Source organism: Azospirillum oleiclasticum (genome assembly GCF_013423485.1).
GTDB lineage: Bacteria > Pseudomonadota > Alphaproteobacteria > Azospirillales > Azospirillaceae > Azospirillum > Azospirillum oleiclasticum.
In genome coordinates this window covers 57,295-112,269 of sequence record NZ_JABFFR010000001.1, presented here as the reverse complement: position 1 = coordinate 112,269, position 54,975 = coordinate 57,295, and the positions used below count along the sequence as shown (strand labels likewise).

Sequence of the window (54,975 nt, the reverse complement as noted above, 5' to 3'; positions counted from 1 at the left end):
GCGCCGGAGTCGCGCCCGCGGATGTCGGCCAGATAGCGCTGGGCGCGCGACGGCACCGATGGGTCGAACTCCTTGGCGAGGTTCATCTCCGTGCTGGTGCGCCAGATCTTCTGCGCGCAGACCGCGACACCGGCCAGGAAAACCACGAAGATCAGCAGGCAGAGGTGCGTGGAGTCGGATTGGATGATGGGGTCGATCAGCCCTTCGACCCAGGCGGCGGACAGCAGGGCGAAGCCGACGCTGTTGACAACCGCGAAGCGAAAGGTCAGTAGGTAGCGCTGCGAGACGAGGGAGAGACCACCGGCGGCTCCACGGGACCGGCTTCGCAGCACGGTCGGGATGGTGCCCCGCGCGTGGGGGAGGGCTTCAGCTGCGGCATCCGACATGAGCGACACTCCAGAAAACGGGCGGCTTCGGGTGCACCGTCGCAAGACGTGTGCCAAGGTTTCGTCGTCGCTCTCGCCCATTCCCTGTCCGTAGCCCCGCCGACCGTCTATGCGCTTGGTCGGTTTGGGCGTTTCGGTGCGTGACAACCCGTACGTGAACAGACTGTGCCAGCTGTCGGTGTTCTGGAAATTGCGGTGGATCAAGCCCGGGCGGAGATCTGGAAAATTTTCTGCCCGCAAATTAGGCAAACCTGCAAACCGACCTGTGCTGAGGCTGATTTTTGAGCAGAATAGGCGCGCTCACGCCCGTTTGCGCGCCATCTTCGTACTTGGCGTTGTACAATACAGCGCATCGCGTGAGCGATCGGAGTTGGCCGCCGACAGCGGGTACAACCGCCACGGGCCAGGATGGAACCGGTTGGCGGACTTTCGGAATCGGGTGCCGGGGAGTGTCGGACAGCGGACTGTCACGCGGCTGGCGAGCGAGGGCGGCGGCTGGCAAATTTCATCGATTCGACCGTCAGGCCAATCGATGCTGCAGTGCACAAGGAATGTGCCGGCCGGCCCCAAGAGACCGCAAGATGGACGGGACGCCTTTCCGCCTCAGGAACGAATGTCACAGGCCGACAAAGGAAAGCCCCTTCCCTGAGCACGCGGGAAGGGGCATCGTAGGCGCACTCCGGGTCACCGGAAGCGGCGCGTCAGACGTCGCGGTAATGTTCCAATTCGCGGCGGAGGCTGACCGCTTCCTGGCGGAGCGTGGCCAAGCGCCCGGTGTCCGGGGCGACCTTGTGCTCCTCCGCCTGAAGCTTGTCCTCGATATCGCGCTGCTCCTGCCGGATGATGTTGAACAAAGCCTTTCTCAACATCGCATCCTCCCGACCAGATGTAAGAACCCTAGACCATTTCCCAGCCATCATCAAGGAAAGTGTTGGACTGTGTCGTGCGCGCATCGGTTGGAATGCGGTCCCTCTGGCAAGGTGCGTCACCGTCCGAAGGTCTTAGCCCCGGTGCGCTTGACAGGGCTTCCTTGCACACCCATTGGTTAACAATCCGGCGCGGGCGTCGCCGTCCTGCGAACCGTCCACCACGCACAGAACCAGCCTCCGAAAGGGGAGACCGGCCAGTCATGGGCTCAGGAATGGACCGCAGGCTCTTCATACGGATCGCATGCTCGGCCTCGGCGCTGCTGGTCGCGGCCGACGCGGCTGCGGCCGATGCGCCGCGGCCGGGCAAGTCGCCACGGCGCCGTGTGGTCATGATCGACCCTGGTCATGGTGGCCGTGACCCGGGGGCCATCGGCGTTCGCGGAACCCTGGAAAAGGATGTGACCCTGGCCATCGCACGCGAGACGGCGCGCCGTCTCGATCAGCAGTTCGGCGTGCTGGCCGGCCTGACCCGGCGCGACGACCGCTTCCTGGGGCTGTCCGAGCGGGTCGCCCTGGGGCGTCGGGCCGGTGCGGACCTGTTCGTGTCGATCCACGCCGACAGCGCGCCGGCGAAGGAGGCGCGGGGCCTGTCCGCCTACACCCTGTCCGAGGAGGCGTCGGACAGCTTCGCCAGCGCGCTCGCCAAGCAGGAGAACCGGGCGGACGCCATCGGCGGGGTGGATCTCGGCGACACCAAGAAGGTGGTGCGCGACATCCTGTTCGATCTGGCCGCCCGCCACACGAAGCACGCCTCGCTGGTGGCGAAGCGGGGGCTGGTGGCCGGCGCCGGCCGCGACCTTCCCCTGCTCGAAAACCCCATGCGATCGGCCAACTTCGCTGTGCTCAAGGCGCCCGATGTCCCGTCGGTGCTGATCGAGACCGGGTTCCTCTCCAACGAGGATGACGAGGCGATCCTGCGCGATCCGAAGGCCCGTCTGCGCATCGCCGCGGTGCTGGCGCGCGAGTTGGCCGGCGTCGTTTCGCGCGATCCGTTCGCCTGAGCCCGGTGGCTCCGGATCTCGCGAGTGCAGCATAGTTGCATCACCCACAGGCAAAAGAATGAAACCCACAGAATCCCGTTGCAAAGGACCGTCCGGCACGATTTCGTCCCGCCGCTCGCCATGGTGGCGAATGGCGGAATGGAGGCTGGCGGTGTCGATGGCGGGGCGTTGTTGGGCGGCGGCAGGGCTTGCCGTTTTGGCCCTCGGAACGGCCGGCTGTGCCCCGCTGGTGATCGGCGGGGCGGCGGCGGGTGGTGCCGCGGTCGCCTACACGGAAGAGCGCGGGATCAGCGGCTTCGCCTCCGACGCCGAGATTCAGGCGAAGATCAACAATCTCTGGTTTCAGCACTCGATGGATATGCACAGCCGTCTCGACATGACCGTCGACCAGGGGCGGGTGCTGCTGACCGGCAAGGCCAAGGACGCGCAGATGCGCCTCGACGCCGTGCGGCTCGCCTGGCAGGCCGATGGCGTGAAGGAAGTGATCAACGAGATCCAGATCGACAATGAATCGGGAATTCTGGATTCGGCACGCGACACCTGGATCAGCACGCAGCTGCGTGGCCGTCTCACCTTCGACAAATCCATCCACTCGCAGAACTTCAGCATCGATACGGTCAACGGCGTTGTCTATCTGATGGGCGTGGCGAAGAGCCAAGAGGAGCTCGACCGCGCGATCAACCACGCGCGCTCCGTCGCCAACGTCCAGCGGGTGGTCAACTACGTGCGCGTGATCGGCTAGAGGTCATCCGGAACCGCCATGGCACCGACCGTCGCCCTCGCCCGCCGCTTCGCGGCCGCCCTGCTCGCGGCGGTGCTGCTGGCGTGCGCGCCGCCGGTCCTGGCGCAGGATACCGGACCCGCGAACCGGCTGTTCGTTCAGGCGATGCAGCTTCTCCGGCAGGCCGACCAGACCTACGACATCGCCGAGGAGAGCCGGCTGCTGAAGGACGCGGACAAGCTGCTGACCGAGGTCATCACCAAATACCCGGACAGCGCGCTCGCCGTGCAGCTCGTCACCAACCAGTTCGTCGGTGATTTCGACTTCTTCGAGTTCCGCAGCCGCATCCGGGCGCTGGTCTGCAACGAGCCGCAGACGTCGCTGTGCTTCCTGCACCGCATCGGCGAGCTGCTGCCACCGGTCGAGACACCGATCACCACGGCCCGTTGGGATTGGCTGTCGCTGGCGGTGGGTTACCAGCAGCTTGGTGACACCGGGCGCGCCAAGGAGATTATCGCCCCCTTCGTCAGTGCGGTGCGGCGCGGCGCCGTGGCCGATTCCTCCGGACAGGACCTGTTCGTCGCGCGCGCCCTGTCGCTGATGGGGCAGATCCCGCTGGCGCTCGAGATCACCCGGCAGATCGCCGATTGCTCGACGCGCGTCTACAACCTGTCCGACATCGGCAAGGCCGCCCTGTGGAAGGGCGACGCCGCCGCCGCCGCCAGCCTGGCGGAGGAGGCGAACAAATACGCCTCGGCCAACCGCTGCACCTGGGAACTGGGCCTCGTGGCGCAGGCTCTGCTGCGCGCCGGCCGCGAGCCGGAGGCGCGGACCCTGTTCCTGAACACGGTGGAGACGCAGTTCTCCAAGTTCCGCGAGACCAAGGCCGACTGCTGCCCGCCCGAGCTGGCCGTCGCCGCCGCCGAGATGGGCGAGCCCAATCTGGCGCTGGGTCTGTTGCGCACCGTGCAGGACGAGAATCCCTGGACCATTCCGGCGGTGCTCGGCCGTCTCGCCCGCCGCGGCGAGACGGCGCTGACGCTGGCCTACGCGGAGGAGGTGCCCGACGTCGATGTGCGCGGCGAAGCGTTCGCCGAGCTGATCGAGGCCGCGCTGAAACGCAACGAGCGCGCGGTGGCGGAGGATCTCTACCGCCGGCTCGGCCGGCTGGTAGAGGAGGCGCAGGGCCGCCGGCCGGGCCTGCTGGCGCAGCGTGCCAAGACCCAGCGCCTGATGTACGCCGACGACCGCTGGCGCCAGACCTTCATGGCGGCCATCGGTGCGGCGGAGCGGGCCAGCAATTTCGTGCGCCGCGACATCGGGGCGCCGCTGCTGGCGGCACTGGTGAAGATCGAGACCGGCCTGCCGATGCTGGACTGAGCTCGGACCGGATCGAACCCGCGCGCTGCAACAAAAGCTTGGTTTGCGCCGCCGGCGACCGCCGCGGCATGGTGCTCCGCCTGCAATCCCAAGGGATCGAGACGATGAGCACCGACGCGTTCCGGGAATACAACGTGCTGTTCCTCTGCGCCCACAATTCGGCCCGCAGCATCATGGCCGAATGCGCGCTGCGGCGCTGGGGCAACGGGCGCTTCCATGCCTATTCCGCGGGCAGCCACCCGGCGGAAGCGCCGAACCCGCTGGCGCTCGCCATCCTCAAATCCTACAACTTCAAGACCGACCACCTGCGCAGCAAGAGCCTGGAGGAGTTCCTCGCCGACGATGCGCCGCGGATGGATTTCGTCTTCACCGTCTGCGAGACGCTGGCGGGCGAGAACTGCCCCACCCTTCCCGGCCATCCGCTGACCGCCCACTGGCCGATCGAGGACCCGACCCGCACCGAAGGAACGGAGGAGAAGCGCCTGCGCGCCTTCCGCCGCGCCTATGTGGAGATCGAGACCCGCTGCAAGATCTTCGCGAGCCTGCGGGTCGAGAGCCTGGACAATTTGACGCTCCAGTCCAGCCTGAACCTGATCGGCCGGCACCAAGCCGCCCCAGGTGAGGTGGACGCCACGGCCTGACGGCGAAGGTTGCGTTCGCCGTTGCGGCAGCGACCGATCCTTGCGATCCGCGGTTTTCGGCGTTGACGTAGATCAATGCCGCCGCGGACCCGGGTCGGCGAAATAACCCCACGCGCAGTGCGATCAAATACCCACAAATTTTTAATGGGTATGTTCCCCGCCCACCGGGCCAGCCGGCGGTGCGGAACGGTCGCCGCGATCGTCGTGTCCGGCAGCGGGTGCCGGTCGCGGGGAACGCCTGGGATTGGGGGGAAAAATGCCCGACGGATACGTGGATGCGAACGCCGAACCGTTCACCGGTCTCGACGACTATGAAGGCGCGCTCGGCGGTCTGACGCGGCGCGATTTCCTGCGTTACTGCACCGGCATCGCGGCGACGCTCGGCCTGTCGCCGGCGCTTGGCGTGGACATCGCCAACGCGGCCGTGGCGCAGGCGGCGCGCCCCACGGTGATCTGGCTGTCGGGCTCGGCCTGCACCGGCTGCACCGAGACGCTGCTCCGCACCAACCACCCCACCCTGGAAACCCTGATCCTCGACACGATCTCGCTGGATTACAACGAGACGCTGTCGGCCGGCGCCGGGCACCAGGCGGAGAACTGGAAGCTCCAGGCCATGAAGGCCAACTGGGGCAAATACATCATGGTGACCGACGGCGCCGTGCCGATGGGCAACGGCGGCGTCTACTGCAAGGTCGCCGGCAAGACCTACCTGGAAGCGGTGAAGGAGTGCGCGGCGGGGGCGGCCGCGGTGATCTCCATCGGCTCCTGCTCCTCCTGGGGCGGCTGGCCCTCCACCGGCCCCAACCCGTCGGGTGCGGTCGGTCTGAAGGACGTGATCAAGGACAAGCCGGTCGTCTCCATCCCCGGCTGTCCGCCCAACCCCTACAACTTCCTGTCGCTGGTTCTGCATTTCGTCACCTTCGGCAAGCTGCCGGAGCTGGACGAGAAGAACCGGCCCAAATTCGCCTATGGCCGCCTGATCCACGAGAACTGCGAGCGCCGCCCGCATTTCGACGCCGGCCGCTTCGCCATCGAATTCGGCGACTTCGGCCACCGCCAGGGCTGGTGCCTGTACAAGCTCGGCTGCAAGGGGCCGGAGACCTACGCGAACTGTCCCTCCATCGGCTTCAACGACGTGGGCCAGGGCACATGGCCGGTGGGCACCGGACACCCCTGCTTCGGCTGCACCGAGCAGGGCGTGGGCTTCACCAAGAGCATCCATGAGCTTGCGACACTGAAGTCGGTCAGCCCGCCCAACAGCTACCCGGCCGTGGCGGTGGACAAGGGCGAGGGGCTGTCGGCCGGTGCCGCCGCCGTGATCGCCGGCATCACCGGGGCGGCCGTCGGTGCCGGTGCGGTGATCGCCGGCCGGCTTGGCAAGCAGGACAAGGCGGACGCCGCCTCCGATAAGGAGTGAGGTCCATGGCCCTGTCCCGCCGCAACTTCCTGCGCAAGGCCGCGACGGGTGGCGCCGCGGCCGCCGCCGCGGCCTGCACCGCCGTCACCGCGGCACCGGAGGCGAACGCCCTTCAGCGCCCACCCAAGCCGATGCCGCCCGACGCCGTCGGCCTGCTCTACGACAGCACGCTGTGCATCGGCTGCAAGGCCTGCATGACCGCGTGCAAGGAGTCGAACGGCCTGCCGAAGGAGATCAACGCCGACGCCCAGCCCTGGAACGAGGGCACCTGGGACAGCCCGGTCGAGCTGTCGGCCAAGACCTTCAACATCATCAAGTGCTTCACCGATGGTGCCGCGTCGGAGAAGGACCGCGAGAAGGACGGCTTCGCCTTCATCAAGCGCCAGTGCATGCATTGCGCCGATCCGTCCTGCGTGTCGGTGTGCCCGGTGTCGGCGATGACCAAGAACGCGACCACGGGCATCGTCAACTACAACCCCGACGCCTGCATTGGCTGCCGCTACTGCGTGCTGTCCTGCCCCTTCGGTGTGCCGAAGTACGATTACGACGATCCCTTCGGCAAGATCGGCAAATGCGAGCTGTGCAGCCACCGGCTCGCGGAATCCAAGCTGCCGGCCTGCGCCGACGTCTGCCCCACCGGCGCCACCCTGTTCGGCCGCAGCGAGGATCTCCGCAAGGAGGCGCACCGTCGCGTCGCGCTGAAGGCCGGCGAGCGGACCGAACACCCGCGCGGCGACATCGGCGGCACGGTCGGCGGCCAGCGGCCGGGGCACGAGGCCACCGTCCACGCCGTCTACCAGCCGCACATCTATGGCGAGACGGAGCTGGGCGGGACCCAGTGCCTGGCGGTGTCGGCCGTGCCCTTCGACAAGCTGAACCTGCCCACCAACGTGCCGGAGTACGGCTACCCGACCCTGTCAGAGGGCATCCAGCACACGCTCTACGCCGGCATGGTGGGACCCGCGGCGGTCTTCGCCGGGCTGGCCTGGCTCGCCCACCGCAACGCCAAGGACCATCCGGAGGAGTGACGTCATGTCCGCTCACGCTCACACGCCGCTGGGTGGCCGGCTGTTCACCCTGCCCTTCCTGATCTGCCTCGCCCTGGTCGCGGTGGCCGCTTCCGTCCTGGTGGAACGCTACCAGTATGGGCTGGGTGCCGTGACCAACCTGTCCGACGGATATCCGTGGGGCATCTGGGTCGCCGTCGACATCGTGATCGGCACCGCCTTCGGCTGCGCCGGCTACGTGATGGCGCTGCTCGTCTACATCCTCAACCGCGGCCAGTACCACCCGATGGTGCGCCCGGCTGTCCTGGCCAGCCTGTTCGGCTACGGCCTCGCCGGCATCGCGGTGCTGGTGGATCTGGGCCGCTACTGGAACTTCTGGCACCTGCTGGCGCCCTGGTACGCGCAGCCCAACTCGGTGATGTTCGAGGTCGGCCTGTGCGTTGCCGCCTACTCCACCGTGCTGGTGATCGAATTCGCCCCCGCCTTCCTGGAACGCTTCGGCATGGCGAAGGCGAAGGCCGCGCTCAACAAGGTGCTGTGGGTGTTCATCGCGCTGGGCGTGCTGCTGCCGACCATGCACCAGTCCTCGCTCGGCACCATGATGGTGATCGTCGGGCACAAGCTGTCGCCGCTGTGGCAGACGCAGCTGCTGCCGGTGTTCTTCCTGGCGACCGCGGTGCTGATGGGTTTCGCCATCGTGGTGTGGGAGGCGGTGCTGTCCAGCCTGAGCTTCCGTCGTCCGCAGGAGACGCCGATGCTGCGCAAGCTGGCCGGCATCATGGCGGTGCTGGGGCTGGGCTTCCTGACCCTGCGGCTGGTCGATCTGCTCGTGCGCGGCCAGCTCGGCACCGCCTTCGGCGGCCCGCTGTCCGGCATGTTCTGGAGCGAGACGCTGTTGCTCGCGGCCGGCTCGCTGATCCTGCTGCCCAAGGCCAACCGGGGGCGGACGCGGGCGCTGTTCGTCGCCTCCTCGCTGCTGCTGGCGGGCGGCATCCTCTACCGGCTGAACGTCTACCTCGTCGGCTTCACGCCGGCGGTCGGGCCCTGGCACTACTTCCCGTCGGTCAAGGAAATCATGGTCACCGTGGGCATCTTCGCGTTGGAGGTCGCTCTGTACCTCGTCTTCGTGAAGACGCTGCCGGTCATGCACGCCACCAACGCCGTCCAACCCAAGCACGGCTGAGTTTAGGAGGAAACCAACATGGCTCAGCGAGTCGTCGTCGATCCGGTCACCCGCATCGAGGGCCATCTGCGGGTGGACTGCGAGGTGGACGGTGGCAAGGTCACCAAGGCCTGGGCGTCGGGACAGATGTGGCGCGGGATCGAGCTGATCCTGCAGGGCAAGGACCCGCGCGACGCCTGGGTGTTCGCCCAGCGCATCTGCGGCGTCTGCACCACCGTGCACGCCATCACCTCGGTGCGCGCGGTGGAGAACGCGCTGAAGCTGGAAATCCCGCTGAACGCGCAGTACATCCGCAACCTGATCCAGGGCGCGCACGGCGTGCACGACCACATCGTGCATTTCTATCACCTGTCGGCGCTGGACTTCGTGGACATCACCTCGGCCCTGAAGGCCGATCCGGCAGCCACGGCGAAGCTGGCGAACAGCCTGGCCGACTGGACCAACAATTCGGTGCAGGACTTCGCGCAGGCTCAGAAGCGGCTGGCGGCATTCGTCTCCACCGGCCAGCTCGGCATCTTCGGGTCGGGCTACTGGGGCCACCCGGCGATGATCCTGCCGCCGGAGGCCAACCTGATGGCCGCCACCCACTATCTCCAGGCGCTCGACTACCAGCGGCGCATGAACAAGGTGGTGGCGATCCTCGGTTCCAAGACACCGCACATCCAGAACATGGCGGTCGGCGGCGTCTCCAACCCGATCAACATGGACAGCCAGTCCACGCTGACGCTGGAGAAGCTGATGTATGTGAAGCAGCTCATCGACGAGGTGGGCAGCTTCATCCACAACGTCTATCTGCCGGACGTGGCCGCCATCGGCGCGCTCTACGCGGACTGGACCGCCTATGGCCGCGGTGTGGTCAACTACTTGTCGATCCCCGACATGCCCATCGACACCAAGGGCACCCAGTTCGCCCTGCCGTCGGGCTATGTGGACAACGGCGACCTGACCAACGGCTTCACCGCGGTGAAGGACTTCCACGACCCCTACTTCGAGAAGGGCGTGAAGGAGAGCGTCAAGCACTCCTGGTACCAGGGCGGCAAGGGCCCGCTGCACCCCTACGACGGCGAGACGATCCCCAACTACACCGACTGGCAGGACGAGGGGAAATACTCCTGGATCAAGTCGCCGACCTTCTACGGCAAGCGCGCGCAGGTCGGCCCGCTGGCGAATGTGCTCGGTCTCTACGCAGCCGGCCATGAACGCACCCGCTTCTGGGTTCACGCGGTGCTCGACAAGGTGTCGGCCATCGCCGGGACCAAGGTGGGGGTGGACGCGCTGCACTCCACCATCGGCCGCCACGCCGCCCGCGCGGTCCGCTGCGTGGTGCTGTGGGAGGAGATCGGCAACCAGTGGACCCGGCTGATGGAGAACATCGCCAAGGGTGACACCACGACCTGGAACAAGCCGGTGTTCCCGAAGGGCGAGATCCGCGGCTTCGGCTTCCACGAGGCGCCGCGCGGCATGCTGTCCCACTGGGCGGTGATCGAGAACGGCAAGATCAAGAACTACCAGGCCGTCGTGCCCACCACCTGGAACGCCGGCCCGCGCGACGAGGACGACCAGATTTCCGCCTACGAGGCGGCGCTGCTGGACAACCCCGTGGCCGTGGCCGACCAGCCGCTGGAGATCATCCGCACCCTGCACTCCTTCGATCCGTGCCTCGCCTGCGCGGTGCACCTGACCGACACGGAGAGCCGGAACACCTATCAGGTCAAGGTGAGCTGACGATCCCGTACGTGGGTGGCGCCGGAGCCTGCGCAGCACAGCCCCGGTGCCCCCACCCTCTCCTCCCGACACAGGTATTCCCCATGTCCATTCTTGTCCTCGGTCTCGGCAACATCCTGCTTCAGGACGAGGGCATCGGCGTCCGCGTCGTGGAGGCGTTGGAGGCTGCGTGGGAGATGCCGGACGGCGTGACCGTGGTGGACGGCGGCACCGCCGGCATGGACATGCTGGACACCATCGCCGGCTACACGCACATGGTGGTCGCCGACGCGGTGAAGACCGGCGCGCCGGCCGGAACCATCGTCCTGCTCCGCGGGGAGGAGGTGCCGGCCTTCTTCCGCGGCAAGCTGTCGCCGCATCAGGTCGGCCTGTCCGACCTGCTCGCCACCCTCGCCCTCCAGGACGAGGCGCCGGAGACGGTCACCCTCGTCGGCTGCGTGCCTTATGGCATGCGGACCAGCCTGGACATGACGCCCGAGATGGCCGCGAAGGTGCCGGAGATGGTGGATCTCGTGGTGGGCGAGTTGCGTCACCTGGGCGCGGACCCGAAACCGCGGGAGTGATCGACGGGCGGCGTCGGGTCAGTCCGAACCAGCCGGGGCCATCAGGTCGCCGAGCTTGGCGAACAGGTAATCCAGGTCCTCCGTCGCCAGATCCTCGTACTGCGTCAGGATGCGCTCGATCACGCGGCGGCGATGCCGCTCCAGGTCGCGCTCCTCCCCGTCGTACGGGGTCTCCTTGAGCACGTCGATGGCGATGCGGCAGGCCGGCAGCAGCTCCTTCGGCAGTTTGGCGCGGTCGTAGATGCTTTTCAGCCCCAGCCGCCCGGCATCGTGGATCAGCAGCCGCGCGTTGGTCAGCGGCACATTCCCCAGATGGGCCATCGCCGCCTCGAAGAAGGCGACGTCGCCAGTGCAAAGCGCGCGCACCAGAAGCGACGCGTTGAGCCGCCCGTTGCGCGCAAGCTGCGCCACCAGACGCTCCAGCGCCACCTCGTCGTTCTGCCCGGTCAGCAGCGTGACGGTCGCCCGCTCGCGGCTCTGCAGGATGACGTCGGCCGCGACCTGGGCCGGCAGCTCGTGATGGCTGACCAGATAGGTCTGGAGCTTCTCCGACACCACGGCGACCAGCCGTTCCGCCACCGTGATCGGCAGCTTGGAGCGGTGCACCAGCGGCTCCTGCACCGCCGGGCTGTGGCCGAAGCGGTCGATGACGCGCCCAAGTGTTCCCTCACCCAGCTCCGCCCCCTCGTTGGCGACGAGGGCCGCCACGGCGCCTTCCGACCCGGTTTCGATCAGCGCGTCGGCAACGCCGGACGACACCTCCGGCCGCTGGGCGATGGCGGTGTGCTTGGCGTCCGTGCCGGAGCGGATGATCTCCACGAGGTCGGCGTCGGTCAGCACGCGCGATACGCTGAGGATGGGGATCGCCACCGCCTCCACGTCGCGCGCCATGGTCAACGCCACATCGCGCGGCAGGGCCGGATTGGCTTTCAGGTTCTCCGCCAGCGATTGTCGGACACGCAGGACGGCGTCGCGCGCCATCATGCGGATGATTTCCTCGGCGAGCTTCCGTTCAGACTCCGTCAGCGCGCTGCCATCGAACTGACGCGCCACCTTGGCGGCGAGTTCCGCGCGCGTCGCCGGAGACGGATCCGTCAACAGACGCGTGACGTCATCCTTGGACAGTTGCTCCGACATGGACGCGTACCCTTCCCCCCCAACGTCCCGAGCTGGCCGCCGGGGAACGAACTCTTCAGCCAAGCATCATCCACAAGGGTTGCGCCTTAGTTAACGCCCACCCGACTGCGGCTATTCGCCGGCGAACCGGGCCTGCCCGGTCGCGAAAAACGGGCGCCGGCGCGAGCCGCGAAGCGCCATCGTCACCTGCTCGATCTGGTCGTCCACGTTGATCGACCGCTGCGACGTCACCTCCAGATCGCGATCTTCGTAGACATTGCCGTCCGGGCGTTCAGCTGCCCGGCGCGCGATCACGCGGTCGCGCTCCTCAAGGAGTTCGATGATCTGGGGACGGAACAGGCGGACCAGCGCGGTGATCCAGCGGTTGGTCGCCCAGGATGGCCGGGCGTGATCGATGACGAAACCGTCCAGCATGCGCACCACATCGGCCGCAACGTACCAGGTCTCGCCGGTCACCCAACGGTTGGTGGTGAACAGGCGCACCGGCGCGCCGGCCGTGTCCATGGCGACGCCGATCAGGTGCGACAGCGCGTCGTTATCGCCGGGCGGCGGCTGATAGTCGGTCAGCGGCGCCGGGGCGATCCCGGAGGGCATGCCCAACGGGCGGAGGAAGGTGTGGAAATGGCCGTGGTCACCCGCGGGCCGCTCGTCCTCCGGGTGGCAGTGGTAGTAGTACTGCGCGTGGTACTCGGCGTCGTAGACGTCGCCCGGGGGGTAATGGCGCCATTCATAGAGCGTGCCGTTGCCACGCAGGAGCTCACCCACCACCGTGTCGCCGGTCTTGGCGAGCACCCGCCGGCAGGTGCGCACCTCGCTCCCGGCCTCAGCCAGCGCCTGGAGTTCCTCTCGGGGCAGCGCGCTCAGATCGCCCATCGGTCATCCCAACCCATGCGACAAGATGCCCTAAACGTTATGAGGATTTGCGGATGCCGACAAGCCCTCCGGCGCCTCATCGAAGGGCGAACACCCCCGTCACGACGAGGCGCGCTTGACGGCATTGCCGGTGCGCAGCGTCCATTCCACGACGCGCTTCATCACCTTGCCCAGCGCCTCGTCGAAGGCGGCGACCACGGCCGGGAAACCGGGGCCGGCGATGGGCTCCACCGCGTCGAAGGTCTCCCCCGCCTCGATGGTGCGGCGTGGCATGGCCACCAGCTTCGTCACGATGCGCACATGCACCCGGTCCGGATACCGATCGTTGCTCGCGGAATACTCGGCCTGGAAGTCGCGCAGGTCGGTCTTCAGCACGAAATCCGACCGCAGCCCGACATTCTCCCGCCCCACCGACACGATGCGCCGGCTGTCCTCGAAGGATTGGATCAGCAGGCTCTGCACCATCGCCGGGGAACGGTCGGTCCACGACACTTCGGCGAAGTAATCGAGCGCGGTCTGGTTGCGGATCACCGCCACCCGCGGCGTGTCGAGGCCTGCCGTCGCGACGGGAAGCTCGACCAGGAGCTGCCAGTTCGCCTTGGGCAGCCCCGGCTCGAAGGTCGTTTTGGGGGTCAGGGTGAAGAGGGCCGGCGGGGTGGGCGTCAGCGCCGTGCAGCCGCCGGCCGCGCTCGCAGCGCCGAGCGCCAGGAAACCGCCGAGCGCCGTGCGGCGCGCCAGCCGCCGCCGCGGGTCAGTCGTCAGAACCGTCATCGTCCACGCACCTGCACACCTTGGTTCGTACCGCCGAACAGGAAGCTCGACGGATCATTCTCGATCCGTGTGATCACCCGCGAGAGCTGTCCGGACAGATCGCGAAGCTGGGTGATCAGCAAGGTCAGTTCATACAGCCCGGTGGCGGTGAAGTCGCGCACGGGTTCCCGGTTCTCGGTCACGAAGCCGGTGAGCTGGGCGGTCGCCTGGCGCAGGCTGTCGCTCAGTGTCTTCACGCTGCCGTCCAGCGTCCCCAGGGTCTGGCGCGCCTGCGCCATGGTGGGGCCGAGGTCGGCGGTGGCGCCGTCCAACGAGGTCGCCAGCCCCGCGACCGCCGCCATGGTGGCGCGCGCCTGCTGCAAGGTGCCGTCGAGACCGACCGAGGCGCGGGCCAGCTCGTCGGACACGGTCTTCACGTTGGCCAGCGTGCCGGTGATCGCCGCTTGGTTCTCGGGCCCAAGCAGACCGGCCACCTTCTCCGTCACCTCCACCACACGGGCCAGAAGCTGCGGGGCCGCGTCCACCACCTCCGCCAGGGTGGACGGGCGCGACGGGATCACCGGAATGCCGGAGGTGGATCCCTTCAGCCGTTCGCTCATCGCGGTGCCGCCGGAAATCTGAACGTAGGCGCCGCCGGTAAGTCCCTGCACCTCCAGCGAGGCGATGCTGTCCGTCTTGATCGGCGTGCCCTCCTGCACCTGGATCGTGGTGCGGACGCGCGTGACGTTGTCGGGGTCGAGCCGCACGTCGGTCACGGTGCCCACGGGAAGGCCGCGGTAGCGCACCGGGCTGCCCTGCTGCAGCCCGGTCACCGAGCCGGAGAACTGCACGTAATAGACGTCGCGCTTCTCCTCCAGCTGGATTTTGGCGATCCATATGGTGAAGACGAAGAGGCTGGCGAGCAACGCGAGCACGAAACTGCCGACGAGGATGTAGCTGGCGCGGGTTTCCATGGTGGCCTCAGCTTTCGGCCCGGCGTGCGGCGCGGCCGCGCGGCCCGTGGAAATACTCGTGGATCCAGGGGTGTGGGTCGTCCAGCAGCTCCGCCAGCGTGCCGACGCGGATCTTCTTGTCGATCAGCACGGCGATGCGGTCGCAGATCGACGTCAGGCTGTCGAGGTCGTGGGTCACCATGCACACGGTCAAACCGAGGCTCCGTTGCAGATTCCGGATGAGCTGGTCGAAGGCCGCGGCACCGATGGGGTCCAGCCCCGCCGTCGGCTCGTCCAGGAACAGGATGTCGGGGTCGAGCGCCAGCGCGCGGGCAAGGCCGGCCCGCTTGCGCATGCCGCCCGACAATTCCGACGGGTATTTGCGGCCGGCGTTGGGCGGCAGGCCGGCCATGCCGATCTTCACCCGCGCGATCTCCGACGTCAGCTGCGGCGGCAGGTCGGTGTGCTCCTTCAGCGGGACCATGACGTTCTCCGCCACGGTCATGGAACTGAACAGCGCGCCGTCCTGGAACAGCACGCCGGTGCGCGCCTGGACGGAAATGCGCTCGGAGTCGGAAAGACGTTCCATGTCGTGGCCCAGCATCTCCACCCGCCCGGCGGCGGGGTGGATCAGCCCCAGGATCTCCTTCAGCAACACGGACTTCCCGGTGCCGGACCCGCCGACGATGCCGAGAACCTCGCCACGGCGCACGTCGAGGTCGAGCCCGTCGTGCAGCACCTGCGGTCCGAAGCGGGTGACGAGGCCACGGACCCGGATGACGAAGTCCCCCTCCGACGATGAAGGGGCATCGGGTGCCGGATGCCGGGCGGTCTGGTCGTCGGGTGCCATGGCCGATCCCGTCACAAGCCGAAGAAGGAGAAGGCGACCGAGAAGAGCGCGTCCATCACGATCACCAGGAAGATGGACTCCACGACCGCCTTGGTGGTCAGCCGGCCGACGCTTTCAGCACTTCCCGACACCTTCAGCCCCTCGTAGCAGCCGACCATGGCGATGACGAGCGCGAATACCGGCGCCTTCACCATGCCCACCACGAAATGGTTGATGGTGACGGCACCGTGAAGCTGCCGGATGAACTGCCCGAAGGAGATGTCGAGCACGGCCCAGCTCATCACCGCCCCGCCGAACAACCCCATGATGTTGGAATAGAAGGCCAGCAGCGGCATGCTGATGATGAGCGCCAGGGCGCGTGGCAGGACCAGCAGTTCCACCGGATCCAGGCCCAGGGTGCGGATCGCGTCCACCTCCTGGTTCACCTTCATGGTGCCGATCTGGGCGGTGAAGGCGGAGCCGGAGCGCCCGGCGACGATGATGGCGGCGATCAGGATGCCGATCTCGCGCAGGATCGAGACGCCCAGCAGGTTGACGACGAACAGCTCGGCCCCGAAACGGCGAAGCTGGTCGGCCCCCTGGAAAGCCAGCACCACGCCGATCAGGAAGGACAGCAACCCGAGGATGGGCAGAGCGTTCAGGCCGGTCTGCTCGATGTGGAACATGACCGACTTGGCCCGCAACCGGCCGGGATGGAGCACCAGCCTCGCCACCGCCACCGTCATCAGGCCGAGGAAGTTGACCAGCTCCAGCGCCCCATGTCCCATGGCGACGGTGGCGCGCCCCGTGCGCTCGACCATGGCGGTGATGAGGTGCTGGCGCTCCGGTTCCACCGGCACCGCGCAACCGGTGCCACGCACCGCGTCGAACAGGGCGGCATGGGCGGGGCGGACGCCCGTGACGTCCACGGCGTGTCCTTCGGCCTTCAGCCGGTCGGCCAGCCGGGCAAGCAGATAGGCGCCGACGGTGTCGAGCGCGTCGACCTTCGACAGGTCGATGCGGATCGCCGCCGCCGCACCATCCGGCCGCAGCGCTTCCAGCCGGTCGCACAGGCGGGGGGCGCCGCGCAGGTCCCACCGCCCGCCGGCAACGACGGCCAGCGCTCCCGCCCCGTCGGAATCGGTTTCGACCCACGCCTCCTGGGGCTCCATCCGCCCTGCCTCTCCCAGCACCACGCGTCCCATCCGAGCAAACCTCGTTCAACCCTGCCGCAGGGTCAACGCATCGCATCCACATTAGGCCCGATTTGCGGTAAACGGATGACGATCTACGGGGAATCGATCCCGTATCCTGCGACCGTTCCCATAGGACCAGCACGCCATGAACCTGAAGGACCATATCCGGGGCATTCCGGATTTTCCGAAACCGGGCATTCTCTTCTACGACATTTCGCCGCTGCTGGCCCATGCGGAGGCGTGGCAGGTGGCCATCGAGCGGCTCGCCGACGCCATCCGGCCCCACAAGCCCGACCTGCTGGTCGGCATCGAGTCGCGGGGTTTCCTGGTCGCGGCACCGCTGGCGCTGACCTTGGGAACGGGCTTCGTCATGGTGCGCAAGCACGGCAAGCTGCCGGGCGACAAGGTCGCGCACAGCTATGATCTGGAATACGGTACCGACACCATCGAGATCCAGTCCGACGCCGTGAAGCCGGGCCAGCGGGTGGTGGTGCTGGACGACCTGCTCGCCACCGGCGGCACCATGGCGGCGGCGATCCGCCTGTTGCAGCAGGTGGGAGCCGACGTGCGCGCCGCCGCCTTCCTGATCGAACTGAACTTCCTGCAGGGACGCGACCGGATCGGCGTGCCGGCCACGTCGCTGATGGCCTATGACGAGTAACGGTCGGCTTCTGACCGCGAGAGTATGATGGCGCGGACGCCCGCCGCCCACGCCGCAGGCGTCCGCCTAATATTTGTGCACCGAAGACACCGCGGAGCCGGCTTTCCGGCATGTTCGCCTCTGGCATGAGCCTTGCCAGATCGTCGGGCATGCCCGTTGCTCCGAACATGCGATGATCGATCTCCTGGATTCGGCGTCCCCCCTGCCGACACCGCTGCCAGTCCGCCCGCCGGAGACGGTGTCCATGCGCACCCGCGACGGCTTGCGGCTGGACGCCGACATGCATCGGCCGGACGGGCCCGGAAGCTGGCCGGTGCTGCTGATGCGGGTGCCGCACGGGCGGCGGGCCGCCCTGTCCACCCATTACGCGCACCCCCGCTGGTACGCCGCCCACGGATTCGTGGTCGTGGTGCAGGACGTGCGCGGTACCGGCACATCCGAAGGCCGCTTCCGCCCCTTCGAGTCGGAAAGGGATGACGGGGCCGACGCCGTGGCCTGGGCCGCGTCCCTTCCCGGCTCGTCCGGCGCGGTGGGCATGATGGGCTGTGGCTACGCCGGCATGGCGCAGCTCCTGGCGCTCGCCGCGGCGCCGCCGGCGCTGAAGGCGGTGGCTCCGGCGCTGGCGGGGTGGGACGTCTATGAGGATTGGGCGTATGAAGGCGGCGCCTTCCGCGTCGCGGCTGTCATGCGCATGGCCCTGCGCCACGCCGCCGAGTCGGCACGGCGCGTGGACGATGGAACCGCCTACCGCGCGCTGGCGGAAGCGGCGGCACGGCTGCCGACCGACGACGAGATCCCGTCACGCCCGAAGATCCTGCGCGACTATGGCCGCTACACCCATTACGACGACTGGCTGACCACGCCGGTCCCCGGCGGATACTGGGACGGGCTGTCGCCTCGTGCCGCACTGGCCGACTCGCCGCCGGACGTGGCGATCCTCCAGATCGGCGGGTGGTTCGACCACCGGCTGGCCGGCACATTGGACGCCCACGCCGCATGGTCGCCGCGCATCCCCTGCGGGCTGCTGGTCGGTCCCTGGGGAGAGGACGGATGGGCCGGCGGTGGCGCGGCGGTCGATGTGGACCGGCTGCACGCCGCGTGGTTCGGCCGCGTGTTGCGCGCCCTGCCCTTGCCCGACCACAGGCCGGTGCAGCTCTACGATCTGCTGGCCCGCCGCTGGTCCAGCGCGGATCCCTGGTCCGCGGGCCGGCCTGTTGTGCTGCATCTGGGAACGGGCGGGCTGGCCGATCGCTGGCCGGGCAGCGGGCGGCTCGGGAACGCACCGGACGCGCCGGGCCTGGATGTGGTGGTTCATGATCCCTGGTCACCGGTACCGGCCCTGGGCGGCCATGGCAGCCCCGCGGACGGGCTGGCGGATCGTGCCGCACTGGACCGCCGGCCGGACGTCGCCTGCTACACCATGGATGCAGTAGTCCACCCCGTGACGTTGTGCGGCGGGGTTGCGCTGGAGCTGTGGGTCGAGGCCGACGCGCCGTCATTCGACGTCAGCGCCGTGCTTTCCGCGGTGATGCCGGACGGTCGCTCCCTGCACCTGACCCGTGGCCACGCGCGGGTGGAGCCGGGCACATCGACCCGGCCGCTGACGATCCCCATGCGCGCCACCTGCGCCACCCTGCCGGCCGGCAGCGCGCTGCGGCTGAGCCTGGCCGGGGCCTGCTATCCCGCCTGCCCGGTCAACCCCGGAACCGGTGCGGAGCCGGGCGAGACCCGTCAGGTCGATGCGCAGCCCATCACCATGCTGATCCACAGCGGCCGGGACCGCCCGTCGCGGGTGACGGTCACCGTCACGGACGGCTGACCGGCTCCGGCTCCTCCTCCCGTCCGGCCAGGGAGCCCGCGGCCCCGACGAGGCAGACATCCAGGCTCTGGTTCAGCAGCCCCATCATCACGTCGCGGAAGGGCGTCTTGTCGCCGACCGACCAGGCCCGTTGCATGGTGTCGAAATAGGCGTCCCGGTCGGTCTCCCGCACCACCACCGGCGGATAGCCCGCGCGGTTGAGGATGAGATTGCCGAGAAGCAGTGCGACCGTGGCGTTGCCGTCATCGAAGGGGCGCACGGCCATCATCCGATGGTGCGCCTCGAACGCGGTATCAGGGCTGGGCTCCGCCCGCCGGAGCCAGCCGCTGAGCGCCGACATGGAGACGCGCACCTTGGCCGGATCCGGAGAGGCGCCGGCGCTGACGTCCTTCAGTGGGCCATCGCGATAGCGGCCGGCCATGCGGCCGATGCCGGTGAACAGCAGGCTGTGGAAGGCCTGGATCGTGCGCTCCGTGACCGCGCCGCCGGGCTGGAACGACAGGCGCGCCATCAGTTCCAGCGCCCGGCGGTGGTTGAGGATCATCCGCTGGTCGTCGATCGGCCGGTTGCGCAGCACCGGTTCGCCCTTGGCGAACAGGAGCATCACCTCCCGGCGGGACAGACGGTCCCCTTCCACCACCGCGCAGGCGACCGTCGTCTCCAGCTCGAACCAGTCGGCAAGCCGGCCGACAATGTTGAGCGGCAACGGACGCGCCGCGTCGAGCGCGCGCTTCTTCTCGGCGATGTCGTCGGCCAGTGCCATGCACCCCCCATCCCCATCAGAGCCGCCCAAACCGCAGCCGCGCCATCTTATCCGGCCGCCCGGCACCCCGAAAGAGCGGTGTGTCCGATGACCGCACCCCCTGCGGGCTTTTGCCGCTTGAAGGCCGGCAACGGTCGTATTTCAATGGATGCGAAGAAAACCCGACCGTTGGATTCCACCGGCGCGATGCGCGGGAAAGGACGGATCGCCATGAATTATGTCGCCTGGGATTCCTCCATGAGCGTCGGCATGGACGTCCTCGACAGCGATCACAAGCAGCTGATCGGCATGTTCAACGGCCTGTTGCAGAAGGGGATTGCGGACCGCGACCGCGACGACCTCCGCGCGCTGCTTGACGAGCTGACCGACTACACCGCCGGTCACTTCGCCCGCGAGGAGGAGGCGATGGAGCGTGGCGGCTTCCCCGATCTGGAGTCGCATCTTGCGGCACACCGCTACTTCACCGACGAGATCGCCAAGCTGAAGGAATCCTTCAATTCCAGCCACACAGTCATGCTGCGGATCGACCTTGTCCTCCTGCTGAAGGACTGGTTCATCGAGCACATCCAGACGGTCGATGCCCAGTACCGCCCCTACGTCCACGCTCCGACCGACGACATGCCGGCCGGAGCCTGACGGAGGCGGTCACTCGGCCGGATGGTGCGCCACGCCGGCCGGCACCGCGGCTTCCTCCTCGAAGGGCTTCTTCTTGGCGAGATAGCTGTAGACGGTGGGCACGACGAACAGGGTCAGCAGCGTTCCCAGCGTCATGCCGCCGACGATCACCGCGCCGATCGCCTGCCGGCTCTCGGCACCGGCGCCTTTGGCCATGGCGAGCGGCACGGCACCCAGCACCATGGCGCCGGTCGTCATCAGGATCGGGCGCAGCCGCAGCACCGCCGCCTCCTCCACCGCACGGCGGATTTCCACGCCGCTGCGCTGGAGCTGGTTGGAGAACTCCACGATCAGGATGCCGTGCTTGGTGATCAGGCCCACCAGCGTGACAAGGCCGATCTGGCTGTAGACGTTCATTGTCGCCCCGGTCCATTGCAAGGCGAGCAGTGCACCCGTCATGGACAGAGGCACCGTCAGCATGATGACGAAGGGGTCGATGAAGCTCTCGAACTGGGCGGCCAGAACCAGATAGATGAACAGCAGGGCCAGGATGAAGGTGACATACAGCCCGGCCGAGGAATCGCGGTATTCGCGGCTCTGCCCGGCGTAATCGGTCTGGGCACTGTTCGGCAGAACCCGCTCGGCCGCCGCTTCCAGGAACTGGAGCGCCTCGCCCAGGGCATAACCGGGGGCCAGCGTGGCGGTGATGGTGGCGGAACGCAGCTTGTTGAAGTGGTTCAGCTCGCGCGGCGACACCCGCTCCTCGATCCGCACGAGGTTGGCCAGCGACACCATCTGGCCGGAGCTGCCACGGACGTAGATCTGGGCGATGTCGTCGGGGTTGCGGCGGTCGAGGTTGGCCACCTGCACCACCACGTCGTACTGCTTGCCCTCGCGCTTGAAGCGGGTGACCTGACGGCCGCCCAGCAACGTTTCCAGCGAGCGCCCGACCGTGTCGATGTCCACCCCGAGATCGGCCGCCTTGTCGCGGTCCACGGAGATGCGCAGCTCCGGCTTGTTCAGCTTCAGGTCGGTGTCGAGGTTGACGAGGCCCGGGTTCTTGCGCCCCTCCGCCATCATGGCGTTGACCAGCTTCTGGAGTTCCGCGTAGGGCAGCGACGTCTGGATGACGAAGTTGACCGGCTTGTCGGTGGCCCTTTGGCCCAGCGACGGCGGATTCTGGGGAAAGGCGAGCACGCCGGGAATCGCGGCCAGCTTCGGGGCCAGCTGCGCCACCACCTGCTGCTGCTTGATGTCGCGTTCTTCCCAATCCCGCAGGCGCGTGAAGCTGAGTGCCTGGTTGACCACGGGAAAGCCGCCGATCATGAAGAACTTCTCGATGACCGGAACCTGCGCGAACTCCCGCTCCATCATCTGCGTGTAGCGGCTGGTGAAGTCGAGGGTCGAGCCCTCCGGCGCGATGGCGATGCTGACGATCGTGCCGCGGTCCTCCACCGGGGCAAGCTCGGACTTGATGCCCTTGAGCAGCACGTAGCTGCTCGCCGCGACGCCGATGCCGACCAGGATCACCAGCGGGCGGACCCGCAGCGAACCGCGCAGCGCCCGGCGGTAGCCGTTGGTCATGCCGTTCAGGAAGCCTTCGATCAGCCGGAAGATGAAGCCGTGCTTCTCCTCGTGCTTCAGCAGCTTCGAGCACATCATCGGCGACAGCGTCAGCGCCACGAAGCCGGACACGATGACGGCACCGGCGAGAGCCAGCGCGAATTCCGTGAACAGGCGGCCGGTGCGGCCGGTCATGAAGCCGATGGGGGCGTAGACCGCTGCCAGCGTGATGGTCATCGCGATGACCGCGAAGCCGATCTCCCGCGAGCCTGTGAGCGCGGCGCGGAAGGGGCTCATCCCCTCCTCGATGTGGCGGTGGATGTTCTCCAGCATGACGATGGCGTCGTCCACCACCAGGCCGATGGCCAGCACCATGGCCAGAAGCGTCAGCGTGTTGATGGAGAAGCCGAAGATGTACATCAGCGTGAAGGTGCCGATCAGCGACACCGGAATGGTGACCAGCGGCACCAGCGTCGCCCGGAGCGATCGCAGGAAGAAGAAGATGACCAGCACCACCAGCACGATCGCCTCGACGATGGTGTGGAACACCGCGTCGATGGACTTGGCGATGAAGACGGAGCTGTCGTAGCCGATATCCACGACCATCCCGTCCGGAACCGCATCACGGATCTTCGGCAGCACCTCGTAGACGGCCTTGGACACGTCCAGCGGATTTGCGGTGGACTGCTTGATGATGCCGAGCGACACGGCGGCGCGGCCGTTGAAGCGGGCGGCGACGCGCTCGTCGCGGGCGGCGAGTTCGGCACGACCGACGTCGCGAAGCCGGACGAGGTAGCCGCCCTCGTCGCGCAGGATGATGTTCTCGAACTCCGCCGGCGTGCGCAGATCGGTCTCCGACACGACCGTGAACTCGCGCATGCTGCTTTCCACGCGGCCGGCCGGAATCTCCACGTTCTGCCGGCGCAGCGCCAGCTCCACATCCTGCACGGTGATGCGGTAGGCGGCGAGGCGCTGGGTGTCGATCCACAGCCGCATGGCGTAGCGCCGCTCGCCGAAGATGCGCACCTCCGCCACGCCGGGCAGGTTCTGCAGGCGGTCCTTGACGTAGCGGTCGGCGTAGTCGGTGACCTCCAGCGCCGTGAAGCGGTCGGAGGAGAAGGTCACGTGCATGATCGCCTGGGCGTCCGCCTCCACCTTGGCGATCACCGGCTCGTCGATGTCGTCGGGCAGTTTGGCGCGGGCGCGGGCGACGCGGTCGCGCACGTCGTTCGCCGCCTCGTCGACGTCGCGGGTCAGGCGGAAGGTGATGGTGATCTGGCTGCGTTCCGACCGGCTGATCGAGGACAGGACGTCGATGCCCTCGATGCCGGACAGCGTGTCCTCGAGCGGCTGGGTCACCTGGCTCTCGATGACCTCGGCGGAGGCGCCCTTGTACTCGGTGGTCACGGTGACCACCGGCTCGTCGATCTTCGGGTACTCGCGCACCGACAGGCGCTGGTAGGACACCAGCCCGATCAGCATCACGGCGAGGCTCATCACCGTCGCCAGCACCGGCCGGCGTACCGACAGTTCCGACAGCGTCATGGCGTCAGGTCCCCGCGGGTTTGGCGTTGGTCACGCGGACGGGCACGCCGTCGCGTACGCGGATCTGCCCGGACACGACGATGACGTCGTCGGGCTGGAGACCTTCGGCCACCTCCACCTCCGCGTTGCGGCGGTTGCCGATGCGCACCTTGGTCTGCTTGGCGCGGCCGTCCACGACCTTGAACACGAACAGGTCCTGACCGACCGAGGTGATCGCCTGCTCCGGCACCAGAATCGCGTTGGGGGTGACGGTCAGTGTCAGCTCCACCCGCGCGAACAGACCCGGCCGCAACGTCCGATCGGTGTTCGGAACGCGGGCGCGGATGACGACGGCGCGGCCGTTCACATCGATCAGCGGGTCGATGGCGTACACTTCGCCCTGGAAGCGGCGGCCGGGGAAGGCGTCCACGGCGACCGACAGGGACTGCCCGATGCGCACCGCCGGCAGGTACAGCTCCGGCACCCGGAAATCGAGCTTGAGCGTGTCGATCTGCTCGAGGTTGACGAAGTCCTTGCCCGGCTGCACAACGTCGCCCACCGACACCTTGCGCAGACCCACGACTCCGTCGAACGGCGCGATCAGGGTGAGCTTGTCGAGCTGCGCCTTGGCGAGCTGGGTCGCGGCGTCGTCGGCAAGCAGTTTCGCTTGCGCCTGCTCACGCGCGCGGCCGGCGCCGCTTCCCTGGCGGAACAGCTCCTCGGCGCGCTGCAGATCGCTGCGCGAGAAGGCGAGGCTCGCCTGCGCCTGCGCGAGCGTGGCGCGGGCCACCGAGTCGTCCATGCGGAAAAGAACCGTCCCGCGGGTGACCGCCTGCCCTTCGATGAAGGCGATCTCGGTGATCCGGCCCGCCACCTCCGGCCGGATCACGACGGACTCGTTCGAGACCGTCGACCCCACCGCGGTGACCGTACGTGCGATGCTGCCGACACGTACGGTGGCCGCCTCGATCGGTACCGGACTGTTGCCTCCCTGGGCGGGCGCCGCAGCCGGGGCAGCCGGTTTGGCCCCTCCGCCGGTCCATGCCGCCATGAGCGTCCGGGCGCGGTCGGCCAACTCACCGACGGACCCGTTCTCCTGCACGAAATACCAGTAGCCCCCGGCGCCCAGCGCCAACAGCGCGGCAAGAACGGTGGCGCGGAACATCGGACGCATCGGCAGCTCGCTCCGCCCGCCCCGCACGGTGGGCACGCTGGTTCCCGGGTGCGGCCGGGGCGGAATGCCGCTGGGGAAAACTATATCGTTCAGTGACGTCCGCTTGTCGAGCGGCAAGAGCTTACCTGACGTAAGGCATAGAGGGCGTCATCCACCCGGCGGTCTTGCGCTACCTTACGGATGCCGTGGAACCGGCTCGATTCCACCGCGGCCAGGACCCGATCAAAGGTTGCCGGAATGAACGGGGATACCGCATCTCATGCGGACCCGTGCGCCACCAGGGCAGGACAGTTCCAGATCGGCGGGATTGCCGGCGGCGAGCGGGACATCGCCGCCGGCGCCTTCCGCCCGGCCACCGTCGAGATCGATGCCCGGTGAACAGCAGGGTGCGGTTCCCGCCGGCAGGATCGCGCGGATGCGCCCCTCCTCGATGCGCAGGTCGGCGAGCACGGTTCCATCGCCACCGACGCCCCGGGAGAAGGCGGGCCTGTCCGCCTCGGGTGGATCGAACCGGATGCGGGCGCTCTTGAGCCAGAATTTTCCGTTTGCGGGAAGGCGCATCGTCGGCATCGTCGGATGAGGGCGAGAGGGCAGCCTGATGGGCCCGACGGGGGCGAAGCGTAACACGAGTGTCATGGTTTGTGGGCGGCAAAGCGCGGCTGTTGCCGCGCCGGTTGCGGGCACGTACAACTCAGGTCCGCCGCCCCGCTCCCCGACACCGCGATGGATGCCGACGATGCTGATCGCCCAGATCACCGACCTGCACATCACCGCCCCCGGCGGGCGTGCCTGCGGCGGCATCGACACAGCGGAGCCGGTGGCCGCCGTGATCGCTCAGCTCAACGCGCTGGAACCGCGTCCGGATCTGGTGCTGGTCACCGGCGATCTGGTGGATGCCGGCCGGATGGAAGAGTACGAGGTCGTGGCGGAGTTGCTCGACCGCATCGAGATGCCGGTCCGCATCCTTCCCGGCAACCACGACAACCGCGACAACCTGCGTGCCGCCTTCGCGCCGCGCGGCTGGGTCCCGGCCGATGGCGGACCGTTCATCCAGCAGGTGGTCGAGGATCTGCCGCTGCGGATCATCATGCTCGACTCGGTGATCCCCGGCCACACCGATGGGGAGCTGGACGACGCGCGGCTGGAGTGGCTGCGCCGACGGCTGGCGGAAGCCCCCGACCATCCGACCATGGTCGCCATGCACCACCCGCCTTTCGTCAGCGGCATGCCGGGGCTGGACCGCTACCGCTGCGCCAACGGCGACCGGCTGGCGGCGATCATCGAGGCCTACCCCAACGTGCTGGCGCTGGTGTGCGGCCATCTGCACCGCCCGGTGTCGATCCGCTGGGCCGGCACGCTGGCCTTCGTGGCGCCGTCGGCGGCCCGGCAGATCGCGTTGCGCATGGGCACCGACATGCCCTTCGCCTGGACGGCGGAGCCGCCGGCGCTGGCGCTGCACCTCTACCGCGGGGCGGAGGGGCTGGTGTCGCTGACCCGCGGGGTGGGCGAGGAGTTCGCGCCTGCCACGGCCAGGAACTCCTGAAAGTTGGCGCAGAGGCCATCGCGGAAGGCCCGCTCGTAGGCGGCGTTCAGGTCGCGCTTGCGCCCGATGGCGGCCGCGAAGGCGCTGCGGAGTTCCGGGTCGCGGATCGGGTAGGCGCCGGCGGTCAGCCGCTCCAGCACATGGGCGTAGCAACGCTCCGCCCGCGCGCCCGCGTCGGCGGCAAAGGTGATGGATCCCTGCCGCTGCCGGTACTCGTAGAGCGGTTCCGTTATCAGCGGCATCGACCCGACACGGTCGAAGGCGCAGACGTTGAACACCACGTCATCGCAGAAATTCACGTCCTCCGGCCAACCGTCGATCAATTCGCGGCGCACCACAGGGAACATCGGCACGGAGGTGGCGAGAAAGCGGGCGGCGTCCAGCACGGCCTGGCCACCGGTCACCGGAAAGAGGGTGGAAAGTGGTGCCCCGTCCTCGTCGCGGACCACCGCCACATTGTCGGCCGCGGCTCCGTCGCGGTGCGCCAGCGGCACCATGGTCGACAGGCGGCCGGGAAGGAAGCGGTCGTCGGCGTCGAGCGGCGCCACCACGTCGAACCGGGCGGCCCTGAGCCCGGCGTTGCGTGCCGCCGGCGCCCCGGTGCCGACACCGCCGGACGGAACGAACCGCACCCGGGGATCGTCGATGCCGGCCGCCGACAGCGTGGGGCGGTAATCGGTGCCGTCGTCGGACACGACCAGCGCTTCCCAGTCCGGCCAGTCCTGGTCCAGCAGGCTGCGCACCGCGCGGGCGATGGTGTCATGAGCGCGGTAGGCCGGTATGATCACCGAAACGCCGATGGCGGCCACGATCGATCCCTTTCCATCACCGTCCACACCGACCGGTGCGATCCTTGGCCCGTTGAACCGGGGCACGATCCGGGCTATGTGACGAGGTGGAACGCACATCGCGCGGTTCGAGTGACCCAGGGAGACCCTATACCATGGCGAAGGACGGATACATCCGGTTTGACGACGAGCGCGATCCGGAGGAAGAGAAGAAGGAAGCCGCTCCGCCGCCGTTCGCCGCCGTGCAACAGAACCTGTTCAAGGCCCGCACGGTGCTGATCTTCGGCCAGATCGACATGAAGCTCGCCCAGGGCGTGACCGCGCAGCTCCTGGCGCTGTCGCAGGAGGGTGACGACCCCATCCGCGTCGTCGTCAACTCGCCGGGCGGCCATGTGGAGGCGGGTGACACCATCCACGACATGATCCGCTTCGTGAAGCCCGAGGTGAAGATGCTCGGCACGGGCTGGGTCGCGTCGGCGGGCTGCCACATCTTCCTGGCGGCGAAGAAGGAGAACCGCTTCTGCCTGCCCAACACCCGCTTCCTGATCCACCAGCCGCTGGGCGGCACAGGCGGTCGCGCGACCGACATCGCCATCGAGGCGAAGGAGATCATCCGCATGCGCGAGCGGCTGAACAAGATCATCGCGCGTGAGACCGGCCAGCCGGAGGAGAAGGTGGCGAAGGACACCGACCGGAACTATTGGATGATGGCCGACGAGGCCCGCGCCTACGGCATCGTCTCGCACATCATCGAGACGTCCGAGGAACTGCGCTGACGGCCGCGGCCCCTCCCCTGCGGGAGGGGCCGCCCGTCGTTCAGGCGTCGAGCGCCCTGGCGAGTTCCTCGCGGCTCATCTTCGAGCGGCCGGCGATGTTGCGGCGCTTGGCCTCGGCGTAGAGGTCGGCGCGGGTGGCCTTTGCCCCGGCATCGGCGATGCGCTCACGCCCCTTGGTGCGCTTCAGGTTCTCCGCGTTCTTCTTCGGGCTTTCGTCACGCGAGGCGCCGGCCTCGCGCAGGGCAATGGCGATGGCCTGCTTCGGGTTTCGCACCGTGCGCCCGCCGTTGGCCTTCAGTTCGTGATGCTTGAATTCGTGCATCACGCGCTCGACGGTCTCCTGCTGGGCCTTCGACTGCTTTGCCATGGCTTTCCCTCCGTTTCCGGAACTGAAAGCCAGAACGCCCGCAGGGGGTCGCTTGTTGCGCTCAGCCGCGCAACGCGTCGGCGATCATCCCGGCGAGCGGCAGCGCGTTGGTGGGGTGGGGAACGCCGTCGCAGGACAGGATCTCCACATCCATCGCGGCGAAGCGCTCCGTCACGGCCCGCTCATGCAGCGCGTGCACCCCGAACACCCGGAAACGCCGGGCCCCGCGCCGGCGCGCCGCCTCCAGGCAGGACAGGATGGTCATGCCGGAGCTGATCACGTCGTCCACGATCACCACCGACCGGCCGGACAGGTCGATGCCGGCGGGAAGTTCGACCGTCACATCCCGGTCACCCCGCCGCACCTTGCGACCGACCGCCCAGGACAGGCCGAGCGGCCGGGCGACAGCCTCCACCAGCGGTTCGGCCTCCTCGTCGGGACCGACGATCACCGTGTCGTCTGACACCGCCTCCTCCGTCAGGCGACGGACGATGACCCCGGCTCCGGATAGGGCGACCGCCGGCCGGCCGCCGAACACCGAGTCCAGAGCATGGGTGCGGTGCAGGTGCGGCTCGACACAGACGAAGCGGTCGAACATCGCACCCAGCCATTCCCCGACCACCGTCTGGCTCACAGGCTCGCCCGGACGGAAGACCGCGTCCTGGCGCATGTAGGCCATGTACGGCACGACGAGACAGAGTTCCGTTGCACCCTGCCGGCGCAGGACCGATGCGGCGAGCGCCAGCTCCACCAGCTTGTCGTTCGGCCGGTCGAGCGACCGGTAGACGATCGCCCGGTCGACGGTCGCCGGCAGCCGAACGAGGCTTTCCCCGTCCGGAAAGCGGTGGAGTTCGGCGATGTGGCAGGCCAAGCCCAGCGCGTCGGCGAGGCGGCGCGCGCCGTCGGCCGATTCCGGAAAGCCATAGACGCCGGTGTAGCGCGCCATGTCCTCGCCTCCTCCCAGGGCAGCAGCGGTTGCCGACACTCTCGCCCGTCCCCTCCGCCCATGGCAAACCCAAACTCGGCGGATAGCCCGCAAGAAGGTGGTACGCCTCCGGAAGTCTAGCCCTTGCGGCCGGAACCGCCGTCGCCAACGGGCGTGCTGCCGGCAAGATACTGGGCAGCGGCCCGGATGAGGAATTCGGCGACCGCCAGATCACCCACGTTGCGGTCAGCGCCGCCGAGCCGGTGGCGTCCGTCGGCGTCGATCATCCCGGCCGCCACCGCCTGGGCCGTCAACCAGGGTCGGCGGTCGTCCGGCGGAACGTCGGCAACCCGCGCCTCCAGGTCGCCGCAGGCGACGTCGATGGCGCCCAATCCCGGCCGGCCGGCGGAGAGATAGGCCACTTCGCTCGACGGGGTGGCGTCACCGGTGTAGTTGCGGGCGAGCAGCGCGGTCTCCAGCGCCAGACGGAAGGTCGTGCGGCGCGGTGTTCCCTTCCGCCGCAGCCGCAGCGCCATCATGGAGAAGAGCTGGGCCACAGCCTCTGCCCGGTCGGAGGGAACCTCGTCCAGTATGTCGATGATCTCGGCCGTCACGGCGTTGCGCGGCGCCTTCCCACCCGGCCGGACCACGGAGGTGGAGAAGGTCGCGACCAGCGTGCGGAGGGCGTCCACCTGCTCTTCCGGTGTGATGCGGCCGATGTCGTGCGGTTCGAACATGCCGTGATCTCCCTTCGGGGATGCGGTCCCATGGATGAACGTGGGGGGAGCGGGGTGATCCTCAAGCCGGTTCGTCCGGATCCTTCGGGACAGCGATCGTCTCCGCCCGCCGCGCCATCCACTGGAACGCCGCCAGCCCCATCAGCATGAACACGTCCACGCCGAAGAGCAGGACGGGGTACAGCAGATCGGACTTGTCCCCCGTCCGGGATTCGAAGATCAGCACCAGCGCCTCGAGAGCAACGGCGATGATGATGATCGTGATGAATTTGGTCAGGGTGCGGCGCGACTCGTCGGCGCGGCTGAGCTCGGGATCGCGCATGGCCTGCTCCTCGTGCAGGTATTTGGCGATCTCGAACACCGCGATGCCGAGAACCACCAGACCGATGCCGTTCAGCGCCCCGTGCGACGCCTCCATATGCTGCATGGTCAGGATGCCCTGGCCCATGCTGACGATGCCCATGACGATGAAGATGAGCGCGAACAGGCCCAGCACACCCGCCGCGACCACGTAGAGCATCATCGAGAACCGTTCGATCAGCGTTCCCATCCCCAATCCTCCCCCTGCCCGCGGAACCATCCGGCGGGCCGCGTGTTACAGGTGCCGTTACACAGGGGATAGAAACTCGGCAGACCCCGCCTCGGCCCGTCCGCGGCGGGGTCTTTCTTGTCTTAACCCCGCCTGGACCGGGAGCGGTGGCCCGCGCTATCCTGTCGCTGCGGCCCCGGCCGTTCCCACGGATCCCTGGCGATGAACGACACGACGGCTTCCCTGCGCACCCTGTTCGATCGATATCTGGCCTGCCCGACGGCACCAGCCCTGGACGAGCTGGAGCAAGCCCTGCGCGGCTATCAGACCGAGTGGATCCGGATCCGCGCCGGGGCCGGGACGCCGCCGGCCACCCCTTCGGGAAAGCCGTCACCGGCAAAGCCGCGCTTCAAGATCGCCGACGGTGATCGCGCGGTGCTGGAGCGGCTCGCCGACGGCTGGGCGCCGACCATGGCGGAAGTCCCGCGCTGGGCCTGGTTCGAGGACCGCGAACTGGTGCGGCTGGAGCCGGACCCGACGGACGCAGCCCGCAGCATCCTGCGGCTGAGCGAGGAGGGATGGCTGGCCATCGGCCGGTCGCCGCGGTGAGGCCGCGTCCGTGAAAATCCATAAGGAGGCGCGCCGCGCGATCTGCTAAGAGATCTCCCCCGATCGCGGACCCGTGCCCTCCGGGTCAACCGCAGCCACGTCGGCGGATCGGCGCCGGAAAGGAATTGTGCGATGTCGAACCTTCACAAGCGTGCCATGGAAGCGGTGCTGAGCGCGGCCGAGCAGGACATCGTCACCACGCTCGAGGAACGCGGGATCGAGGACCGCATGAGCGAGGACGGCGACGAGACCGTCCTCGATGTCGCCATCCTGCACGCCTACCGCATCTTCATGCGCATCTGCGAGGAGAACGGGTTGCCGGCCGACGCCGACCTGTTCGCCGAGGTCGCCGCCGAGCTGGCCGAAGACGTGGCCCAAGAGGCGGACCAGGACTGACCGCCCGGGCTCAGCCCGTTCCCGACTTCGCGCGGCGCCGCCTCGGTTTGCTGGCTGGACGCGGTGTTGCGAGTGTCAACAGCGCCTGCTGGTTGCGGCGCGCCGCCGACAGGAACGCGCTCGTCCAGATGCTGCTGGCCCGATTGGCCCAACTGAGCCAAAGACTGTTCGGGGTCCCCTTCATCCTCGTCCTCCGTTTGCTGCACTGCATCAACCGAGGAGCGGACAAACGGTTCCCGATTCACCATGCCAGACGGATCTCCAGCAGATCACGCCCGCAAGGCACCACGGACAGACGCAGGCCGTACGCATCGGCGAACCGTCCGGTGACGAAGGCGTGCACGGTTCGTGGGGTCAGCGCATCCGCGGCCGTGCGCCCCGCAAGGGCCGCCTCGGCATCGGGGTTGAGGACACCGGGTCGCCCCGCTGCGGTCAGGCGGATGCAGCCGGATTCGGCCGTGCCCTCGCTGCCGATCGAGACGGTGCCGCCGTGGGTCAACGCCTCTTCGGCCAGCATCACGGTGTTGAGGAGCGTCTTGCCGAGACCGGGACGTGCGGCGAACGCCGCCGGCGGCGTGCCCGGTGCCCAGTCCAGCCGGGTACGCGCGCCCTCCAGCCATTCGGCCGCGGTCGTGCGCACCCCCTCGAAATCCCGCATCTCGCGCCCGGCCAGACCATAGGCGAGCCGGAACAGACGCAGGCGCCGGTCGGCCTGCGCGGAGGAGTGGCCGATCAGCTTCACCGCCTCGCCCAGGAAACCGCCGGACGGTCCGTCCTCCATCTCCTCGATCAGTTCGAGCCCGTTGTGGATGGCGCCGACCGGGCTGATCAGGTCGTGGCACAGCCGCGAGCAGACGAGTTCGACGACTTGGATGTCCATCATCGCTCCTTGATGGTGACGGCCGCTCCAGGGAACTTCCGGTCGCACGGCTCCTTCTTGTAACATCGCTTCGGCCCCGCAGCGCGCGGCTTTTCTTCGGAGACCGCAGGATGGACGACACGCTTGTACCCGGCGCCTATGTGCGCCACCCCACCCGTCCCGACTGGGGGCTGGGGCAGGTACAGTCGGCGATCGGCCCACGCGTGACGGTCAATTTCGAGCATGCCGGCAAGGTTCTGGTGAACACCGATGTGATCGTACTCGACGTCGTCGATCCGGATGAGGACCCGCCAGGTCCCGAGGCCGTCAGTCCGGCTTGAGAGCCAGCAGGACGAAGAGCGTCTGCTGAAGGAACGAGAAGTTGTCGTCCGACACCAGATAGATCAACGTCTCCCCGTTCCGCCCGGCGGCCACCGCGATGCCTTCGAAATTGTCGGTGAGCAACGGTCGTTGGAGCCGGGCCAACTCCTCCCCTTCGACCTCGGCGCCCGCAACCAGGGACGCGGCCGGAACGCGCACGATGCGGGCGGCCCAACCACCCAGCAGCGACACGTCCCGTTCCAGCACCAGCGCGTCGCCGTTCGGCAGCGCCGCCGCACCCGTCGGGCGGAATCCATCCCTCGAACGGTAGGTGAGGCGTTGCCAGTCAAGGGCGTTGCGAACCGGCGGGGTCCCGATCCAGGCGTCGTGACGGTCTCCCGCGCCATCCTCCTTGATCGCCAGGATGCGGCCGTCGGGGAACACCGTCATCGCCTCGACTCCGCCATTGCCCGGCGCGTCCTCGAGCCCTGGTGGCGTCGGCAACACGACCGGCATCACGTCACCACGGCCGAGGCCAGGGGGATAGCGCAGGATGCGGTGCTCCCGCTCGAAGGCCACGAGCCAGCTTCCATCCGGCAGCGCCGCGATTTCCTCGGAATCCGCGTTGCGTTTGCTGTCCGCCCGCCCGCGCTCCAGCGGAAGCGGCCTCTGTGCGACATCGGCGATGCCGGACAGCCGGCCATCCCCATCGAACAGGAACCGGCCACGCACCACCCGGCCGACATCGCTGACCGCGACGAACTGGCGCCCCCCGTCGGTGACGACGAGACCGGACAGCCCGCCGACCTCGGGCTCGTTCAAGGCGACCGCACCGCGGAAATGGAGCGTCCCCACCGCGGCAAGCCCAGGCTGCTCGGCGTGAAGAGGGACGACGCGGGTCTGATTCGGCCCGCCAAGCGCCGCGACGCACCCGGCGATGACGGTCCCGGCGCTGATCAGCGCAAGGGCTATGCGAAGTGACAGGCGCATGCTGCGAGGTACCACGCGGTGCGGGGTGGCGGAAACGCGATTATGGAGTGGCCCGATCCGTCAATCCACCGCCAGTCCGCGGTGCTCCGGCACCGCACCTCACCGAAGCCCGACTCTTCCCGAACCACCCACAACACAGCTTCATGACGGATGTATGCGCGCCGGCGAAGGAAGAACGTCATAAACGGCCGCAAGCTCTACATCATCAGGATTACTTCAATTGCACTGACATACCGGGGTGTTTACGTGCATAATTCCGGGCACACCGTGGATTTTAGTCACTCTGTGGTTCCAACAGGTTCATGACGATGCCGCCCAGGCCAAGCCCAGTGACCATTGCACCGGATCGCCCCGCCACCGGCCCGTCGGGGATCGGTTCAACGGACACGGGATCGGACACCGCCCCGGATCCGGTGGCGCGGATCGCGGAGCTGGAAGGGGAACTGCGCGAGCTCCAGCATCGTGCCAAGAACAGCCTCCAGCTCGTCATCAGCCTGCTCAAGCTCCAGGCCGGACGCATACGGGACCCCGACGCGCGTGCCGCGTACGAGCATACGCTGCTGCGGATCGAGGCGTTGGCGATCCTCTACCGCCAGCTCCACGAGTCCGGCAGCGGAACCCACGTGGACCTCGGCCGCTATGTTCAGGCCTTGTGCGAGGCCGTTCAGGAGGGAGCGTTCGGCACCGCCTCGACGATTCCCATCGCGGTCGAGTCGGACGCGGTCGACATCGGGCTCTACGAGGCGATGCCGCTGGGCCTGATCATCGCGGAGCTGGTCACCAACAGCCTGCACCACGCCTTTCCCGAACGCGGCTGGATCCGCGTATCGGTGACCCGCACGGGCGACGCCCGGGCACGGCTGACGGTGGAGGACAACGGGCGGGCCCTGCCCGCCGGCTTCGACACCACCGCCGAGGACGGGCTGATGCTGGCGGAGGCGCTGGCCTCCCAGCTCGGCGATACGCTGGCCACCGAGTCGGACGCCTCCGGCACCATGGCGAGCGTGACATTCCCCTTCTGAACCGGCCTGCCGCGGCCGGGTGCGGCGTCAGCCGTGCCCGTGATGGTCGTGGTGCCCGTCGTCGGCGTGCGGGTTGCTGTGCGGGTGGTGCATGGGAGCGGCGGGCTTGACCGATCCGGCCAGCCGGTCGAGCACGGCCTGGAGCGGATCGGTCTCCGCGGTCAGGACGCACTCGATGCCGCGCCGCACCATGTGCTTGACGAATCCCTCGCCCGACGACCCGGCGATCACGAGGTCCGCACCGTCGATCGGATGCGGCCCGCCGTCGCCGAAATGATGCAGCACGTCGTCCGGCCCAAGGTCGAGCCGTCCGGACGGAACGGGCACGCCGCAGGCTGCGTCGAACAGAAGGAAGTGGCGGGCCCGGCCGCCGTGGGTGGCGACGGTTCCATCCTCGAGAATGGCGACGGCAATCTTCATGCGGACTCTCCAGTCGGTCGGATTCGGGTGTCCCATCCTGCACCGTGGCACCCTCGCCGCATCGAAGCGCGCCATCCCGTAGGATGCGACCGGTCAGCGCACCCGCTCCGCGTCGTCCGGAACGACGCGCGGGAACCGCAGGATGAAGGTGGCGCCCTGCCCTGGCGCGCTTTCCAGGGCGATGCGCCCCTTCAGCGTCCGCGTCACGATGTTGTAGACGATGTTCAGCCCCAGCCCGCTGCCACCCGACCCGCGGTTGGTGGTGAAGAAAGGCTCGAACACCTTCTCGTGGAGATCCGGCGCGATGCCTTTGCCGTCGTCCCCATAGCGCAGTTCGACCTCGTCGGGACCGACGGCGCAAACGGCGATGAACAGCCTGCCCCTCTGACCCGGCGAATAGGCGTGGATGATGGAGTTCATCACGAAGTTGGTGATCACCTGGCTGAGCGCCCCTGGAAAACCGTCGACGATCAGATCCTCCGGGCAATCCACGTCGACGGTATGGGCCGCGCGGCGCAGCCGGACGCCGAGGCTGCGCAAGACCTCCTGGATGTAGTCGCGCAGCGCGAAGGCCCGCCGCTCGCCACTCGCCTGGTCCACCGCCATCTGCTTGAAGCTCTGGATCAGTTCCGCCGCACGGTTGATGTTCAGCAGCAGCAGTTGCGTCGCCTCCTGCGCCGTCTCGATGAACTCGGCGAAGTCCGGCTTGCGGAGCGAACCGCTGTCGAAGGCCTCCCGGATGGTCTTGGTGCGTTCGGCGAGCATCGACGCCCCGGTCAGTGCGTTGCCGACGGGCGTGTTCACCTCGTGCGCCACGCCCGCGACCATGGAACCGAGTGCGGCCATCTTCTCGGACTGGATCAGGTGCGCCTGCGCGTCCTTGAGGTCGCGGAGTGCGGCTTCCGCCTGCTCCTTCGCGGCACGAACCGCTTCCTCCGCCCGGATGCGTTCGGTGATGTCGGTGTGCGAGCCGACCAGCTTCACCGTTCGTCCGGTCGAATCGCACACCTTGATCGCACGGGTGTAGAGATAGACCACATGCCCCTGGCGGTGCCGGTAGCGCTGGACGATCTGGCATTCGTCGATGACGCCGTTGACGAAATCGAACGCCATCCGGTTGGAGGCGGCGCGGTCTTCGGGCAGGATCAGTTCCGACCAGCGGTCGATGGTGTTGACCATCTCGTCCTTGCCGTAGCCCAGGAGCGACCACCATTGCGGCGAGAACCAGATGGTGCCGTTGATCACGTCCCACTGCGAAATCCCGTCCCGTGCGGCCCGGATCGCCAGTTCGAACAGCTCGCGGCTGTCGGCCAGTTCGCGTTCGGCGCGCTTGCGGTCGGTGATGTCCGTGTAGGTCGTGACGAAGGCGCCGTCCGGCAGCGCCTGGGTCAAGGTCTCCATGATCAGCCCGTCGGGCCGCACCCGTTCGTTCCGCCGCGGCAGCGGCCCCAGAACGAAGGCGAGCCGGTCCTTGATGATCTGCTCCACGTCGCCGGGGCCGTAGCCGCCGCGCTCCGCCACATAGCGCGTGATCTCGACCAGCGGCTGGCGGAAATAGCAGAAGCCCCTCTCGATATCGAGAAGGTCGAGCACCCGCTGGTTCCACGCCATCAGCCGGAGATCCCGGTCGAACGCCATGACGCCCTGGCTCAGCCCTTCCAGCACCGCGCGGGACCGTTCCCACTGCGCCTCCAGGTCCTGCTCCATCCCCTTGCGTTCGGTGATGTCGCTGACACAGGAAAGCAGGGCGTCGGAACCGTGGAAGCGGAACCGGCGCACCGACAGCAGGACCCAGACCTCATGGCCCTTCGCCGAGTGCAGACGCGTCTCGAACGCATCGACACGGCCCCCGCTCCCATCCAGCGCGACCAGCATCCGGCGGTGATCGGCCGGATCGACGAAGAGATCCACCATCGTGAAACCGCCACCGTCGAGCGCCACCCCGAACAGGTCCGACGCGGGCTCGTTGGCGGTCAGCATCACCCCATCGCCCAGCCGGGTGACGAGCAGGGGGAAGGAAACCGCCTGCAGGATCTGGCGCTGCGCCTCGTCCGTCCGGGCGCGGTCGGTGAGGTCGGTGAAGGACCGGACGAAGCCGCCCCCCGGCAGCGGGCTGTGCCGCACGTCGAGGATGGAGCCATCGGAACGTTGATAGCGGTAGGCGAAGGAGTCGCGGCGGCTGGCGCCGCCGACGCGGGACGCGACGAGGGTTTCGACCTCACCCGGCCCGTCATCCCCTCGCGCCGCCACATGGCGCGCGAGATCGACGAAGGGCGTGCCCGTCTTCAGCAACGCCTCCGGCAGCCGGAACATGTCCGCGTAGCGCCGGTTCCAGACCGCCAGACGCAGGTCGGCGTCGAACCCGCAGATGGCGTCGGTCATCGAATCGATGGCGGTGGCGAGCAGCGCCTGCTTGGCCGCCAGTTCGCGGGCGCGTTCGGCGATCCGCTCCTCCAGGGTGACCGTCCGCTGGCGCAACAGCACGGCCGATTCGGCGCCTTCCCACACCGTCGCCGACCGGTCCCCGGCCGGCTCTCCGCCCGTGTCGAAACTGCGCGATGGTGCGATGACTGTGAGAATTTGCCCGTTGCCCTCGTCCTCCGACAGGACCAGCACGATCGCACGGGCCTGCGGGCCGAGAAGACGGAGGTGCTCCCCCTCGGTCAGCGCCTCGGCGAGTGCGGCACCATTCCGTTCCTGCGGATCGCGCAGTGTTCCGGCGGTCAGAAGCGCATCCAGCGTTGCAGCGAGCGAGCCGCCCAGCGGAGCACCGAACGACGCGCGGAACCGCGCGTTCACCCAACGCAGCCTTCCATCCGGATCGAAGCGGGCCGTACCGGCTCCCGCCATGGGCGCATCCTTCCTCACAGGACCGGCCCGACGCCGGACAAGCGTGAGCATACCCCAATCGCATGCTCCGACAACATGTGGCGAATTTTGCACACCCTCTATCAACCTGCAATAAAAGGCGCCGCCGCGACTGGAACCTCCGGTCGATGGAGTTTGTCGTCGTTGCGGCGGATCGGGGGCGTGTCATGGAAGCCATAAGCGCGTATGTCGGGCTTTTCCTCACGGCGCTGCTCGCGGCCACCGTGCTGCCGGCACAGTCGGAGTTCCTGCTGGCGGGGCTGCACGTCTCCGGGCGTTACGACGACACGCTGCTGGTGCTCGTCGCCACGGCCGGCAACGTGCTGGGTTCGGTGATCAACTGGGCCATGGGCCGCTACCTGATGCACTTCCAGGACCGCCGCTGGTTTCCGGTCAAGGCGGCTCTCGTGGAACGGGCGACCCGCTGGTACAACCGCTTCGGCGTTTGGTCCCTGCTGCTGGCCTGGGCGCCCTTCATTGGCGATCCGCTCACCCTGGTGGCCGGCATCCTGCGGGTCGACCTCCGCCTGTTCCTCCTGCTGGTGACGGCCGGGAAGGCGGCGCGCTACTGGGTGCTGGTCGCAACCCTGTGAGCCGCCGCCCGCCACGTCACGACGCCTTCTCGCGCATCAGCACGAACTCCTCCGCGGTGGACGGATGAAGCGCGATGGTGCGGTCGAAGTCCGCCTTGGTGGCGCCCATGTTGAGCGCGATGGCCAGCCCCTGCACGATCTCCGGCGCATCCATGCCCATCATGTGGCAGCCCAGCACCCTCTGGCTGTCGCCATCCACTACCAGCTTCATCAGGACACGCTCATCCCGGCCGGACAGCGTGTGCTTCATCGGGCGGAAACCGGCACGGTAGATGTCCACCTTCGCATGACGCTCACGCGCCTGCGCCTCCGTCAGACCGACGGTTCCGAGCGGCGGCAGGGAGAAGACGCCGGTCGGGATGTTGTCGTAGCGCACCTGCATCGGGTTGTCGTTGTAGAGCGTCTCGGCCAGCGCCCGCCCCTCGGCGATGGCGACGGGCGTGAGGTTGACGCGGTCGGTCACGTCGCCGATGGCGTAGATGTTGTCCACACTGGTCCGCGACCAGTCATCGACCTTGACCGCACCACCCGCAGCCAGTTCAACGCCGGCCTCCTCCAGTCCCAGGTCGCGGGTGTTGGGCCGGCGGCCGGTCGCCGCCATGACGAGACCCGCCGAATGCTCGCGGCCGATGTGATCGTGCACGGTGAAGCCGCCGCGTCCCTCCTCGATCCTCACCGGCTTGGCGCGCGCCAGGATCTCGATGCCGCGCTTGCGAAGCTCCTTCGCCAGCTCGATCCGGATGTCGTCGTCGAAGCCGTTCAACAGCTCGTCGCCGCGGATCATCAGTGTCACCTCCGCGCCCAGTCCGCGGAAGATGCTGGCAAACTCCACCGCGATGTAGCCACCCCCGAGGATCAGGACGGACCGCGGAAGGTGGGACAGGTGCAGAGCCTCGTTCGAGGTCACCGCATGGTCGATGCCCGGAATGGCGGGCAGCGACGGCCATCCACCGGTCGCGATCAGGATGCGCTTCGCGGTCACGCGACGGTCCCCGACCTCCACGGTGTGCCGGTCGATCAGCCGTCCGGTGGATTGGAACAGGGTGACCCCGGCGTTCTCCAGCATGCGGATGTAGATGCCGTTCAGCCGGTCGATCTCGCGGTCCTTGTTGGCGATCAGCGTTGGCCAGTCATGCACCGGCACATGCGTTCCCCAGCCATAGCCGGGCGCGTCGGCGAAGGCGTCGCGGAACTGGGCGGCGTAAACCAGCAGCTTCTTCGGCACACAGCCGCGTATCACGCAGGTTCCGCCGACCCGGCTGTTCTCGCAGATCCCCACGCGGGCGCCAAAGGCGGCCGCCCGCCGGCTCGCCGCGACGCCGCCGGAACCGGCACCGATGGTGAACAGGTCGAAATCGAACTCGGCCACGCGGGTGTCTCCTTCCCGATCCCTTGTCGAGCGGGGAGTTTCCACAGTTCCTCCGCGCCTGTCGAGACGGTCGCGGTGTCAGCGGACCAGCATTTCCTGGAGCAGGACCCCGCGCACACGCAGGGGACGCAGTTCCCGGTTCGCGGCGACCGTGACCGCATCCTTCACGATGCGCGATCCGTCCGACCCCGACAGCTCGGACGGGTGGATGTCGGACATGCCGCTGCTCAGCGCGTTGACGATGCGGGGCTCGTAGGGCTTCACGGCGTCCGCCGGGGTTCGCGGATCGAACTCCAGCAGGACACGCAGGTGCAGCGTGCGCAGCCGGTAGCCATCGGACAGGGTAAGGCTGAGGGCCGGCAGCGGCACGTAAGTCGGGAGCCGGCTCGCGACGTCGCGCTGGATGGCACCCGGCGGTTTGGCGACGGCGCGCAGCGCGAAGGCACCGCCGGTCCCCAGCATGGCCATCGCGACGAACAGCGCGGCGAACAGGAGAAGGCCGGTGTTGGGTCGGCGCACACGCGAGCCGAGCGGAACCATCCGGCGGTTCCCCGTAAGCGCGGCTGCCATGCCCCCTCCGCTTTCAACGTCCCCGGCGGATCCGCAGGACATCCCGAATCCGAACGTAGTACCCTCACCCAAGGGCGTCAAATATCGGTGTTTTATATAGAGTTCTGGGATTTCAAAGAGAAATCGCGAAAGGCCGTTTCAGGGATTTTAGGAGTATTCTTCCCGGCAAAAACGCGAAGGGCCGGAGCTGATGCTCCGGCCCCATGCCGAAACCCGGCAGACGCCGACGTCACTTGCTCTCGGCGAGGAAGGCAATGAGGTTCTCGACCGCGGTGTCGGGGTCGGCCTTGTACTTCGGCGCGTTCTTCAGGCCGGCGTAGGACATGGTGCCGCCGGGGACCACTTCCTTCGGAGCCATCAGATAGGCCTTCAGGTTCTCCGGCGTCCACTCAAGACCACCAGCCGCCTTTTCCTGCATCGGCTTGGAATAGCGGAAACCTTCGATCGCGCCAGCCTTGCGGCCGACCACCCCATGCAGAGACGGACCGACCCGGTTCTTGCCGGCCTCCACCGTGTGACAGGCCATGCACTCCTTGAACACTTCCTTGCCGGCCGCGGCGTCACCCGCCGCCTGAGCGACCGAGGCACCCATGGTGAGGCCGGCGACGACGCCAACGCTCATCAGCAGCTTCTTCATCGACCATATCCCTTCAATGAAACACCAGGACGGTGACCTCCGCCCGAACGGTGGGCAGCATACACATTCCCGCAGACCGGGAAACCCCGACCGCCATGAATGCAATCGGACAATCTGACGCACCCGGCGGTCTCAATGCGCCCATGACAAGGCGGCGAAAAGAACGACGGCGAGGAGCAAGGCCGCCCAAGGCAGGTAGAATCCCGATCCGCCATGCCGGCCGGGGAGAGGCAGCGGAATCTCCGGCGGCGGAGTCGTGCGGGTCGGGGTGACTGGTGGCGTGGAGACGGAGGCCGATGTCGGGGCGGCGGTTTCCTCCGCCGCAGCCGCCGTCACGGGAGCCGGCGCTTCGACCGGTGCCGGCGTGCCGACCGTGCGGGCGAATTTTGCGAAGAAGTCCTCGGCCATCTTGCGGGCGGTGCCGTCGATCAGGCGGGAGCCGATCTGGGCCAGCTTGCCGCCGACCTGCGCGTGGGCGGTGTAGGACAGCAGGGTGACGCTGTCGCCTTCCGGTTCCAGCCGCACATTTGCGCCACCCTTGCCGAAGCCGGCCGCCCCGCCGGAGCCTTCCCCGGTGATGGTGTAGCCGTGGGGCGGATCCAGGTCGCTGAGCGTCACCTTGCCCGAGAATTTGGCGCTGACCGGACCGACCTTGGCCGCCACCTTGGCGGTGAACTCGGTGTCGGAGAGCTTCTGCACCTCTTCGCAGCCGGGAATGCATTGGCGCAGCACCTCCGGATCATTCAGCGCCGCCCACACACGCTCGCGGGGGGCTTCGATCCGATACTGACCCGACATGTCCATGACGTTCGTCCTCCACCCTTTGCCTGCGGCGGTCGTTCCGCCTGTTTGCCACGGCAGGACCATAGGGCATCCGCCGGGCTGGTGCATCCACCCCTGCGCGTCCGGGCCACGCCTTCGCCTATCGAACGTGGCACCTCCTCCTGGCATAATCCAGCGGTCGCAACGGAGTGCACGCGCCATGTCCCCAATCGTATCTGTTCTCGCCCTCGTTGCCGCGACCCTCATCGCGGTGGCGGCCGGACCCGCAAGAGCGTCGGGCGATCGCGATGCGCTGTCCGACGAGACGATCGGGCTGATGATCGATGACAGCGGCCCCGGCCAGGCGGAAGCTCTCCTGGGAGTCCTCTACCTCCGGGGCATGCGGATCGAATCGGACCCGATCGCGGCATCGGCTTGGTTGGACCGTGCGGCGCGCGCCGGGCACCCGGCCGGGATCTACGGCGCGGCCCGCATGCACGCCGACGGCATCGGCGTGCCGGTGGACGCCGGCCGCGCCCGGCAGCTTCTCGGCGACGCGGACCCCACTCGATTCGGCCCGCTTGCGGACGCCGTGCGGCGGCTCAGGCGGGATCTCGGGTTGCCGGACGCGGTGGCAGCCCCGGCGTCGCCGCCGGATCACGACGCGGCAAAACCGTCGTCGCCCACGTCGATGGCGGCGGAGGTGAACGCGCCACCCGCTCCACCACCGGCATCGGCCGAGCCGATCGTACAGCCTGAACCACCGGTCACCGCACCCGCCGTCAGCGTGGAAGCGGCATTGCCCGCGGAACCGGCACGGACTGAACCAGCACAGGCGGAACCGGCGCCGGCCAGCCCGCTGGCAACCATGGCCGACCCCGCCCGCGGCGCGGTCGCGAGCGGGTCAGCATCCATGCCCCCGCCGGCTTCCCCAGCGGCGATCGAGCCGCAGCACGCCATGACGGCGCCCCCGGCGGACGCAATCGCCGGGCCCTTCGCCCAGCTCGCCACATTGTTCAGCGAGGCATCGACGGCCACCGAACTGTCCCGCATCCGCGGCATCGTCCCGCCCCACCTGTTGCAAGGGCACGAGTTGTCGGTGCGCACGGTGAGGCTGGGCGACGGCCGCACCGCATGGCGGATCGTCGCCACGGGCTTCGCGCACCGCGACGATGTGCGCATCTTCTGCGGGCTGGTGACGGCCAGCGGCCTCGGCTGCCTGCCTCGGCAATGACCGGCGATCAGGACGGCGGAACGCAGTTCTCGACAATCGCGGCGCAGGACGGAAGGTGCGAGCCGGCCGGGTAGGTCAACCGCTGGACCACGCCGCCGCTGATGGTGAAGGTCGCCTCGCAGCCACTGTCCCCACCCGAGCTGAACAGCGGCAACCCGAAGCCGAGCCCGACCCCCACGCCACCGCTGCCGCCGCCCACCCCGATGCTCGTGGACGGGCCACCACCCGCATAGCTCGGCCGCTGGACATAGGTGAAGTACTCGTTGCCGGCAGCCTCCGCCTGACGGGCCGGCACCCCGGCGCAGGACAGCAGGCGCGCCTTCGGCATGCCCACCAGCTGGCTCTGTGCCCGCGTCGCCACCTCGCCCCCGGGCCCGGACGCGCATCCGGCCAGCACGCAGGCCGCTGAGATCAACATCAACCCCGAGGCTCCGCGCATTCCGACCTCCCTCTTCCTGCATCCGTTGTCGCGACGCACAAGGAACGTGCAGCCAGGATTCCGGTTCCGCGACACTTCCGGCCCAACCGCGCGGGGGATGCGCGCGCGCAACACTCCAGCCCCGATCGCCCCTGTCCACCGCTTCGCACGGGTGACAGCGGTATGAACGTGATATGACACGACAACCAAATGTTACCGACTCGGGACATTTCATCATGACCATCGTCCATCTTGCGCTCGGCAGCAATCTCGGCGACCGCGGGGCCAATCTCGAAGTGGCGATCCATGCACTGGCGGCCCGTGTCTGGATCGATGACCTGTCCGCGGTCTACGAGACGGCACCCATGTACGTGACCGACCAGCCGGCCTTCCTCAACATGGCCATTCGGGGCCGCACCGATCTGGCACCGATCGATCTGCTGCGTTTCGTGAAGCGGGTGGAGGCGTCGCTCGGCCGGGCCGGGGACGGCCAGCGCTTCGGGCCGCGCCCGATCGATGTGGACATCCTGCTGTACGGGGATTCCCAGGTGGCGTTGCCGGAACTGGAGATCCCGCACCCGCGGTTGGCGGAACGCGCCTTCGTGCTGCGTCCATTGGCCGATCTGGGACCGCAACTCCGCCACCCCGTGCTCGACCGCAGCGTGGAGGAATTGTTGGCCGCGGTCCCCGGTAAGGACACGGTGCGGCTGCACGCCGCCCGCCTGAACGGTCTGGCGTCCGCACCGCTGGCCCAGGCGGTGTGACGGGCCGCACTGGCATTCCACGGCGTGCCCGCTATAGTGCCGTCGCGTCGCGGCGGAGCCGCCGCCGTGGAGAGCATCAACCGTGGGCAACGACTTCGCAGCGCGCCGAACCGGCCCAGCCGGTGGGGCCGACACCTACACGATCCTGCTCACCGGCTTCCGGGCGCCCGTCATCCTGCCCGGGGGGGACGGTGCGACGGCACGCTTCGACCTGGAATTGACGGTCCTGCACCCCGGCCCCGAGTTCCCCGACGACATCGCGGCGGTCATGTCCTATGAAGACATCGTGCAGGCTCTGCGGGACTTGTGCGCCGAAGAGACCGCGGCCGATGCCGGACGCCTTGCCGAAAAAGCCGCCGATCTGACGATCGGCCTGCCGAAAGTGACGCGGACAAAGGTTTCGGTGGCCCTGTCCGGCGTGCGCACGGATGAGCCCGCCCGCGGCGCCACGATCATGCGGGAACGAACCTGAAACGCTAGCGTCCCCCGACCATCGCTTAAAGACAATCCCAAGCAGCCTCTGGCCAATTGTTTCTTATCGCGCTAGGCTTGCGCAAATATCTTGCGCAACCATATCCAACGACAAAGGCGCTGCCGGATGAGGGCGCCAACTGGGAGGAGACCATGAATCATCGCCGGGAGCCGACCCTGTCCGAACTCTTGGACGAGCCGATCGTGATCGCGATGATGGCCCGCGACGGGTTCACGCGCGAACATATCCTGCGCTTGATCGAGCGGGTCCGTCACGATCGCCGCCACGCGGAGCGCTCGCCGCTCGCCGCGTGAAGGCACGACCGACCGTCAGCCAGGATCCCCCAGAACCTCGCGCACCACTGCCAGCACCTCTTGCGGTGTGAAGGGCTTCCGTATCGTGCGGCAGGCGCCGAGCGCCTCCGCCACCGGAAGCACGTCGAGCGACGCCCGCGCCCCGCCGCCGGAAATCGCCACGATGCGGATGTCGGGGAAGCAGCGCCGCAGCTCCATGATCGTCGCAAGGCCTTCCTTGTTCGGCATGAAGATGTCGGTGATCACGAGGTCGCAAGGCGCTTGCCGGAATCGCGCCAACCCGTCCACCCCGTCGCAGGCGCCGATCGCCTCGTACCCTCCCCGCGCAAGGGTGCGGAGCAGCATGGTGCGGACCATCTCGTCGTCGTCGATGACCAGGACGCTCGCCATCGGCTCCTCCCCTCACTGCGTGTCGCGGCTGGCCCGCTCGTCCAGGATCTGTCCGACCAGCGCCACGAACGACGACGCGGAAAACGGCATGCGGACGATCCAGCCGATACCCGCCGCCGCACTAGCCGCTCCCTCCAGCTCCACGTCCGGGTGGGCGCAGGCAAGGATCGGCACGCCGGAGGACGATGCCGCGAAAGCACGGGCGAGCGTCAAGAGCTTCCACGCCGCACCCGCCTCCGGCTGGACCAGCACCACCAGATCGAAACGGTCGGGTGCGATCGCGTGGAGCGCCAGGGCGCGCCGCGGCAGCACGGCGGTCACCACCCGAACAGCGAGCGAGCGCAGCAGTTGGGCCGTCACGCCGCCCAACGCGCGAGCCTCGTCAACGACCAGCACGCGCCCGCCCCGTCCGGCCGCGGCTTCCCGTCCCCGCGTCGGGCCGCGGCCGGCCAGAGGCAGGAAGACGGTGAAGCGGGATCCCCCGCCGGGGTGGCTGACCACATCGATGGCACCGCCATGCTCGGCAACGATACCATGCACCGCGGCAAGCCCCAGCCCGGTGCCCCTATCGACGGGCTTCGTCGTGAAGAATGGCTCGAAAATCCGCGCGAGCGTCGCTTTGTCCATGCCGCACCCGGTGTCCGACACGCACAGTTCGACGAAGCGGCCGGGCGGCGGCAGAGCCCGCGTGCCCATGACCGAACGGACCGCATCGGCGGTCGCCTGCGACAGAGTGACGACGATGTTGCCCGGGCCGCCCTCACGGTCGGCGATCGCGTCGACGGCATTGCGGCAGAGATTGACGACCACCTGCTGGATTTGCGCGGGAGCGACGAGCACCGGCAGCGGATCGCCGCCGCGGTCGAACCGTACGGACACGTCATGGGGGATCGTCGGTGCGACCAGTTGCAGGGCACTCTCGACAAGCGCGCCGAGATCCGCCTCCTCCCGCGCCACCCGTTCCTTGCGAGCGAAGGTCAGGAGCTGGTTGACGAGGCCTTTGGCGCGGTCGGCCGCCGTCAGCACCTGGGCCAGATCATCACGCGCCTCGCTGTCCGGCGGAAGTGAATCATGGGCAAGGTGGGCATGGCCCAGGATGACGGTCAGGATGTTGTTGAAGTCGTGGGCGATCCCGCCGGCCAGGACGCCGACCGCTTGCATTTTCTGGACACGGCGGATGTGTTCCTCCATGCGCAGGCGCTCGGTCACATCCTGCACCGTGGCCACGATCGCGGCGATGCCGCCGTCCGACCCGATCGCCGGGGTCACCTCGACCGCCACCCAGTAATGATGGCCATCGCGGTGGAGCGCCGGAAACTCGGCGCGCCACGGGTCACCGCCAGCGATGCGGCCCCACATGCCCCGGAACGGCTCTGCCCCTGCGATGGTGAAGGCGTGGGCGAAGGCGTCGAGGTCAGGGATGTCTTCGGGCAAGAGGCCGGTCAGCACCGTGAAACGGTCGTTGACGTAATCGACCACGCCCGACGCGTCGGCCACCACCATTCCCGACGGATGCCCCGCCACCGCCTGGATCATGGCATGCGCCACCCGATCCCTGCGGGTGATGCTCCAGCCGTCCGGGGGGAACCTGTCCGATGCCAACGGGTCCCCTCCACATCACTGCCAGCGCCAGCGGACAGTGGGCGCCCCGCCGTTAAAAAAGCGCGAAGACGCAAGCCACGCCCCCTGACGCGTCTTGACCGATCACCGCACCGACACCACCCGAAATGTCCGCTGCTGCTCGTCATGCTCCGTGATCGTGATGTATTCACCTTCCCGGAAGACATGCCGGTCGAAGCGGAAGATCGGCTCGTCGTCGTCGGTATCGGCCTCGTCGTAGTCGAAAAGCCAGTGGCTGCCGCGATGGACCAGCTGTCCGAACTGGTCGTCCTCGCCGCGCCAGAAGCGATGGACCGTGCAATCGCCCTTGTGGGCGCGCCAGGCGGCGGCGTCGAAATAACCGTCGCTGTCCAGCGGGGCTTTGAACTCGTACCCGTAGTCGGCGCTTCCTTCGGGATGACCGGCGGTGCGGGCAAGTTCGAGACGGATCGTTCGCAGGGTCATGGCATCCCTCCTCGCTGGATTCGGGCGCGGGCCCTGCACGGCCCCGCGCCCTCGTTCCTGCGTCAATGACGGATCATCCCGTCTGGTTCCGCTCCAGCCGCGCGGGCTGGTGGCCGGCCATGAAGTGGCGGAGCACCATGACCAGCGTGGCCGCGTGGCGGTGGTTGCCGTGTGCCCTGGCATGCGCGATGTCGTCGCGGATGAAGCCGGCGATGCGACGCTGGCCCTCCACCGTGTGGACGAGATAGCTGCCCAGTTCCACCGCCACCATTTCGGGCAGATGCTCATGCTCCGCGATCGCGTCGACCTCCTCTTCGGTAAGGTCGCTGAGCGCGATGCAGTCGTCGATCGTCAACATGGGCCGTCTCCTTCCTAGGAGCCGGTCTTGTCCGGTTGACGTCCAACCGACGCGGGGCACTTGTCCGGTTACGGCGCAAGGCCGCACGTCGATCCTCAATGGGCCATCAGCACCGGCAATCCGGCGTGATTGAGCACGTAGCGGGTAACACCGCCCAGGATCATTTCCCGCATCCGGCTGTGTCCGTATCCCCCCATGACCAGGAGGTCGCAACCAAGTCCGGCAGCGCGGTCCATCAGGGCCTTGCCGACCGGCTCCGATCCGGGCCTGACGATTGTGAGCTGTGCATCCACCCGATGCCAAGCCAGGTAATCGGCAATGCGACGACCCGCCGCAGGCTGGGTGACGGAGGTTTCCGCCGTCAGGACACTGACCGTGTCGGCGTTGGTGATGAAGGGCATGGCACCGGTGACCGCGCGGGCCGCCTCGGCATTGCCGTTCCAGGAGATGGCAACGCTACGGCCGATGGTCGCCGGCGCGTTCTTCGGGACCAGCAGCAGCGGACGCCCGGCGCTCAGCAGCGCGGTCTCGATCGCGGCCATGGCCTGGTTCGCTTCCCCGCCCGACGGAACGGCGAAGACCAGCAGGTCGGACAGGCGGCCTTCGACCGGCACCACCTCGTCGATCCGGCCGACGACCTCGTGCCAGGATGCGGTCGGTCCCTCGATGCCGAGCGGCGTGTCCGCCAGTTCGACCGAAGCCTCGGCGACCACCGCCTCGAAATGGCGGCGCGCAGCCATCAGGCTGACGTTCGCTTCGGCCTCGGCGGAACGCATGATCTCCTCGACCATGGCGCCCGACATGCCTTCACCGAGCATCGGGACGGCGTCGCGCGGGTCCAGCTTGACGAACAGCGCGGTGACGTGGGCGTTGAAGTCCCGGGCCACGACCAGGGCGGCCTTCAGGGCGACGGGATCGGTTTCGGCACCGGCCAGCGGCACCAGGATCGTCTTGAGCGGCATGTTCCTCTCCTCCCAGGACCGTCCAGCGGGCCCTGTGTGGGCTTCGTGGCTGGGAGCGATTTCATTCGCACCCTCATGATCGGATTGTACACCCGCCGGATGTCGATCACGACCCCGTTCCGGTCAGGGCAGGGCTTCACGGGCGCATCGCAGGACCGCTTGCACGGATTGATCCGCGTCAATGCGCCGCCACGCCATGGGGCCAAGATCGTAGCTTTCCTGCCGGATCGCCACAGCGGCGGTGGCGTCGGACGCATCGGGCCCGCGCCCGCCGATACGTCCGGCCCTTGCGGTGGCCGGGGCCGTCAGCCACAACCCCGTGAATGGAACACCGCAACGGCCGGCGGCCGCCGCAATGGCGTCCCGTTCTTCCGCCCGGGCGAAGACGGCATCGGCGATCACCGAATGCCCGGCCTCGAGCGCCACGGTGGCGCGTTGCACGATCGTCGCGTACACGCGCTCCGTGACCGCCGGGGTGTAGGCGTCCTCCGGCAGGGCGGTTTCGGGCGAAACGCCGAACAGCGTCTTGCGGATGACGTCGGACCGCAGCACCAGCGCGCCCGGCGCCGCGCCGGTGTCGGGGGCGAGCGCTCTGGCCACGGTAGACTTTCCCGACCCGGAAAGCCCGCCGACCGCCATCAGCTGCGGCAGCGGGGGTTCCAGCAGCGCCCGCGCCAGTTCAAGATAAGCGCCGGCCTCGGCCCGCTTGATGGCAGCGGCGGAATCGTCCGGCTGGAGACGGGCGGCGGCGGCGGCGATCTTGGCGCGGATCGACGCGCGCACCGACAGGAAGAGCGGCAGCAGCGCCAAGCCCTCCAGTCCGCAGCCCTTGTCGACGTAACGGTTGAACGCCGTGTTGGCGAGCGGACGCAGCCCACGGTGCTCCAAATCCATCAGCAGGAAAGCGAGGTCGTACAGCACGTCCACCGTGGCGAGCGCATCGTCGAACTCGAGGCAATCGAACAGGGTCGGCTGTCCGTCGAGAAGGACGATGTTGGCGAGATGCAGGTCGCCATGCCCATGGCGGACGAACCCGGCGGCGGCGCGGGCCTCGATCAGCGGCGCGAGACGGTCCAACTCCTCGGCGGAGCGCCGGGCCAGCCTGTCGACGGTCCGCGGATCGAGCAGCCCGGCCTGCCCCCGCATCTCCTCCAGATTCTGCGCGACGATGATCCGCATGGAGGACGCGCCACCGCCACGGCAGGGCTCGGCCGCAGCGTGGAAGGCGGCGATGTGGTCCGCGAGTGCCCGCATGTGGTCGTGAGTCAGGCGGCGGCCAACGGCCAACCGGTCGAACAGCCCGTTGCTGTCGAAGCGCCGCATGACCAACACGGCATCCAAGACCTCCCCCGGCCCACCTAGGGCGAGCCCGCCGTCGGCGCGGCGGACGACATCGACGACAGCTTCGTAGATGGCCGGGGCCGTCCGCCGGTTCAGACGCAGTTCGGCGTCGCACGCGGCGCGGCGGCGTCCACGGGTGGAAAAGTCCAGATACGGATAGCGCACCGCGCGCTTCAGCTTGTAGGCGCGCGACTCGACCAGAAAGACCATCGCGGCATGGGTGTCGATCCGCTCGACCGGCGCGCCGCCGTGCGTCGCGGGGTCGGAAAGGAAGTCGACGACGGCCGTCTGGTCGTCGGGCGGCATGCGGTCGCTCATCCCGGCAGTCTAGCACCGGGGTCGCTACCCGCGGCAGACACGATCGCATCATGTTCGATCGTGAAAATTGTCACCCGCTGGTAAGACCAAACCGTTGACTTGCTCCCCCAACAAACACATCGTGTTGCACTGCATTAAGCCTGGAGAGGTAGATCGGCAATGACCGACGTGGACTCGAAGCCCGCCCGCTCGATCCGTTCCCGCCGCGCTGCGGGAGAGACGGTCACCACCACCGACAGTGGAGCGGAAATGGCAACCACTGAGGATCATGGTCCGAAACCGGCGTTGACGACCAACCGCCCGCTGCTGAAAGCGCCGCTGGCGCGTTTCGAGGCGCCGACGGCGCTCGACTGCGCCGCTCTGGCCGCCGATCTCGCCGGGTGCCTGGACCGTTTCGCGCAGGGCAGCGAGGAGGACCCCTTCTCCAACCCCGTGCTGCATCTGGCGCTCGAGATCACCCGCCGGCTGGAGGCCGGAGCGCTCGACCATGGCAGCCTGGAACAGCTCATCCAGTACCTGTCGGCCGAGGGGCTGGTCGACCGCGCCACCCGGCTCGGCCGCTGGCTAGGGGAGATCGATCCCGCGGCCAACGAGGAGCGGCTGCGGGCACTGCTGCGCGCCGTGGCGCTGCCGGAGGGCGCGTCGGAGCCTGTGCCGTTCGACGATTTCCGCGCGACGGTGGAGCGCGAAATCTTCGGCATGGTGATGACCGCGCACCCGACCTTCAACCTGTCGGGTCAGATCATGACGTGGCTGACGATGCTGGCGACCGGCCGTCATGTGGATGGCCGTCCGCTCGGCGAGGAGGAGCGCGCCGACGTGCTGCGCCGCATGGCGCAGTCCGAGCACCGGCCGGACACGGACATCAGCCTCGCCCGCGAGCACCAACTCTCGCTCGCGGCCATCGCCAACATCCAGGCGGCGCTGCGGCGCGTCTACGCGCTCGTCTACCAGGTGGCGGCCGAGGTCTACCCGGAACGCTGGAGCGATGTGACGCCCCGGCTGATCACCGTGGCGAGCTGGGTCGGCTACGACCTGGACGGGCGATCCGACATCAAGTGGACCGACACGCTGCACAAGCGGCTGAAGGTCGAATCCCAGCAACTCCGCCACTACATCGACGAGATCAAGGCGGTCCGCTCGCAGTCGCCCGACGACGAGGAACTGCGCCACACGCTGGAGCAGGTCGAGTCGCGGTTGGCGCTCGCCATCCACGAGGTGTCGGACGAGATCGCCGTCTTCTCCGACCACGATCCGGACAGCCCCGACGCCTACCGGCAGATCCAGCGCATCTCCAAGCGCATGCACGAGGGCCAGCCCTACCGGCTGGTTGACGCGGCCTTCCTGGTGGAGCGGGTGAACCGCGCCATCCGCCTGCTCTGCCCCACCGGCCAGAATTGCGGGATCACCGTTCTGCGGCTGTGCGTGCTGAGGGCGGAACTGGCGAGCTTCGGGCTCGGCATGGCGCACACCCACGTGCGCATCAACTCCACCCAGCTCCACAACGCCATTCGCAAGGCGGTGGCATTGGAGACGGCGCCCGACGATCCCCGTTACCGCCAGAGCTACATCGAGCGCATCACCCAGCTCCTCGACACGGTGGAGCCGGTGACCGTGAACTTCGGCTCGCTCATCACCGAGCGCACCTCGGCCAAGCGGCTGTTCATGGTCGTGGCCCAGATGCTGAAGTATTCCGATGCGTCGACGCCCGTCCGCTTCCTGATCGCGGAAAGCGAAGCGGCCTTCACCATGCTCACCGCGCTCTATTACGCGCGGCTGTTCGGGATCGAGGACCGGCTGGACATCTCCCCGCTGTTCGAGACGGAGCGGGCGCTGGAGGTGGGAAGCCGCGTCATCGACGCGCTGCTGGAGAACCCGCATTACCGCGCCTATGTCGAGAAGCGCGGCCGATTGTGCATCCAGACCGGCTATTCCGACGCCGGGCGCTATCTGGGACAGACCCCGGCCGCGGCCAGCATCGAGCGGCTGCGCAATCGCATCGCGCGCCTGTTCCGCAAGCATGATCTGAAGAACGTGCAGCTGGTCGTCTTCGACACGCACGGCGATTCGATCGGCCGCGGCGCCCATCCGGCGAGCTATGCGGAGCGGCTGTCCTACACCGCGCCGCCGGCTTGGCTTCAGACGCTGGCGGAAAGCGGCATCCCCTTCAAGCAGGAAGTCAGCTTCCAGGGCGGCGACGGCTTCACCCCCTTCATGACGCAGCCCGGCGCCTTCGCGATCGTCACGCGCATCCTGGAATACATGATGGGACCGCGCGCCAATGGCACCGGCGACCCGTTCTACGACGAGAACGACTACATCACCGAATTCTTCACCACGGTGAAGGAATTCCAGGTTTCGCTGGTGCGCGACCCGAACTACGCCGTTCTGGTCTCGGCCTTCGGGGCCAACCTGCTCTACCCATCCGGAAGCCGGGCCACGAAGCGACAGTACGACGGCGCCGCCAACATCGACCAGCAGAACGTCTCCCAGATCCGGGCCATCCCGCACAACGCGATTCTGCAGCAGCTCGGCCTGCCCGCCAACACGATCGGTGGTGTGGGAGCTGCCGTTGCCAAAGACCCCGAACGTTACGCCCTGCTCTACCAGCGGTCCGCCCGCTTCCGGCAATTGCTGGGCATGGTGGAGTATGGCGCCGCCATCGCCGATCCGGACGCCCTGAAGGCCTACATCGATATGCTCGATCCGGGCCTCTGGCTGACGCTGGCGGCACGCGCCGGCGAGCGCGCCCGCGCCGACGAGATGCGGGTGCTGGCCGACCATCTGGAAGAGAATCCGGCGCATGTCCGCCAGATCCGCATCTTCCGCAAGCTGTTCCGCGACTTCACCATCCTGCGCAGCGCCCTGGAACGCACAGGCCCGGGCTGTGGCGATGCGGTGAGCCAGCGGACGCAGGTCGGACTGCGCATCCTGCACGCCGTCCGCTTGGCGCTGATCCACGAGATCTACCGCATGGCAACCCACGTCCCCGACTTCTCCAGCCAGCACCAGACGACGCGGGACCAGCTGATCGCCCGCATCCTGCATCTGGACATCCCGACCGCGGTCGCCCAGCTCAAGGTCATCTTCCCGGCCACCCCGGAATCCCCGCTGGTCGGCGATTTCGGAGAAACCGCGACCTATGTGAGCGACGAGAGCCAGAATTACCGCATGGAGAACGAGCGGCTGTTCCGTCCGATGACCGGTCTCTACGAACTGATTGCGCGAACCAGCAGTGCGGTGACCCAACGGATCGGATTCTTCGGGTGAACCGGAGTGGAGCAAAGGTGGATCAGCGTTTTTTGCATCGCCGCCGGCGTGTCTTTATTGACGTTATCGTAACTGATATCATGTAGGGTACGATCGTTGCGTGGTTCGGGCATGGGCAGAGTGGTGATGGGCAAGCGGTTGGCAATCGTGACGCTGACGGCAGCGGTGGGCTTCGGCCTGACCGTGCCCGCCCATGCGCAGACAGCGCCGATCGATCGCCTGTCCAATTGGAAGGTGGGCACGCTCGCCTTCGGCGCTCCGCCCTACGCCGCTCCGGATCTGCCGGACCGGGTGTCCGATCTGCACGCGAAGGTGCGCATCGGTGGATCCTCAGTACCGGGCATCGAAGGCGCTTCGGTCAGGCCGTGGATCAGCGTCGAGTCCGGTCCCGATGGCACAGCCTCGGGGATGAGCGGCGTGCTTGTCGATGTGCCGTTCGGCTCGTTCGTCTTCACCCCCAGCGTCGGCGCCGGCTATGCGAACCGGTCCGCGCTGGAGCCGGTGTCGGGAATGGAGTTCCGGTCACAGCTGGAGCTCGGGTACGAGTTCGAGAACAAGTCACGTTTCACCCTCGGCTACAGCCGCATCACCGGGGCAGGCAGCAACGAGAACCGTGATCCGAACAACGTGTTCGGTCTTTATTACCGCGTGCCCTTCGGCGGTCAGTGACGGCGCGACAAGACGTCGCTTTCCTTGCTTAACCTGAATTTAAGGACGCCGCGTTCAAGTGACGGTGGCGAAACCCGCTCGCCGTCCGAAATGAACCGTTGTCCTGGGGAAGGAAAGTCCATGGCCGCCAAGCGCAAGCCCGCCAACACGCAGCCCACTGCCGAGGCCGGCGCCTCCGAAGCCGGTGCCGAGGCCATCCTCAAGACCAACTTCTCCGATCCCGAGAAGGACGCCTTCACGTTGATGTCGGCGGCCAGCCTGTTGAGCGAGGCGGATTCGCCGGACAAGGTGAACGTGGCGCTGGACCACAATCTGAAGCTCTGGATCGCGATCAAGACGGTCATCCAGGACGGCGGCAACAGCCTGGCTTCGGAAGTGAAGGACAATCTGCGCCAGCTCTCCCAGTGGGTCGCCACCACCACCATGGAAGCCAGCTCCGGCGAGTTCGAAGGCAGCAAGCTCATCGCGCTGGCGCGCGTGAACATGCACATCGCCGAGGGGCTGGTTCGC

The 54,975-nt window shown here is 68.0% G+C and carries 57 protein-coding genes and 1 pseudogene (2 of these 58 cut by a window edge); 26 read left to right on the top strand and 32 right to left on the bottom strand.

The annotated features are described in order from the left end of the window. Both HL658_RS36785 and HL658_RS00530 read right to left on the bottom strand, forming a co-directional pair. Positions 1-386, bottom strand: partial view of a MotA/TolQ/ExbB proton channel family protein gene (locus HL658_RS36785; RefSeq protein WP_246337216.1) — the 5' portion only. 340 nt of this gene lie to the left of the window's left edge; 386 of the gene's 726 nt are visible here — the first part of the coding sequence; the start codon lies at positions 384-386; its stop codon lies off the left edge, out of view. A 701-nt stretch (positions 387-1,087) separates the two neighbouring features. Then, complete coding sequence (locus HL658_RS00530; RefSeq protein WP_180279947.1) at positions 1,088-1,255, bottom strand: hypothetical protein; 168 nt, start codon at positions 1,253-1,255, stop codon at positions 1,088-1,090. A 92-nt stretch (positions 1,256-1,347) separates the two neighbouring features. Here HL658_RS00530 and HL658_RS00525 point away from each other — a divergent pair, with 92 nt between their 5' ends. The 9 genes from HL658_RS00525 to HL658_RS00485 all read left to right on the top strand — a co-directional run bounded on the left by HL658_RS00525 (position 1,348) and on the right by HL658_RS00485 (position 10,953). Then, the gene (locus HL658_RS00525; protein ID WP_343054969.1) at positions 1,348-2,316 is read left to right on the top strand and encodes an N-acetylmuramoyl-L-alanine amidase family protein; all 969 of its coding nucleotides are present in this window, start codon (positions 1,348-1,350) and stop codon (positions 2,314-2,316) included. Positions 2,317-2,473: 157 nt separating this feature from the next. Beyond that, positions 2,474-3,058 carry a BON domain-containing protein gene (locus HL658_RS00520; protein WP_246337265.1) on the top strand — a complete coding sequence of 195 codons (585 nt, stop codon included), beginning with the start codon at positions 2,474-2,476 and terminating at the stop codon, positions 3,056-3,058. 18 nt (positions 3,059-3,076) lie between these two features. Continuing rightward, positions 3,077-4,417 carry a hypothetical protein gene (locus HL658_RS00515; RefSeq protein WP_180279945.1) on the top strand — a complete coding sequence of 447 codons (1,341 nt, stop codon included), beginning with the start codon at positions 3,077-3,079 and terminating at the stop codon, positions 4,415-4,417. A gap of 104 nt (positions 4,418-4,521) precedes the next feature. Beyond that, positions 4,522-5,058 carry an arsenate reductase ArsC gene (locus tag HL658_RS00510; RefSeq protein WP_180279944.1) on the top strand — a complete coding sequence of 179 codons (537 nt, stop codon included), beginning with the start codon at positions 4,522-4,524 and terminating at the stop codon, positions 5,056-5,058. A gap of 256 nt (positions 5,059-5,314) precedes the next feature. Continuing rightward, positions 5,315-6,475: a hydrogenase small subunit gene (locus HL658_RS00505; protein WP_180279943.1), complete on the top strand. Its 1,161-nt coding sequence runs from the start codon at positions 5,315-5,317 to the stop codon at positions 6,473-6,475. Positions 6,476-6,480: 5 nt separating this feature from the next. Next, positions 6,481-7,503, top strand: coding sequence for a hydrogenase 2 operon protein HybA (gene hybA, locus HL658_RS00500; protein WP_180279942.1), 1,023 nt, complete (start codon positions 6,481-6,483; stop codon positions 7,501-7,503). 4 nt (positions 7,504-7,507) lie between these two features. After that, complete coding sequence (hybB, locus tag HL658_RS00495; protein ID WP_180279941.1) at positions 7,508-8,665, top strand: Ni/Fe-hydrogenase cytochrome b subunit; 1,158 nt, start codon at positions 7,508-7,510, stop codon at positions 8,663-8,665. 18 nt (positions 8,666-8,683) lie between these two features. Beyond that, positions 8,684-10,390, top strand: coding sequence for a nickel-dependent hydrogenase large subunit (locus HL658_RS00490; RefSeq protein ID WP_180279940.1), 1,707 nt, complete (start codon positions 8,684-8,686; stop codon positions 10,388-10,390). Between the two features lie 83 nt (positions 10,391-10,473). Beyond that, positions 10,474-10,953, top strand: coding sequence for a HyaD/HybD family hydrogenase maturation endopeptidase (locus tag HL658_RS00485; protein ID WP_180279939.1), 480 nt, complete (start codon positions 10,474-10,476; stop codon positions 10,951-10,953). 18 nt (positions 10,954-10,971) lie between these two features. On the opposite strand, the gene spbR is transcribed toward HL658_RS00485, so the two are convergent. The 6 genes and pseudogenes from spbR to HL658_RS00455 form a co-directional block, all read right to left on the bottom strand. Next, positions 10,972-12,090 (bottom strand): SpbR family protein, encoded by a 1,119-nt coding sequence (spbR, locus tag HL658_RS00480; protein ID WP_180279938.1) that lies wholly within the window; start codon positions 12,088-12,090, stop codon positions 10,972-10,974. 111 nt (positions 12,091-12,201) lie between these two features. After that, a complete protein-coding gene (locus HL658_RS00475) occupies positions 12,202-12,963 on the bottom strand; it encodes a DUF6969 family protein (protein WP_180279937.1) in 762 nt (253 codons plus the stop codon). Positions 12,964-13,125: 162 nt separating this feature from the next. Next, positions 13,126-13,734: pseudogene (locus HL658_RS00470) on the bottom strand (ABC-type transport auxiliary lipoprotein family protein); the annotation flags it as partial. After that, the gene (locus tag HL658_RS00465) at positions 13,731-14,687 is read right to left on the bottom strand and encodes an MlaD family protein (RefSeq protein WP_180279935.1); all 957 of its coding nucleotides are present in this window, start codon (positions 14,685-14,687) and stop codon (positions 13,731-13,733) included. The gene HL658_RS00465 and the pseudogene HL658_RS00470, both read right to left, overlap by 4 nt. A 7-nt stretch (positions 14,688-14,694) precedes the next feature. After that, a complete protein-coding gene (locus HL658_RS00460) occupies positions 14,695-15,516 on the bottom strand; it encodes an ABC transporter ATP-binding protein (protein WP_180279934.1) in 822 nt (273 codons plus the stop codon). An 11-nt stretch (positions 15,517-15,527) separates the two neighbouring features. Further along, complete coding sequence (locus HL658_RS00455) at positions 15,528-16,667, bottom strand: MlaE family lipid ABC transporter permease subunit (RefSeq protein ID WP_246337215.1); 1,140 nt, start codon at positions 16,665-16,667, stop codon at positions 15,528-15,530. 169 nt (positions 16,668-16,836) lie between these two features. Between HL658_RS00455 and HL658_RS00450 the strand changes: the two genes are divergently transcribed. Further along, positions 16,837-17,352 (top strand): adenine phosphoribosyltransferase, encoded by a 516-nt coding sequence (locus HL658_RS00450; RefSeq protein WP_180279932.1) that lies wholly within the window; start codon positions 16,837-16,839, stop codon positions 17,350-17,352. A gap of 172 nt (positions 17,353-17,524) precedes the next feature. After that, a complete protein-coding gene (locus HL658_RS00445) occupies positions 17,525-19,171 on the top strand; it encodes a CocE/NonD family hydrolase (RefSeq protein WP_180279931.1) in 1,647 nt (548 codons plus the stop codon). On the opposite strand, the gene HL658_RS00440 is transcribed toward HL658_RS00445, so the two are convergent. Further along, complete coding sequence (locus HL658_RS00440; protein WP_180279930.1) at positions 19,158-19,934, bottom strand: Fic family protein; 777 nt, start codon at positions 19,932-19,934, stop codon at positions 19,158-19,160. The genes HL658_RS00445 and HL658_RS00440 overlap by 14 nt on opposite strands. Positions 19,935-20,144: 210 nt before the next feature. On the opposite strand from HL658_RS00440, the gene HL658_RS00435 reads away from it, so the two are divergent. Next, positions 20,145-20,570: a bacteriohemerythrin gene (locus HL658_RS00435; RefSeq protein ID WP_180279929.1), complete on the top strand. Its 426-nt coding sequence runs from the start codon at positions 20,145-20,147 to the stop codon at positions 20,568-20,570. 9 nt (positions 20,571-20,579) lie between these two features. Here the strand turns inward: HL658_RS00435 and HL658_RS00430 are convergent, their stop codons facing one another. The 3 genes from HL658_RS00430 to HL658_RS00420 form a co-directional block, all read right to left on the bottom strand. Further along, positions 20,580-23,657 (bottom strand): efflux RND transporter permease subunit, encoded by a 3,078-nt coding sequence (locus HL658_RS00430; protein WP_180279928.1) that lies wholly within the window; start codon positions 23,655-23,657, stop codon positions 20,580-20,582. A 4-nt stretch (positions 23,658-23,661) separates the two neighbouring features. After that, on the bottom strand, positions 23,662-24,810 hold the full coding sequence (locus HL658_RS00425; protein WP_180280763.1) for an efflux RND transporter periplasmic adaptor subunit: 1,149 nt from the start codon (positions 24,808-24,810) through the stop codon (positions 23,662-23,664). Positions 24,811-25,032: 222 nt separating this feature from the next. Next, a complete protein-coding gene (locus HL658_RS00420) occupies positions 25,033-25,566 on the bottom strand; it encodes a hypothetical protein (RefSeq protein ID WP_180279927.1) in 534 nt (177 codons plus the stop codon). On the opposite strand from HL658_RS00420, the gene HL658_RS00415 reads away from it, so the two are divergent. Then, on the top strand, positions 25,547-26,353 hold the full coding sequence (locus tag HL658_RS00415) for a phosphodiesterase (protein WP_180279926.1): 807 nt from the start codon (positions 25,547-25,549) through the stop codon (positions 26,351-26,353). The genes HL658_RS00420 and HL658_RS00415 overlap by 20 nt on opposite strands. On the opposite strand, the gene HL658_RS00410 is transcribed toward HL658_RS00415, so the two are convergent. Beyond that, on the bottom strand, positions 26,272-27,162 hold the full coding sequence (locus tag HL658_RS00410; protein WP_343054968.1) for a glycosyltransferase family 2 protein: 891 nt from the start codon (positions 27,160-27,162) through the stop codon (positions 26,272-26,274). The two genes, HL658_RS00415 and HL658_RS00410, sit on opposite strands and share 82 nt — an antisense overlap. Before the next feature lie 134 nt (positions 27,163-27,296). On the opposite strand from HL658_RS00410, the gene HL658_RS00405 reads away from it, so the two are divergent. Then, positions 27,297-27,917, top strand: coding sequence for an ATP-dependent Clp protease proteolytic subunit (locus HL658_RS00405; RefSeq protein WP_180279924.1), 621 nt, complete (start codon positions 27,297-27,299; stop codon positions 27,915-27,917). A 40-nt stretch (positions 27,918-27,957) separates the two neighbouring features. Here HL658_RS00405 and HL658_RS00400 read toward each other — a convergent pair whose 3' ends face one another. From HL658_RS00400 to HL658_RS00385, 4 genes are all read right to left on the bottom strand, one after another. Then, positions 27,958-28,284 carry a DUF6496 domain-containing protein gene (locus HL658_RS00400; protein WP_180279923.1) on the bottom strand — a complete coding sequence of 109 codons (327 nt, stop codon included), beginning with the start codon at positions 28,282-28,284 and terminating at the stop codon, positions 27,958-27,960. Between the two features lie 61 nt (positions 28,285-28,345). Continuing rightward, a complete protein-coding gene (gene prs, locus HL658_RS00395; protein WP_180279922.1) occupies positions 28,346-29,230 on the bottom strand; it encodes a ribose-phosphate diphosphokinase in 885 nt (294 codons plus the stop codon). A 116-nt stretch (positions 29,231-29,346) separates the two neighbouring features. Next, a complete protein-coding gene (locus HL658_RS00390) occupies positions 29,347-29,946 on the bottom strand; it encodes a hypothetical protein (protein WP_180279921.1) in 600 nt (199 codons plus the stop codon). Between the two features lie 61 nt (positions 29,947-30,007). After that, positions 30,008-30,496: a hypothetical protein gene (locus tag HL658_RS00385; protein ID WP_180279920.1), complete on the bottom strand. Its 489-nt coding sequence runs from the start codon at positions 30,494-30,496 to the stop codon at positions 30,008-30,010. Positions 30,497-30,697: 201 nt separating this feature from the next. On the opposite strand from HL658_RS00385, the gene HL658_RS00380 reads away from it, so the two are divergent. Both HL658_RS00380 and HL658_RS00375 read left to right on the top strand, forming a co-directional pair. Beyond that, positions 30,698-31,084, top strand: coding sequence for a hypothetical protein (locus HL658_RS00380; RefSeq protein WP_180279919.1), 387 nt, complete (start codon positions 30,698-30,700; stop codon positions 31,082-31,084). A gap of 132 nt (positions 31,085-31,216) precedes the next feature. Continuing rightward, a complete protein-coding gene (locus tag HL658_RS00375) occupies positions 31,217-31,480 on the top strand; it encodes a hypothetical protein (protein WP_180279918.1) in 264 nt (87 codons plus the stop codon). 241 nt (positions 31,481-31,721) lie between these two features. Here HL658_RS00375 and HL658_RS00370 read toward each other — a convergent pair whose 3' ends face one another. Further along, on the bottom strand, positions 31,722-32,360 hold the full coding sequence (locus HL658_RS00370; RefSeq protein ID WP_246337214.1) for a histidine phosphotransferase family protein: 639 nt from the start codon (positions 32,358-32,360) through the stop codon (positions 31,722-31,724). Between the two features lie 110 nt (positions 32,361-32,470). Between HL658_RS00370 and HL658_RS00365 the strand changes: the two genes are divergently transcribed. Beyond that, a complete protein-coding gene (locus HL658_RS00365; RefSeq protein ID WP_180279916.1) occupies positions 32,471-32,680 on the top strand; it encodes a DUF3553 domain-containing protein in 210 nt (69 codons plus the stop codon). Here the strand turns inward: HL658_RS00365 and HL658_RS00360 are convergent. Next, entirely contained in the window at positions 32,667-33,650 is a 984-nt protein-coding gene (locus tag HL658_RS00360; protein WP_180279915.1) for an esterase-like activity of phytase family protein, read from the bottom strand. The genes HL658_RS00365 and HL658_RS00360 overlap by 14 nt on opposite strands. 413 nt (positions 33,651-34,063) lie before the next feature. On the opposite strand from HL658_RS00360, the gene HL658_RS00355 reads away from it, so the two are divergent. Continuing rightward, positions 34,064-34,672 carry a sensor histidine kinase gene (locus tag HL658_RS00355; RefSeq protein ID WP_343054966.1) on the top strand — a complete coding sequence of 203 codons (609 nt, stop codon included), beginning with the start codon at positions 34,064-34,066 and terminating at the stop codon, positions 34,670-34,672. Between the two features lie 27 nt (positions 34,673-34,699). Here HL658_RS00355 and HL658_RS00350 read toward each other — a convergent pair whose 3' ends face one another. Continuing rightward, entirely contained in the window at positions 34,700-35,092 is a 393-nt protein-coding gene (locus tag HL658_RS00350) for a NifB/NifX family molybdenum-iron cluster-binding protein (protein ID WP_180279913.1), read from the bottom strand. Positions 35,093-35,185: 93 nt separating this feature from the next. Then, on the bottom strand, positions 35,186-37,942 hold the full coding sequence (locus tag HL658_RS00345) for a PAS-domain containing protein (RefSeq protein WP_180279912.1): 2,757 nt from the start codon (positions 37,940-37,942) through the stop codon (positions 35,186-35,188). Between the two features lie 185 nt (positions 37,943-38,127). Here HL658_RS00345 and HL658_RS00340 point away from each other — a divergent pair, with 185 nt between their 5' ends. Further along, positions 38,128-38,553 (top strand): YqaA family protein, encoded by a 426-nt coding sequence (locus HL658_RS00340; protein WP_180279911.1) that lies wholly within the window; start codon positions 38,128-38,130, stop codon positions 38,551-38,553. A 16-nt stretch (positions 38,554-38,569) separates the two neighbouring features. Here HL658_RS00340 and gor read toward each other — a convergent pair whose 3' ends face one another. The 4 genes from gor to HL658_RS00320 form a co-directional block, all read right to left on the bottom strand. Further along, positions 38,570-39,922, bottom strand: coding sequence for a glutathione-disulfide reductase (gene gor, locus HL658_RS00335; RefSeq protein WP_180279910.1), 1,353 nt, complete (start codon positions 39,920-39,922; stop codon positions 38,570-38,572). Positions 39,923-40,000: 78 nt separating this feature from the next. Next, positions 40,001-40,492, bottom strand: coding sequence for a flagellar basal body-associated FliL family protein (locus tag HL658_RS00330; RefSeq protein WP_180279909.1), 492 nt, complete (start codon positions 40,490-40,492; stop codon positions 40,001-40,003). A 229-nt stretch (positions 40,493-40,721) separates the two neighbouring features. Further along, positions 40,722-41,129 carry a c-type cytochrome gene (locus HL658_RS00325; protein ID WP_180279908.1) on the bottom strand — a complete coding sequence of 136 codons (408 nt, stop codon included), beginning with the start codon at positions 41,127-41,129 and terminating at the stop codon, positions 40,722-40,724. A gap of 132 nt (positions 41,130-41,261) precedes the next feature. Beyond that, positions 41,262-41,933, bottom strand: coding sequence for an SRPBCC family protein (locus HL658_RS00320; protein ID WP_180279907.1), 672 nt, complete (start codon positions 41,931-41,933; stop codon positions 41,262-41,264). Positions 41,934-42,162: 229 nt separating this feature from the next. Between HL658_RS00320 and HL658_RS00315 the strand changes: the two genes are divergently transcribed. Beyond that, positions 42,163-43,125, top strand: coding sequence for a tetratricopeptide repeat protein (locus tag HL658_RS00315; RefSeq protein ID WP_180287613.1), 963 nt, complete (start codon positions 42,163-42,165; stop codon positions 43,123-43,125). 7 nt (positions 43,126-43,132) lie between these two features. Here HL658_RS00315 and HL658_RS00310 read toward each other — a convergent pair whose 3' ends face one another. Beyond that, on the bottom strand, positions 43,133-43,543 hold the full coding sequence (locus tag HL658_RS00310; RefSeq protein ID WP_246337213.1) for a hypothetical protein: 411 nt from the start codon (positions 43,541-43,543) through the stop codon (positions 43,133-43,135). A gap of 236 nt (positions 43,544-43,779) precedes the next feature. Here HL658_RS00310 and folK point away from each other — a divergent pair, with 236 nt between their 5' ends. The 3 genes from folK (at position 43,780) to HL658_RS00295 (ending at position 45,093) form a co-directional block, all read left to right on the top strand. Then, positions 43,780-44,307, top strand: a complete 528-nt coding sequence (gene folK, locus HL658_RS00305) for a 2-amino-4-hydroxy-6-hydroxymethyldihydropteridine diphosphokinase (RefSeq protein ID WP_180279904.1) — start codon at positions 43,780-43,782, stop codon at positions 44,305-44,307. Positions 44,308-44,389: 82 nt separating this feature from the next. Beyond that, positions 44,390-44,779, top strand: a complete 390-nt coding sequence (locus HL658_RS00300; protein ID WP_180279903.1) for a tunnelling fold family protein — start codon at positions 44,390-44,392, stop codon at positions 44,777-44,779. Between the two features lie 152 nt (positions 44,780-44,931). Beyond that, positions 44,932-45,093, top strand: coding sequence for a hypothetical protein (locus HL658_RS00295; RefSeq protein WP_180279902.1), 162 nt, complete (start codon positions 44,932-44,934; stop codon positions 45,091-45,093). A gap of 15 nt (positions 45,094-45,108) precedes the next feature. Here HL658_RS00295 and HL658_RS00290 read toward each other — a convergent pair whose 3' ends face one another. The 6 genes from HL658_RS00290 to HL658_RS00265 form a co-directional block, all read right to left on the bottom strand. Further along, the gene (locus HL658_RS00290) at positions 45,109-45,483 is read right to left on the bottom strand and encodes a response regulator (protein ID WP_180279901.1); all 375 of its coding nucleotides are present in this window, start codon (positions 45,481-45,483) and stop codon (positions 45,109-45,111) included. Positions 45,484-45,495: 12 nt separating this feature from the next. Further along, positions 45,496-47,085, bottom strand: a complete 1,590-nt coding sequence (locus HL658_RS00285) for an ATP-binding protein (protein WP_180279900.1) — start codon at positions 47,083-47,085, stop codon at positions 45,496-45,498. Positions 47,086-47,187: 102 nt separating this feature from the next. Beyond that, positions 47,188-47,547, bottom strand: coding sequence for a hypothetical protein (locus HL658_RS00280; RefSeq protein ID WP_180279899.1), 360 nt, complete (start codon positions 47,545-47,547; stop codon positions 47,188-47,190). 73 nt (positions 47,548-47,620) lie between these two features. Next, the gene (locus tag HL658_RS00275; protein ID WP_180279898.1) at positions 47,621-47,905 is read right to left on the bottom strand and encodes a hypothetical protein; all 285 of its coding nucleotides are present in this window, start codon (positions 47,903-47,905) and stop codon (positions 47,621-47,623) included. A 95-nt stretch (positions 47,906-48,000) separates the two neighbouring features. Then, positions 48,001-48,846, bottom strand: a complete 846-nt coding sequence (locus HL658_RS00270; protein WP_343054965.1) for a universal stress protein — start codon at positions 48,844-48,846, stop codon at positions 48,001-48,003. A gap of 144 nt (positions 48,847-48,990) precedes the next feature. Beyond that, entirely contained in the window at positions 48,991-50,514 is a 1,524-nt protein-coding gene (locus HL658_RS00265) for a bifunctional aminoglycoside phosphotransferase/ATP-binding protein (RefSeq protein ID WP_246337212.1), read from the bottom strand. Between the two features lie 171 nt (positions 50,515-50,685). Between HL658_RS00265 and HL658_RS00260 the strand changes: the two genes are divergently transcribed. The 3 genes from HL658_RS00260 to HL658_RS00250 all read left to right on the top strand — a co-directional run. Further along, positions 50,686-53,796: a phosphoenolpyruvate carboxylase gene (locus HL658_RS00260; protein WP_180279895.1), complete on the top strand. Its 3,111-nt coding sequence runs from the start codon at positions 50,686-50,688 to the stop codon at positions 53,794-53,796. Between the two features lie 111 nt (positions 53,797-53,907). Then, positions 53,908-54,465 carry a hypothetical protein gene (locus tag HL658_RS00255; protein ID WP_246337211.1) on the top strand — a complete coding sequence of 186 codons (558 nt, stop codon included), beginning with the start codon at positions 53,908-53,910 and terminating at the stop codon, positions 54,463-54,465. 120 nt (positions 54,466-54,585) lie between these two features. Beyond that, a protein-coding gene (locus HL658_RS00250) for a DUF2934 domain-containing protein (RefSeq protein ID WP_180279894.1) crosses the window boundary here: on the top strand, positions 54,586-54,975 show its 5' portion. 132 nt of this gene lie beyond the right edge of the window; the window shows 390 of its 522 coding nt (coding positions 1-390); its start codon is at positions 54,586-54,588; its stop codon lies beyond the right edge, outside the window.

Excerpts from the sequence above, each read along its gene's own strand:
- HL658_RS00530 (WP_180279947.1), bottom strand. The coding sequence starts at position 1,255 with ATGTTGAGAAAGGCTTTGTTCAACATCATCCGGCAGGAGCAGCGCGAT.
- HL658_RS00525 (WP_343054969.1), top strand. The coding sequence starts at position 1,348 with ATGCGGTCCCTCTGGCAAGGTGCGTCACCGTCCGAAGGTCTTAGCCCC.
- HL658_RS00520 (WP_246337265.1), top strand. The coding sequence starts at position 2,474 with ATGGCGGGGCGTTGTTGGGCGGCGGCAGGGCTTGCCGTTTTGGCCCTC.
- HL658_RS00515 (WP_180279945.1), top strand. The coding sequence starts at position 3,077 with ATGGCACCGACCGTCGCCCTCGCCCGCCGCTTCGCGGCCGCCCTGCTC.
- HL658_RS00510 (WP_180279944.1), top strand. The coding sequence starts at position 4,522 with ATGAGCACCGACGCGTTCCGGGAATACAACGTGCTGTTCCTCTGCGCC.
- HL658_RS00505 (WP_180279943.1), top strand. The coding sequence starts at position 5,315 with ATGCCCGACGGATACGTGGATGCGAACGCCGAACCGTTCACCGGTCTC.
- hybA (WP_180279942.1), top strand. The coding sequence starts at position 6,481 with ATGGCCCTGTCCCGCCGCAACTTCCTGCGCAAGGCCGCGACGGGTGGC.
- hybB (WP_180279941.1), top strand. The coding sequence starts at position 7,508 with ATGTCCGCTCACGCTCACACGCCGCTGGGTGGCCGGCTGTTCACCCTG.
- HL658_RS00490 (WP_180279940.1), top strand. The coding sequence starts at position 8,684 with ATGGCTCAGCGAGTCGTCGTCGATCCGGTCACCCGCATCGAGGGCCAT.
- HL658_RS00485 (WP_180279939.1), top strand. The coding sequence starts at position 10,474 with ATGTCCATTCTTGTCCTCGGTCTCGGCAACATCCTGCTTCAGGACGAG.
- spbR (WP_180279938.1), bottom strand. The coding sequence starts at position 12,090 with ATGTCGGAGCAACTGTCCAAGGATGACGTCACGCGTCTGTTGACGGAT.
- HL658_RS00475 (WP_180279937.1), bottom strand. The coding sequence starts at position 12,963 with ATGGGCGATCTGAGCGCGCTGCCCCGAGAGGAACTCCAGGCGCTGGCT.
- HL658_RS00465 (WP_180279935.1), bottom strand. The coding sequence starts at position 14,687 with ATGGAAACCCGCGCCAGCTACATCCTCGTCGGCAGTTTCGTGCTCGCG.
- HL658_RS00460 (WP_180279934.1), bottom strand. The coding sequence starts at position 15,516 with ATGGCACCCGACGACCAGACCGCCCGGCATCCGGCACCCGATGCCCCT.
- HL658_RS00455 (WP_246337215.1), bottom strand. The coding sequence starts at position 16,667 with ATGGAGCCCCAGGAGGCGTGGGTCGAAACCGATTCCGACGGGGCGGGA.
- HL658_RS00450 (WP_180279932.1), top strand. The coding sequence starts at position 16,837 with ATGAACCTGAAGGACCATATCCGGGGCATTCCGGATTTTCCGAAACCG.
- HL658_RS00445 (WP_180279931.1), top strand. The coding sequence starts at position 17,525 with ATGATCGATCTCCTGGATTCGGCGTCCCCCCTGCCGACACCGCTGCCA.
- HL658_RS00440 (WP_180279930.1), bottom strand. The coding sequence starts at position 19,934 with ATGGCACTGGCCGACGACATCGCCGAGAAGAAGCGCGCGCTCGACGCG.
- HL658_RS00435 (WP_180279929.1), top strand. The coding sequence starts at position 20,145 with ATGAATTATGTCGCCTGGGATTCCTCCATGAGCGTCGGCATGGACGTC.
- HL658_RS00430 (WP_180279928.1), bottom strand. The coding sequence starts at position 23,657 with ATGACGCTGTCGGAACTGTCGGTACGCCGGCCGGTGCTGGCGACGGTG.
- HL658_RS00425 (WP_180280763.1), bottom strand. The coding sequence starts at position 24,810 with ATGCGTCCGATGTTCCGCGCCACCGTTCTTGCCGCGCTGTTGGCGCTG.
- HL658_RS00415 (WP_180279926.1), top strand. The coding sequence starts at position 25,547 with ATGCTGATCGCCCAGATCACCGACCTGCACATCACCGCCCCCGGCGGG.
- HL658_RS00405 (WP_180279924.1), top strand. The coding sequence starts at position 27,297 with ATGGCGAAGGACGGATACATCCGGTTTGACGACGAGCGCGATCCGGAG.
- HL658_RS00400 (WP_180279923.1), bottom strand. The coding sequence starts at position 28,284 with ATGGCAAAGCAGTCGAAGGCCCAGCAGGAGACCGTCGAGCGCGTGATG.
- prs (WP_180279922.1), bottom strand. The coding sequence starts at position 29,230 with ATGGCGCGCTACACCGGCGTCTATGGCTTTCCGGAATCGGCCGACGGC.
- HL658_RS00390 (WP_180279921.1), bottom strand. The coding sequence starts at position 29,946 with ATGTTCGAACCGCACGACATCGGCCGCATCACACCGGAAGAGCAGGTG.
- HL658_RS00385 (WP_180279920.1), bottom strand. The coding sequence starts at position 30,496 with ATGGGAACGCTGATCGAACGGTTCTCGATGATGCTCTACGTGGTCGCG.
- HL658_RS00380 (WP_180279919.1), top strand. The coding sequence starts at position 30,698 with ATGAACGACACGACGGCTTCCCTGCGCACCCTGTTCGATCGATATCTG.
- HL658_RS00375 (WP_180279918.1), top strand. The coding sequence starts at position 31,217 with ATGTCGAACCTTCACAAGCGTGCCATGGAAGCGGTGCTGAGCGCGGCC.
- HL658_RS00370 (WP_246337214.1), bottom strand. The coding sequence starts at position 32,360 with ATGGACATCCAAGTCGTCGAACTCGTCTGCTCGCGGCTGTGCCACGAC.
- HL658_RS00365 (WP_180279916.1), top strand. The coding sequence starts at position 32,471 with ATGGACGACACGCTTGTACCCGGCGCCTATGTGCGCCACCCCACCCGT.
- HL658_RS00360 (WP_180279915.1), bottom strand. The coding sequence starts at position 33,650 with ATGCGCCTGTCACTTCGCATAGCCCTTGCGCTGATCAGCGCCGGGACC.
- HL658_RS00350 (WP_180279913.1), bottom strand. The coding sequence starts at position 35,092 with ATGAAGATTGCCGTCGCCATTCTCGAGGATGGAACCGTCGCCACCCAC.
- HL658_RS00345 (WP_180279912.1), bottom strand. The coding sequence starts at position 37,942 with ATGGCGGGAGCCGGTACGGCCCGCTTCGATCCGGATGGAAGGCTGCGT.
- HL658_RS00340 (WP_180279911.1), top strand. The coding sequence starts at position 38,128 with ATGGAAGCCATAAGCGCGTATGTCGGGCTTTTCCTCACGGCGCTGCTC.
- HL658_RS00330 (WP_180279909.1), bottom strand. The coding sequence starts at position 40,492 with ATGGCAGCCGCGCTTACGGGGAACCGCCGGATGGTTCCGCTCGGCTCG.
- HL658_RS00325 (WP_180279908.1), bottom strand. The coding sequence starts at position 41,129 with ATGAAGAAGCTGCTGATGAGCGTTGGCGTCGTCGCCGGCCTCACCATG.
- HL658_RS00320 (WP_180279907.1), bottom strand. The coding sequence starts at position 41,933 with ATGGACATGTCGGGTCAGTATCGGATCGAAGCCCCCCGCGAGCGTGTG.
- HL658_RS00310 (WP_246337213.1), bottom strand. The coding sequence starts at position 43,543 with ATGTTGATCTCAGCGGCCTGCGTGCTGGCCGGATGCGCGTCCGGGCCC.
- folK (WP_180279904.1), top strand. The coding sequence starts at position 43,780 with ATGACCATCGTCCATCTTGCGCTCGGCAGCAATCTCGGCGACCGCGGG.
- HL658_RS00295 (WP_180279902.1), top strand. The coding sequence starts at position 44,932 with ATGAATCATCGCCGGGAGCCGACCCTGTCCGAACTCTTGGACGAGCCG.
- HL658_RS00290 (WP_180279901.1), bottom strand. The coding sequence starts at position 45,483 with ATGGCGAGCGTCCTGGTCATCGACGACGACGAGATGGTCCGCACCATG.
- HL658_RS00280 (WP_180279899.1), bottom strand. The coding sequence starts at position 47,547 with ATGACCCTGCGAACGATCCGTCTCGAACTTGCCCGCACCGCCGGTCAT.
- HL658_RS00275 (WP_180279898.1), bottom strand. The coding sequence starts at position 47,905 with ATGTTGACGATCGACGACTGCATCGCGCTCAGCGACCTTACCGAAGAG.
- HL658_RS00265 (WP_246337212.1), bottom strand. The coding sequence starts at position 50,514 with ATGCCGCCCGACGACCAGACGGCCGTCGTCGACTTCCTTTCCGACCCC.
- HL658_RS00260 (WP_180279895.1), top strand. The coding sequence starts at position 50,686 with ATGACCGACGTGGACTCGAAGCCCGCCCGCTCGATCCGTTCCCGCCGC.
- HL658_RS00255 (WP_246337211.1), top strand. The coding sequence starts at position 53,908 with ATGGGCAGAGTGGTGATGGGCAAGCGGTTGGCAATCGTGACGCTGACG.